Genomic DNA, 57,671 nt, shown 5'->3' on the forward strand with positions numbered 1-57,671 from the left:
AGTAACGCGGATCGGTATTTGCAGTCCGCTTTAACTTAATACGACTTGCTCTGATGTTCCATATAACGGCGGATATTTTCTTCAGATACAGATCCGATCGTTTCCACATAATAAGAATGGTTCCACAGCTCTCCTTTCCATAGCTGGTTTCTTATTTCCGGAAAACATTCGAACAGTTTTCTGCCAGTGATCCCTTTCAAATACTTAACGATTGCTGTTATAGAAAGTTTTGGTGGAGCTGATACAAAGCAGTGGACATGGTCGCCTTCAACACAGTAAAGCCCTTGTCCTCAGCAATCTGCTGCACCAGTTCCTTTAGGTATTCCTCAATTCCTGAGTTTAATATCTTCCGTCGGTATTTCACTGACCATACCATATGGTAGTTAATATTACACACGCAAGTCCTATAATGTATTAGGTTTTCTTTCATACATATAGTATATCATATTGAATTGTAATGTGCAACAATTATCCGAACATATTTTCGTTTTTATTATATACCGGTTACGGCATTTATTTTTTATATTTATATTTTAACAGAGGATGAGGATTATTATACTGTTTGCATTGTGCAGATATGCATACTCCTGCACTTTCATCTCGGTAATTGAATTGCCGAGGATTCCCGCTTATTGTCCTAAAATCTCTTCGTAAAGCCAGGTATGCTTTTCTTTTTCTGTTTTTTTGCGTTGCAGTAATAACAGTAATATTCTGCCTGGTGATAGGTATCATCAAGTTTTGTGTAATCTGCAGAATAAGACCAGTTATGGTAACAATCCTCAGCATTAACATTTGTTGGTACTGCTGCCACTAACATTCCGGCTATCTTCAAGTCGAACGCACGTGAGACTTGGCACGCGATTCTGGTCAGCTTTGCTGACATTTACCCAACAGAATCGCTGTGCATCCTCGCGGAGCGTTTATCTTAGTCGGAGATTGCACTCCCACTAAGACAAATTTGTTGCTCGCCACTTAATAGAAGTGGGAGTCTTCTCCGACTAAGATAAATCCAATCCATTGTTTTTTCATAACCCTTCTTCTCCTTATCAAATATTTTCACCGGTTTTCTGTTAAATTTAAGTTTATCAGACAATCCCTGTCTTGTAAAGTTACAGCATCACACCGCTTCTATCTGTTATAACATCACACCTGCCTGCTTCCTGTCTCATAATTATCAATCAGTAGCATATTCAGTTTTTTCCACCTCTGCAGCTCCGTTTTGGTAAAGAGCAGATGCTTCCGCAGTTCTTCATTCAATTCCTGTTTTTCCAGTGCCACCAGGCATTTGAATGCACATGGCATCAGATCTGCACTGGAGATACCGCAAAGCAGCCCATCGGTATGTGTTCGAAACTCCAGCGGATTGAAAATATAAAGCAGATCTTCTTCCAGCGGATTGTACTGATTGACAAAGGAAAATCGGATCAGCATATCACTGTACAAAACGCTTCCATTATAATAACTCTCACTGCTTCTTCCATTCCCGGATACGGAACAGATAGAAAGCGTCGCACGGTAACTGCCATTCCCTTCTTTTTCGTGGATATTGATTACACCATCTTTCATACGGTTATAGCGGCCGTCATAAAAATAAAAATATAACATCTTTGCCTGGAAAAACGGACTTTTCCGGGCTGCGTATGCAGAAGAGTGATCTGCTTCTTCCTGCAGCCGTCCTATGTCTGTCAGCTGCGGGACAGACACCTGCAAAACCTGACTGATTTCGTATAAAGTTTCAATATCCATTGAGATATCACCATTTTCGTATTTGCAGATCGTGGCACGGCTTTTATGGATTGCATCTGCCAGCTGCTGCAGTGTCAGATTTGCTGCTTTTCGGTATTTTCGGATCATTTTTCCGACGTGTGTATTTATGCTGCTCATTTCCTTTTCCTTTCATTGCCTGATTTTTTAAAAAAGACCCCCGATATGCTTATGGAATTTTATCCGATTTCGGTTTCTGTATCTGTACCGTTGTTTCGTAAAAATATATATTTCGGATCTGTTTTATCCGCTTCTTCCTATTATATCTGTTTTTACTTCAAATTGTAATATGTAAAGAAACTTTTTCTTTAAAAATTTCTTTACAAGAAATTCTGTGTGTTTGATTTTGCCGACATATTTTCTTAAAATAATACAGAAAAATCTGACACAAACATCCTGCTGATTACAGAAGTGTGCGGAAAAATATGTCATGTGCTGCAAGTCTCACGTGCGTTCGGCTTGAATGTAAAGCGGACATTCACAATCCGCTTAGTGCTCTGCACACTTGAAGCGGGGGAATGCTTCTCTGCGTTCAAACAAAAAAGTAAAACGAGGTAAAGAATGAAATGAAAGAAAAAAAGAGTAACTTCAGTGGTTCGATCGGATTCGTCCTCGCCGCTGCCGGCAGTGCTGTCGGTGTGGGGAATATCTGGCGTTTTCCCTATCTATGTGCAAAGGATGGCGGCGGTCTGTTTCTGATCGTTTATCTTGCACTGGTGCTGTCTTTTGGATTTGTATTGCTGACCACTGACATCGCCATCGGCCGCCACACAAAACAAAATGCATTGAAAGCCTTCGGAACTTTGAATTCAAAATGGAAATTTCTCGGATACCTGACTTTTCTTGTTCCGGCATTGATCATGACTTACTATTCGGTTATAGGCGGATGGATTACAAAATATTTCTGCACGTATCTTGTCTCAGATGGTTCGATACTGTCACAGGACAGCTATTTTACATCCTTTATCACTTCCAAGGTTTCGCCGATCGTATTCATGCTGCTGTTTCTGGCTTTAACTGCCTGGGTTGTATACCGTGGTGTGGAAAAGGGAATCGAAAAATTTTCACGTTTCATTATGCCTGGACTGATCCTGCTGATCCTTGGCATTGCGATTTTTTCTCTGACGCTTTCGTATACCGATGCAAATGGAACGGTTCGCACCGGACTTCAGGGACTTAAAGTTTATTTATATCCGGATTTCAGTTCGCTGACCGTGAAACGTTTTCTTGGTGTGCTTCTTGATGCGATGAGCCAGTTATTTTTCTCCCTGAGTGTTTCGATGGGAATCATGGTTACTTATGGATCTTATGTGAAAGATGATGTCAATCTGAATAAATCGATCAATCAGATTGAAATCTTTGATACCGGCGTGGCATTTCTTGCAGGAATGATGATCATACCGGCTGTGTTTGTATTTCTTGGAACAGACGGAATGGCTTCCGGCCCGAGCCTGATCTTTATTTCGCTGCCAAAAGTATTCGCATCCATGGGTGCGATCGGCAGAATCATTGCCATTGCCTTCTTCCTGATGATGGGCTTTGCTGCCCTGACTTCCTGTGTATCGGTTATGGAAACTCTGGTCGCAAACTGCATGGAAATTTTCCATAAGTCACGCCAGAAAATGTGTGCTGTCATCGGAATTTATTCTCTTATTACCGCAGTGCTGATCTGCCTCGGCTACAATGTACTTTATTTTGAAGTAAAACTTCCAAACGGAACCGTCGCACAGCTTCTGGATATCATGGATTACATAAGCAACAGCTTCCTGATGCCGTTCATCTCACTGCTGACCAGTATTCTGATCGGCTGGGTTGTAGGGCCTAAGCTGATCATTGATGAAGTAGAACGAAATGGCGAACATTTCAAACGTGCAAAACTATATTGTTTTATGATCCGCTATGCTGTACCGGTTGTGATGCTGATCCTGTTTCTTGTTTCAACCGGCATCGTATAAGATTCAAGAATGCCTCTGGCCTGCTTCAGATAATTTATTTCATATGCAGAATATCCCACAGAAAAATCTGTGGGATATTTCGTATTTATATAGGAATGATGAAAAGAGATTCGTATTATTTTTTGATGGTTACTTTTTTTGCAGTACTCCATGCAGTACAAATCTGTTTGCCATTGGAGTCTTTACTGAAAGCCCTTACTCTTACATAATAGGTTTTTCCTTTTTTCAGTCTTTTGATTGTTATGCTGTTCTTTTTGATTTTTACATTTTTCGCACTCTTCATGGATTTTTTCAGGGAATACTGCACCTGATATCCTTCTGCACCAGCTACTTTTTTAACGGTAACGATTGCTTTTCCGGCTTTTTTACTCTTTACAGATTTCACAGCTGCTTTCTTTGCTGCCGTTTTTGCTGCCTGAAGATCTTTCTTTGCTGCTTCTACTTCTGCTTTTGCTTTTGCAATCTCTGCATCTTTTGCTGCATTCTGTTTCTGCAGTTCTTCCAGATTTTTCTTTGCTTCTTCAAGATCCTTCTTTGCCTGATCCAGATTTTCTTTTAAAGTACGTTCTGTTGTGATCTCTGATTTATTTACTGTCTGATAATTTGTCAGATCACCGCAGAGTGCTGTGTAAGATCTTGTTGTTGTACCGTAAATTCTTGCCATATCTCTTGACTGCATAATGACTTTCAGGTTGTTGATCGCACTCTTCTGCACATCACCAAGGCAAATATTGTTGTTTTCTTTGTAAGTACCTTTATAAACAATGGTTTTTCCATCTTCGCTTACAGATGCCACATCTGTCGTAACCGGTGTTTTATAGTTTCCTGTTCCGGCCCAGACATTTGCCTGATACTCTCTGTAAATTTCCTGTCCGTTTACCAGAATCTTTCCATCCTCACCTACACTTGCTGTGTAGTCATCTCCCAGTTTTGCTTCCGCTGTCTGTGTTCCATCCGCTGAAACTTCAAAATCGCCCCATGCTGCTGATTTATAACTGAACATATACATCAGTTCATCTTTCAAACCAATCTGTCCGTTTGCTTCAAAGGTCGGTTTTACATCTTCTGCACCTATGATAATTTCGTTTGCTTTGGATGCTCCGCCCGGCATGATCAGGTCATTTCCTGCATGCATGGATGTGGATGGGTGAGATACACCGCCGTTCCAGTCGGTCATGATCAGACCTTCAAATCCCCATTCACCGCGTGCAATATTGGTATTCATATCATAAGAGTCTGCCGCCGGAACGCCATTGATCTGGTTGTAGGATGTCATGATGGACATTGGTTTGGATTCTTTTACTGCAATTTCAAAACCTTTCAGGTAGATTTCTCTCAGTGCTCTTTCGCTTACAATGGAATCCGTTCCGGAACGGTCTGTTTCCTGATTATTTGCTGAGAAATGTTTCAGGCATGCCCCTACACCCGGCTCTTCCTGCACACCAAGTGTGATTGCAGATGCCATCGTACCGGAAATGACCGGATCTTCTGAGAAATACTCAAAGTTACGTCCGCAAAGAGGATCTCTGTGGATATTCAGGGACGGTCCAAGAAGAATTGTAATATTCATCTCTTCCAGTTCTTTTCCAAATGCTTCACCAATACGTTTCAGCAGATCCGTATCCCAGCTCTGTGCCAGAACAAAATCTACCGGCCATGCGGTACAGTACTGATAGTAAGTTGCTGTTTCTCCTGTTTCTACATTTTTTGCCTCGTATTTCTGTTTTACACGGATACCACCAGGGCCATCTGCTAAAACGATACTCGGAATACCATACTGATCATAAGTCAGCGTTTCTCCTGCTGCTCCCGGTACGGTTGCTGAGTTGGAGCCAACGATCGGAGCATTTTCATTTGCTACTCCCCAGCCGCTTCCACAGTTCAGCTTTGCCAGTTCTTCCAGACTCATCTGTGCCACAAATTCGCCCATGGTTACTTTGTTATCCACAACATCTTTTAAAGTAGCACCTTTTTTGTCTGTAACAACTTCTACTTTTTCGTAATCCTGAACTGCCTTATAGTCTGGATCTGTTGTGTAAGTAGTAACTTTTTCATCTTTATATTCAGAAACATTATTTTCTGTTTTTACTTTGGATGCATCCAGTGTAAATACCGGGGCTTCTGCCATTTCCTGCTGCTCTGTCGCATAAGTATATGGTGTTTTTCCTGCCTTGCTCCACTCGGTCAGATTTTCGCTTTCCGGAACTTCCATCTGATTGGACAGAACTTCTGTCACTGCACTCTGATTCAGTTTGATCGCTGCCGCTACTTTTGTATTTCTGGAAGAATCACCAACACGCACATAGTAGGTTCCCGGGTCAAGTATGTAAGATGCCTTTTCTTCACTATAATAAGCCATCTCATCGGTATCATAAGTCAGTGTCAGTACCTGACTTTCACCCGGTGCCAGTTCATCGGTCTTTCCATAAGCAGCCAGCTGCTGATATTCTTTTTCTGCATCTTTTGAGTCTGGTGCGGAGAAATAAACCTGTACTACTTCTTTTCCACTGTAAGTTTTTCCGGTGTTTGTAACTTCTGCTTTTACCGTCACCTTATCTTCATTTACCGATACATTCTTTACATTGATATCAAAATTTGTATAGGAAAGACCATAACCAAATTCATATGCCGGCTTGATGCCAAACGTATCAAAATAGCGGTATCCTACATAAATTCCTTCCTTGTACCATTCCTTCATACTATTCCCGTCTGCTTTTGCGAACGTGGCAGATGCAGGATAGTCTGAATAATTTTCTGCCCAGGTATCTGTCAGTTTTCCGGAAGGTGTGACAGCTCCGGTTACTACATCAAGCAGTGCATTTCCGCCTTCCTGACCGCCCTGTCCCATCAGAAGCAGAGAATCCAGACCTTCTGTTTCCTCGAAGAATTTCGTGTCAATGACACCGCCTACATTCAGTACAACAATGGTATTTTCAAAAGTAGAGGCTACCTTTTTCAGATTTTCTTTTTCTACATCGCTTAACTCATAGTCACCTAATTCATGTTCTACTTCATTTACCGTAACCTTTTTGGTCATTCCACGGTCGGCACCTTCACCGGCATTTCTTGAGATCACATAAACAGCAGTGTTCGTATCTTTTGCAGAAGCTGCCAGTTCTTCATCCGTGAAGGTAAGTTCCGGATAAGCAAAGGTTGCCATCGGATTGCTTGCTGCTTTTGCATTTTCTACATCGTATCCTTCTGCATATTTTTCAAGAATACTTGCCGTCGTGATATCGTAACCTGCTTTTTTGAAAGAATTATAAATGTTAATATTATATCTCTCACTCTGGTTTACATTCACATCACCGCCACCGGAAAGTCCGCCGTTAAACGGATCACCGGAACCGGTACCACCTCGGACGGTACGTACAGCTCCGCCTCCGAACAATGCCAGCTTCTTTGTCTTAATCGGAAGAGAATTATTCTTGTTTTCCAGAAGAACCATTCCCTGTGCAGCTGCTTCTCTTGCCAGTGCTGCATTTGCTTTTTCTCTTGCTGTCACTTCATTGGAAGTAGTTGCCGCAAAAGATACCGGGCATGCCGTTGCCGCCATACTGACAGCAAGAACCGTACTCAAAATACTTCTTGTTGCTTTTTTCATGTTTTGTTTTTCCTCCTTTTTCTGGAAACACCTTATTTATCCGGTGCTTTGTTTGTGCTCTCAGTATAGGAAAAACAATATGTTTTTTAAAGAAGCAGTTTTTGATTTTACGCTTCATTTTTTGATATCAGCTCTTTATACTGCGATGGAGTAATGCCTTCATAGCGTTTAAAGGCTCTTGTAAACGCCTGTGCATCGGTATAACCTACGTCAAGTGCTATATTTTTGATGCGTACATCATTTTTTAACATATCCTTTGCATGTTCCAGCCTTACTTTATGAATGTACTCCAGTACACCATAATCACGGAAGTTTTTAAAGCTGCGGCTTACGTGTGGTACACTGATGCCAAATTCCTGTGCCAGACTGGTCACGTTCATATTGCAGTCCTGATAATGCCCCTGAATATATTCCTGCATTTCTTCCATCCACTCCGGTTCTCGTTCTGCAGATTTATTCTGTCTGTACTGAATGATCGCCTCAAAAATTGCCCTGCTTTCTGACAGCAGCTCATGGATCGACTGGATACGAAACAGACGCTCTTCATAATTCAGTGACTGATAATAAGCTTTGTCTTCTTCATTTGCACTGATATCAAGTGTCGTGATCAGGGTTCCGATCAGACCATACATGCGATAGCGATTAATCCTCAGCTCTTTCTGATTTCTGGAAAATGCACTCTGGTAAATCTGGTTAAGCTCCCGGTATGCTCCTTCAAAATCTTCACTCTCCAGGCAATTCAGAAGTCTTCTGCTGCCTGTCATGTAAACCGAGGAATGACTGTCTTCATCCGCATCCATCATCTCACCATATACATAGACTCCGGCAGGTGCACTCGTACTCCAGAACTCCAGATACTGCATACTCTCTTCCAGAAGATGATACGCTTCTTTCATCTTTTTGTAGTCGCTCTGACATTCTCCGATCATGATACAGGCAGAAATATGAAACGTCCGGCTGTAAAACTGTTCTACCGTCTTCAGCAGACTGCGGATTTCTTTTTCATCATGTTCCGGTTCTGAAAGATTGACAACTGCCACAAAATCTTTTTCCGGCTGCAAAAGGATTCCTGGATATTTTTCAAAAATCTGCTCTTTCAAAATATTTTCAAGCACGAAATGCTCCAGCTCTTCCGGTTTCTCCTTTTTTTCCTGATCTCTGAAAACTGCATCACCATTTCCATCAAAAGCAAACTGGATCATTATATACTTTTCTTGATCTGATAGTTTATTCAGACTTGCATATGGAAAATTTTTGACCACACCTGTCAGATATTTTTCCAATTCCCTGCATTCCCGGGTCTCTTCTTTCTTTTTAACTTTTTTCGAAAGTTTTTTGTTATCACTGATCAGATTTCCCACCGGGACATAAGTTTTTTTTGAAAAATACCAGGAACCGATAACCGCCACGCTGATCAGCATAAGAAGTTCTGCCGTTAGAATCATTGCAAAACGTCTCAGTTCTCCATAAAACAAGGTATTCGGAACATACATATCGCAGTTCCATTGAAACATACTCATCTGTTTTTCTACTTTTATGTATCCGTTTTTCTGATTTTCTTCCAATTTTCTGCTGTAAATAACATTTTCTTTTTCCGGCGTTTCAATATAAATACAGTTTTCTGCTCCTGGATCGCCGATCAGACGGCTTCCGCTGTACTCTGCGAAAATAACGGCAATGCGATTATTCTGCGTGTCATTGACCGGACGGAAAAACCAGATTTGATTATCTGATAAAACCTGATAAGATTTTTGATTTTCTTCTGTCATCCAACAATAAAAATCCTGTGCAGTGATACCATACTGTCGGCAGAAAAAGCTGATATCCTCTTTTCCTTCCCGACGCTGCGAATTGGAAGAAAGAATGGAATCGCTCTTCAGAAAATAGATATGCAGATTCTGACAGAGATTGTTCTGTACATTCAATTCTGACATTGTATTTTTCAGTTTCATAGAATCTAAAATCTGCTGTGGTGAAAAATTTCCTTCTATCAATGCAATATCATCCAAACCACCACTGACGGCAAGCGTATCACACAACTGATATGACAGCCGAATATTATTTTCAATCTTCCCCACAACTTCTCTCATACGCAATGCAGCTGAATTTCGTATTTCTTTCTGCACATAAAAGATCGAACTACTGTAACCGATGATCGTAACTGTGAGCATTGCCAGGCATAATACCAGATAAGAAATCAAAATAGAACGAAAAGTAAGTGATTTTCCTGTTTTCATAAGTTTTTATCTCCTGCTCTTTACAAAAAGATTTCTTCTCATTTCTTTTAATATAATGTCTGTCTTTTTGTTTTGCAAGGAAATTTATGATTCTTTCTTTTTTGCTGATGATTTTTTTCCTGAGTATTTACTTTTTACTTCCAACACATTAAACTAAAAATAAAGCTTATTATCTGGAGGAAATTATGAAACACAAGTATAGAAATTACTATTTCCCGGTACTGATCTGTATTGTTTTCTGTCTGTGCATTTTTCTTGTCCGACACGCTTTTTCTGTCAGGACACAAACAAATGCTTCTCTTCCGGTTACAGAAGTCAGACAGAGTTTTTCTTTTTTGAATACCATTGATTCTGAACTTTCAGAGCTGTGCAACGGAGATCTGAATAATACTGCCTTTTTCCAGGAACTGGAAAACAGAACGAACATCCATATTGACTGGATCACTTCTTTATCCAATCTGCAGATTCAAAACCGTTTTGAGCAAAACAGCGATTCCGTACCGGATTTGATCGGTGCCGGAAATTTTTCATCCATCTATGGGAATATTTCTGCGGATGATGCGATCGCTCAGGGGGACATCTGTGATCTGACGGAACTGGTTCCAAAATATGCACCGAATTACTATAAGATCATTCAGCAAAAGGACATAAAAGATATCGCCTACACGGATTCCGGTCGAATTGCAGCTGTTTATTCTATAAAACAAAACTCGCAAAAACCATGGTGTGGTCTTCAGATTCGAAAAGACTGGCTGGATGAACTGGGGCTTGAGATTCCTGTCACTTATGATGACTGGGAAACGGTTCTCACTGCATTTAAAGAAAGGAAAGGAGCCACAGCCCCATTGTGGATTTCATACAATGCTTATGCACAGGATGAAAGTCTGAATGCCGGTTTTGGAGTCAGTTATGATTTTTTTCAAATGGACGGCAAGGTCTTTTATGGACCTGCCAGGCAGGGATGGAAGGATTATCTCACTTTAATGAACCGTTGGTATCAGAAAGGTCTGATAGATGTTGATTATATGACAGGCAACTCGACTTATGCAGACAGTAAAATGATCGCCAGCGGCACTTCCGGTGCATGGTTTGGTATGTATACCATGCCTTCTGATCTTTCTGCAAAAGATCAGAATATTAAGGTTATTGCTGTTTCTCCGCCCAAATTAAACGAACATGATACGCTGCACATACAGAAAAAATACAGCATCAGTGATAATATGTTTTACATCTCTTCCGAATGCGAACATCCTGAAATTGTTCTGAAGTGGATTGACTATTTATTTTCTGATGAAGGTTCCCGCTTTGCAAGCTACGGAACAGAAGGTAAAACCTATACCCTTGATAAAGATCAGAATCCTGTTTTCACCGATCTGATCTTGCATAATTCTGATGGACTGACTTTTTATCAGGCATTGAAAAACTATACGCTGGCTCCCGGCCTGCCTTCTGCTTATATTGACTGGAAACGGGAACTTCAGTGTGTGCCTCCTTCCAGTGCTGTTATGTGCGATGTATGGGCTTCCACGGATACTTCATATATGCTTCCGGTCAGTCTGAGTTTTACATCTGAAGAACGTACCAGACTGTCTCAAATAATGGCGAACGTCAATTCCTGTATGTATGAATACACAACTGCTTTCATTACCGGGATCAAATCTTTTGATAATTACGAAGAATATCTGAACACCCTGAAAAAAAACAAGATCGATGAAGCTGTTCAAATATATCAGAATGCTTATGATCGCTATCTTGCAAAACATTCTTCCTGATCCTGCAAGAAACACTTGCACACATCATACACAGGTGTTAGAATTTATTAGCGATTCGCATAAACGCAGGATGAATCTATATGCGAAACCAACATAAACCAGGGGGAGCTGACGGAAGTCGGCTGAGAGGAAACGTGTTCCCGTTTCGACCCATTACCTGATTTGGATAATGCCAACGGAGGAAAAAAGAGATGAGAAATTACACAACTCAGATGGATGCAGCCCGCAAGGGAATTGTAACACCGGAAATCGAAACTGTAGCAAAAAAAGAGAACATGGATGTTGATAAGTTAATGAAACTTGTCGCTGAAGGCAAGGTCGCAATCTGTGCCAACAAAAACCATAAATGCTTAAGTGCAGAGGGTGTCGGCAGTATGCTGCGTACCAAGATCAATGTCAACCTCGGCGTATCTCGTGACTGCAAGGATTATGATATCGAAATGCAGAAGGTTATGAGTGCCGTTGACCTCGGTGCGGAAGCGATCATGGATCTTTCCAGTCACGGCAACACACAGCCATTCCGTCAGAAACTGACAAGTGAATGTCCGGTTATGATCGGTACGGTTCCTGTTTATGACAGCGTGATCCATTACCAGAGAGATCTGGCTACACTGACTGCAAAGGATTTTATCGATGTTATCCGTATGCATGCAGAAGACGGTGTAGACTTTGTAACGCTGCACTGCGGTATTACACGCAAAACCATCGAACAGATCAAAAAGCACAAACGTAAAATGAATATCGTAAGCCGTGGAGGAAGCCTCGTATTTGCATGGATGTCCATGACCGGCGAAGAGAATCCATTCTATGAATATTATGATGAAATCCTGGATATCTGTGAAGAATATGACGTGACCATTTCTCTTGGCGATGCATGCCGTCCTGGATGCCTTGCCGATGCAACCGATGTATGTCAGATTGAAGAACTGGTTCGTCTCGGAGAACTGACAAAACGTGCATGGGATCACAATGTACAGGTTATGGTAGAAGGTCCTGGCCATGTGCCGCTGGATCAGGTTGCCGCCAACATGAAAGTACAGCAGAGTATCTGCATGGGTGCTCCTTTTTATGTACTTGGTCCTCTTGTAACCGACATTGCTCCGGGATATGACCATATCACTGCAGCGATCGGAGGTGCAGTTGCCGCTATGAACGGTGCTGCTTTCCTTTGCTATGTTACACCGGCTGAACATCTGGCTCTGCCGAATGTGGAGGATACCAAGCAAGGTATCATCGCTTCCAAGATCGCAGCTCACGCAGCGGATATTGCGAAGGGTATTCCGGGAGCAAGAGACATCGATGACCGCATGGCTGCTGCCCGCCAGAAACTGGACTGGGATGCACAGTATGCATGTGCCCTTGACCCGGAAACTGCAAAAGCGATCCGCGACAGCAGAAGCCCGGAAGATGACCACAGCGATACCTGCAGTATGTGCGGTAAATTCTGTGCCGTAAGAAGCATGAACAAAGCACTTGCCGGAGAATACATTGATATTCTTTAAGACAGAAAATGCCCGGGTCAAAAGACCTTTTGGTTCAAGAATGCCTCTGGCATTCTTGTTTCTCGCCGCCTGCAGAGGCGGTAGTCACCTCACATCTGATGTATAACACAAAAGCGAATCTCGGATATTGTATCCTTGATTCGCTTTTTTATTGCTTTTTATTTGTTATTTTATTTATTCTTCCGGTGCTTCAAAGCTGTGATCTACGGTGATCACACAGGTTGCACCAGCTTCCATTTCTGAGATCAGCTGCATCAGCTGATGCAATACACGGTCGGTATCTTTCTGTGTATATTCTGCCGGGACAAGAAGATCAAAGATCAGATTGACCGGCGTTGTTTTCACCAGTCGGAAATCGTGAAAACTCAGTTTGCTGTCTAACGCTTTGATGATATGTTCCGTCTTTTCTTTTAACCGAAGTACTTCCGCATCGTGCAGCTCGACCGGATCCATATGGATCACCAGAGTGATATTCAGCTCTTTTCCGACTTCCCGCTCAATACGGTCAATGATTGCATGGGATACTTCAATATTCACATCGTTCGGCACCTCTGCATGAATGGTTGCCATTCCCTGATTTGGTCCGTAATTATGCACGATCAGATCATGCGTTCCGACAATACCATCATAGGATTCTACCATCTGTGAAATTTTCTGATACAATTCTGCCGGAACCCTCTGTCCAATCAGCGGCTCCAGTGTATCTTTTGCAATTGAAAATCCGGACCAGATGACAAGCAATGATACGATCAGTCCTGCGATCGCATCAATATTTACGTTTGCAACATAACAGATCAAAATAGAAACAACGGTCGCACTTGTCGTAATGACATCTCCGAGGGAATCTGCCGCAGTTGCCAGCATGACTTTTGAATCTATTTTTTTACCAAGTTTTCTATTGAATGCTGCCATCCACAATTTCACCAGGATCGACAGGATCAGGATCAGAAACGGCACCAAGTCAAACGTGATATCTTCCGGATGCATCAGCTTGCCTGCTGACGTTTTGAAAAAAGTAAATCCAACCTCAATGACCAGAAACGATACGATCAGTGCTGCAATGTATTCAATTCTTCCATGACCGAACGGATGCTCCGCATCTGCCGGTTTCCCTGCCATTTTTACCCCGATAAAACTGATGATCGATGATGCCGCATCGGATAAGTTATTAAACGCATCTGCCGTGACTGCCAGAGAATGCATCAGCGTACCGATGATTAACTTTGCCGCAAACAGAAATACATTACAGAAAATACCGACGACACTGGCAAGAATCCCATACCGGGTACGCACCTCCGTTGATTCTGTGTTTTCACTGTCTCTTACAAACCTGCGAACTAAAAAATCTGTCATACCTTCCTGAAAACCCCTTTTGATTTAAATTCCAGATTCAAAAATGTCTCTGGATGACCCGCCGTCTATAACGGCGAGAACCACTGCACTTCTGATATCATTCTCACTATTATATTGAAATCCTCTGAAAAAATCAATATCTGTCCGCTTTTTTATCTTCCGTTTGCAGGCTCTACGTTAATTGTTTTTCCTTTAATTTTGGTGTTTTTCATGGCACGGAGCACATCAGCCGCATTTTCACGCGGAACTTCAACGAATGTATATTTGTCATACATATCGATCGTTCCGACCAGTTTTCCCGGAATACCGGATTCTCCTGCAACTGCCCCGAGAATATCACCCGGGCGTACTTTCTGTTTTTTACCAATGTTGATGAAGAGACGTACCATGCCTGCTTCTGCCCCGGTATCACCGAAATCTTCCATATGCCCACGGTCATTATTCTGGTCATTTTCACCCAGTGCCTGCTTCAGAAATGCTGCCGCAATGTCCATCGCTGTGTAGTCTTCTTCGTTAAGTTTCTGTTCGATGATACGTGTCATGCGGTTTAAGTCTTCGTTTTTAATGATATGGTCGATCTCATCCAGCACTTTTTCCAGACGGATGGCTGTAATATCATTCAGAGACGGAATTGGCTGTGCGTAGATTTTTGTCTTACAGTAACGCTGGATGTCTTTCAGCTTATAAACTTCACGTCCTACAACAAACGTAAATGCCTTTCCGACACGACCGGCACGACCGGTACGGCCGATACGGTGCACATAAAATTCATCATCCTGCGGCACATCATAATTAAACACTGCCTCTACATCATCTACATCAATACCACGGGCTGCCACATCGGTGGCGATCAGAATCTCTGTTTTGCCGCTGCGGAAGCCTTTCATAACACGGTCTCTCTGGCTCTGCTTCATATCTCCATGCAGACCTTCCGCAAAATATCCCCTTCCTTTCAGTGCCTCAGTCAGCTCATCCACACGTTTTTTTGTATTGCAGAATACAAGGGAGAGCTTTGGATTGTACATATCCAGAAGTCTTGAGAGAACTTCTTCTTTGTTCTTCTGTTTTACTTCATAATAGTACTGGTCGATATTTTTTACGGTCAGTTCTTTCTTTACGACACGAACCAGAACAGCATCTTTCTGATAATTTTTCGTGATGTCCATGATCGGCTTCGGCATGGTCGCAGAAAAGAGAACCGTCTGACGCTCTTCCGGTGCATCTTTCAAAATCGTCTCGATATCCTCACGGAATCCCATGTTCAGCATCTCATCTGCTTCATCCAGCACGATCGTGTGAAGGTTGTCGAAACGTAAGGTACGACGGCGAAGATGATCCATCACTCGGCCCGGTGTTCCGATCACAAGCTGCACACCACCTTTTAAGGAACGGATCTGTTTTCCGATATCCTGTCCGCCGTATACCGGAAGGATCTTGATGCCATGCATAAACTTGCTCAGTCTGCGGATCTCATCTGCTACCTGGATTGCCAGTTCTCTTGTCGGACACAGAATGATTGCCTGCAGTTTCCGGTTCTTCGGGTCGATCTTCTGAAGAAGCGGAATACCAAAAGCTGCTGTTTTTCCGGTACCTGTCTGTGCCTGACCGATTACGTCATGTCCGGCCATCACTTCCGGAATCGCTTTTGCCTGGATCGGGCTTGGCTCTTCAAATCCCATCTCTGTAATAGCTCGAAGAATCTTCGGGTCAAGTCCAAGTGTATCAAATTTTATGATTTCCATATATTAAATCCTTTCTTTCTGTTGCAAATACCCTTTTATTTCAAATCTCACTGACATAACGCTCCTCACTGCTCAGTGTTTCATGCACTTACAGCTACAAAATGCTTATATGTTCATATAATGACGTCGGAGGCAAAAGTCCCCAACTATATTTGAAAAACAAGGCATAAAAATACCGCCTCTTTATTTATCTAATGTGAGGCGGAAGAGTAACAATTCACATATGCCAGTCATTTTAACATATCCCGTTTTGAAATTCAACTGTTCATTTTAATTTGAAACCAGACACATATTTGAGCAACATGCAATTCCGGCAAACAATGCTTCGCATTATCCTCTGTAAATTTCTGCACAGCCCGGACTGATTATTAGCTATTGTAAAAACAGGGTTGCATTTTTTATGTTTTCGGTATAATATACATATAACTACACATAGTATTCAAAACTACATGTAACGGTTTTGATTTCAATATTTATTTTATATTGCTTTCAAGTCATGAGGTATGATCACGAATATCTGAAAATTGCTCTCACAATTCTGTCATCTGACTTGAATCATGTTTCAAAGGAGGTATTCACTATGTTAGAAAAAATCAAAGATCCCGGAAGTGCGATCACACACTTCATTGGTATGCTGATGGCAATGTTTGCCGCCACACCGCTGATCATCAAATCTCTGCATGAGCCGGATTATATCCATGTGATTTCCCTGACTGTTTTTATTGTGAGTATGATCCTACTCTATGCGGCAAGCACGATCTACCATACTTTAAATCTTTCAGAAAGAACAAATCGTATTCTCCGCAAGTTAGACCACAGTATGATCTTTGTACTGATTGCCGGAAGCTACACACCAATCTGCCTGATCGTTTTGAAAGGTCCGGTCGGATATTTCCTGTTCGCTCTTGTCTGGGCAATCGCACTGATCGGCATTATCGTAAAAATCTGCTGGATCACCTGTCCGAAATGGTTTTCTTCTGTGCTTTATATCAGCATGGGCTGGGTCTGCGTACTGGCTTTCACACAGATTGTCAATTCGCTCTCTCCGGCAGCTTTTGGATGGCTCCTGGCAGGCGGTATCATTTACACTGTCGGCGGCATCATTTATGCTTTGAAAGTTCCGCTGTTCGATGCAAAGCACAAAAATTTCGGCTCACATGAGATCTTCCATCTGTTCGTGATGGCAGGAAGTGCATGCCACTTTATTCTTATGTATGTTTATATCGCTTAATGACTGTGAAATCATTTCGATTATTCAAAAATGCCTCTGGCATTCTTGCCGAAAAAGGATAAAATTTCAGAGGTTCTGATTTTGCTCAGAGCCTCTTTCTGTATCCTGAGAACCTTTTTGCTGCATATTTTTTTCTTTGATCAGGTTTTCTTTTTCTTTTCTCGTCAGCTGTTTGATCGCATATTCCCGCTTCATTGCTTCTTGTTTTCCCTGAAATTCCTCATAATAGACCAGTGTGACCGGTCTGCGGTTCCTCGTATATTTTGCACCGGATTTCCCGCCGTTATGGGCTTTGAGACGCTTGTCCAGATCATTTGTCCAACCGGTATAATACGTGCCGTCACTGCACTTTAAAATATAAGTGTAACACATACTTTCCATTCACTTTCAACTGTTTCATATCTTCGCATTTTGACATGCTCCTGCCTCTGATACAAATCGCTTGCTCTCTTCCATCAGAAACGCGAGTCATCTCACATCTTGTATATGTAAAGCGGAGGATTTCCCCCGCATTATTTCAAGCAATCGGCAAAGCGGTATATTTTCATTATTTCATAATCAAGCTCAAAGGACTAAGATAAAACCTGTAAAATGAATCCGATTGCAAATATTGTATGCTGCGTGCAGCTCCTTACGATACCGTATAGCCTAATATAGTATACGCTTTCTCTCACTTTTTGTGAATCATCTTTCTTTTTGATGTTAAAACGGCTTTTGTACAAGCACATCGTAGTTTCAGGCTTTTGACCCTGGCATCATATTATTCCAGATACAGAAACGGATCTTCTGCTGCTCCGTCTTTTTCCATGGCAAAATATAGATTTGTGCCTTCTTTGCAGTAGTATTTGGTCGGCTGTGCCACGTATCCTAAAAGTTGTCCTCTCTCGACTACATCGCCTTCTGCTACGGCTACATTCTCAAGCTGGCCGTAGATCAGCGTGTACTGATCTCCGAGATTCATGCGGATCGTTGTTCCTGTTTCATCATTTGTTGTGATGGAATCAACGATTCCTTTTGCCGCAGATACGACCTGTGCTCCTTCTTCCGCCCCGAAGATCAGTGCCGGATTATATTTATACTGATCCAGCGTTGCAAAATACACGGTAGAATCCATGCTGTAGTCCATGAGCACTTTGCCGGCTACCGGCCACTGAAGTTCCTGTGTGGACGCAAAGCTGACCGTCGGACTGACCACTGCGTTGACCTGTCCGGAGGAAACTTTTTCGGTCTCCATGCCTTCTGTCTCTGCTTCCGTTTCCTGCCCGGCTGTTTCCTGTTCTGCCCTTATCTGACGATTGCCGCCTGCCAGTGATTTCGGATCAACATCCATCTCATTTGCCTGAGAAGCCAGATTTGCTTCCGCTTCTGATGAAATCACCGCCTCAGCTTCTGTTTCGACAGGACTTTCATTCAGATCCACCATATGCTCTTTTGCCGGTTCCTGTGCCGTATCCGACAGATCAACAGCATAGTAGGTCGTTGCCGCAGCCGCCCCTACAAGACATAAAGTCAGAACCAACATCGCACCTTTTTTTCGCGTAAACCATTTTCCATCCTTCTTCTGCATATCCCTTCACCTCATAAATTCAGATTTGCAACCAAACAGTTACCTTATTCTCATTTTTTCCGATTTTGGGTTTTTTATGCGAAGTGAATATGAAAGAAACTATATTTCTATGATGTTCTTTCTTTTTTTTCAAGTCGAACGCACGTGAGACTTGGCACGCGATTCTGGTCAGCTTTGCTGACATTTACCCAACAGAATCGCTGTGCATTCTCGCGGAGCGTTTATCTTAGTCGGAGATTGCTCTCCCACTAAGACAAATTTGTTGCTCGCCACTTATAGGAGTCTTCTCCGACTAAGATAAAAACAGGCAGTTGGCTTTTTCATATCCAACTGCCCATTTTTGCTATTTCTTTATCATTCTTTTATGCTTCTACGGTCACTTTATCCAGATGCCAGATTTCATCTACATACTGCTGGATGGTACGGTCTGATGTGAACTTGCCGCTGCATGCGGTGTTCATCATTGCCATTCTTGCCCAGCCTGTTTCGTCACGGTATGCTTTTTCTACTCTCTCCTGAGCTTCTGCGTAAGACTTAAAGTCTGCCAGGATGAAGTAAGTATCTGCTCTGTCGCTGCTGTTTGTGTTCAGCAGAGAATCGTAGATATCACGGAATCTTTCTGGATCATCCGGAGCATATTCTCCATTGATCAGCTGCATCAGGACACGACGGATATCCTGGTCGTTGTTGAAATAATCCATCGGATTGTAGCCGCCGTTGTTCTCGTAATTGATAACTTCCTGAGCGGACAGACCGAAAATAAATGCATTTTCTTCTCCAACTTCCTGAACGATCTCTACGTTTGCTCCGTCCATGGTTCCCAGTGTCGGTGCACCGTTCAGCATGAACTTCATATTTCCGGTTCCGGATGCTTCTTTACTTGCTGTGGAGATCTGCTCGGAAACATCTGCTGCTGCAAAGATCCATTCTGCATTGGATACACGGTAATCTTCGATAAATACAACTTTCAGTTTTCCGTTGATGCTCTTATCGTTGTTGATCACATCTGCAACAGAGTTGATCAGTTTGATCGTCAGTTTTGCACGACGATATCCGGCTGCTGCTTTTGCACCAAAGATGAAGGTTCTTGGATAGAACGGCATTTCCGGATGATCTTTGATCTTATTGTACAGATACATAACATGCAGGATGTTCAGCAGCTGACGTTTGTACTCATGAAGTCTCTTAACCTGTACATCGAAGATAGAACGAGGATCTACATCGATACCGTTGTGCTCTCTGATGTATTTTGCCAGACGCAGTTTGTTCTGGTATTTGATGTTCATGAACTCCTGCTGTGCTTTTTCATCATCCACATAAACTTTCAGTTTGGAGATCTGAGCCAGATCTGTGATCCATTCATCACCGATATGTTCGGTTACCCAGTCTGCCAGCAGCGGGTTTGCATGAAGCAGGAAACGTCTCTGTGTGATACCGTTTGTCTTGTTGTTGAATTTCTCCGGCATCATCTCATAGAAGTCTTTTAATTCCTGATTTTTCAGAATTTCTGTATGCAGTGCAGCAACACCGTTTACAGAGTAACCTGCACAGATAGCCAAATGTGCCATTTTAACCTGTCCATCGTAAATGATAGCCATCTTGCGGATTTTCTCCTGGTTTCCCGGATATTTTTTCTGGATCTCTTCCACAAATCTGCGGTTGATCTCCTCGATGATCTGGTAGATACGAGGAAGCAGTCTTGAGAACAGCTCGATCGGCCATTTTTCCAGTGCTTCTGCCATGATGGTGTGGTTGGTGTATGCACAGGTCTTTGTGGTAACTTCCCATGCTTCATCCCATTCCAGACCTTCTTCGTCAAGCAGGATACGCATCAGCTCTGCTACTGCAACAGTCGGATGTGTATCGTTCAGCTGGAAGGTTGCTTTCTCATAGAATTTGCGGATGTCAGAATGATTCTTTTTATATTTTGCAACAGCTGCCTGAACACTTGCAGAAATGAAGAAATACTGCTGTTTCAGACGCAGTTCTTTACCTGCGTAGTGGTTATCGTTCGGATAGAGAACTTCTACGATATTTCTTGCCAGGTTTTCCTGTTCTACGGCTTTCTGATAATCACCTTTATCGAAAGAATCCAGCTGGAAGTCGTTGATTGCTTCTGCATCCCATACACGCAGTGTATTTACTACATTGTTGTTGTAACCAACGATCGGAATATCAAACGGGATTGCACGTACAGACTGATAACCTTCCTGGATAAATTTGTTGCGTTTTGTTGCTTCATCGTATTCTACACGGATATAGCCGCCGAATTTTACTTCTTTTGCATATTCCGGACGACGCAGCTCAAATGGATTACCGTCTTTCAGCCAGTTATCCGGCACTTCTACCTGATAACCGTTTTCAATCTTCTGTTTGAACATACCATAGCGGTAACGGATACCGCAGCCGTATGCTGCATAACCAAGTGTTGCCAGAGAATCAAGGAAGCATGCAGCCAGACGGCCAAGACCGCCGTTTCCAAGTGCTGCATCCGGCTCCTGGTCTTCGATCACATTCAGGTCAAAGCCCAGCTCTTCCAGAGCTTCTTTTACTTCTTTGTACTCTGTCAGGTTGATCATGTTATTTCCAAGGGCACGTCCCATCAGGAACTCCATGGACATATAATAAACCATTTTCGGGTCTTCTTCTTCGTAAACTTTCTGGGTTTCCATCCAGTTGTCAATAATCGTATCCTTGACCGCATAGGATACTGCCTGAAATACCTGCTGTTTTGTTGCGTCAACCAGTGTCTGACGGTACAGTGTTTTCAGGTTGCTTTTCACACTCTCAATAAATACTTCTTTGTCAAATCTTTTGCTCACAGCAAATCCTCCTTATTTCTGTGTCTTTTCAACACCCATGCGTACACTTTCACCGTTAATACTCCATTCTTTTTCGTATCCGGCAATACTTCCAAGAACAATCTCATCTGCAAGGACTTCATCCTTAATCTCATCCATATGGTCTTTCAGGACGGTGAGGATCTTTTCGTTGTCAGCTGCATACAGGCGGATTCTGTCCATTACCTCAAAACCTGCCTCTTTACGCATGGTCTGGACTTTACTGATCAGTTCTCTCACAAATCCCTCCTCAATCAATTCCGGAGTAAGGTTGGTATCCAGAACAACGGTAATATCGTTATCCTGCTCAGATACATAGCCTTCGATCTGTGCTGTATCAATCAGTAAATCTGTCTCATATAATACAACTTCACTGCCATTGATGTCAAGCGTGAGGGAGCCTTTGTCTTTCAGCTCATCCATTGCCTGATTGCCATCAAGTGCAGAAAGTGCCTGTTTGATACCGCCAAGCAGTTTGCCGTATTTTGGTCCTACGGTTTTCAGCTGCGGTTTGAAGCTGTAAGAAGTAAAGTCTTTTACATCCTGTGTAAAGGTAACTTTCTTGCTGTTCAGCTCGTCACGGATAATGTCTGCGAAGTATTCTGGCAGTTCTTTCGGTGCTTTGACAAACATGTTTGCGATCGGCTGTCTGTTCTTGATGTTTGCAGTATTTCTGCATGCACGTCCCATAACAACAATCTTCAGTACTTCATCCATGTTTGCTTCGAGTTCTTTGTCTACGTGAGCCATATCTGCCTTCGGGAAATCACACAGATGTACGCTTTCTGGTGCAGTCTTGTCAATGCTGCATACCAGGTTGCGGTAGATGTCTTCTGTCATAAACGGAATCATCGGTGCAGCTGCTTTTGAAACATTTACCAGAGCGGTATAAAGTGTCATGTAAGCATTGATCTTATCCTGCTCCATGCCTTTTGCCCAGAAACGTTCACGGCTGCGGCGTACATACCAGTTACTCATATCATCCACAAATTCCTGAAGTGCTCTTGCAGTTTCCGGAATACGGTAATTTGCCAGGTTGTCATCCACGGTCTGAATCATGGTGTTCATCTTGGAGAGCAGCCATTTATCCATTACGGAGAGTTTGTCGTAGTCTAATGTATATTTTGTTGCGTCAAATTCATCAATATTCGCATACAGAACGAAGAATGCATAAGTATTCCACAGAGTTCCCATGAATTTACGCTGTCCTTCCTGAACGGCTTTGCCGTGGAAACGGTTCGGCAGCCATGGTGCACTGTTGATGTAGAAATACCAGCGGATCGCATCTGCTCCGTAAGTCTGAAGTGCATCAAACGGATCAACGGCATTTCCTTTGGATTTACTCATCTTCTGACCGTTTTCATCCTGTACATGTCCAAGAACGATAACGTTCTGATACGGTGCTTTGTTGAACAGGATCGTGGACTCTGCCAGCAGAGAATAGAACCATCCTCTTGTCTGGTCAACTGCCTCGGAAATAAACTGTGCCGGGAACTGTTTCTCAAACACGTCTTTATTTTCAAACGGATAATGATGCTGTGCGAACGGCATTGCTCCTGAGTCAAACCAGCAGTCGATCACTTCCGGTACACGGTGCATCGGCTTGCCACACTTCGGACACTTGATCGTGATCTCATCGATGTACGGACGATGCAGTTCTACGGTTTTTGCCTTTTCATTTCCACTCATTTCGAACAGTTCCTGACGGCTTCCGATCGAATGCTGATGTCCGCACTCACACTCCCAGATGTTCAGCGGAGTTCCCCAGTAACGGTTACGGCTGATACCCCAGTCCTGAACATTCTCCAGCCAGTCGCCAAAACGTCCTTTACCGATGCTTTCCGGAATCCAGTTGATGGTGTTGTTATTGCGGATCAGGTCATCTTTGACAGCTGTCATCTTGATGAACCAGGATTCTCTTGCGTAGTAGATCAGCGGAGTGTCGCATCTCCAGCAGTGCGGATAGCTGTGCTCAAACTTCGGTGCATCAAACAGAAGTCCTCTCTCATCGAGGTCTTTCAGCACGAGCGGATCTGCTTTTTTTACAAAGATACCGCCAAACGGTGTATCTTCCGTCAGGTTACCTTTGCCGTCAACCAGCTGTACAAACGGCAGTCCGTATTTACGTCCGACTTTCGCATCGTCTTCACCAAATGCCGGTGCGATATGAACGATACCGGTACCATCTGTCAGTGTTACGTAAGTATCACAAACAACATAAAATGCTTTTTTGTTCTGTTTTTCTGCATGAACGGCTGCACAGCTGTACAGTGGTTCGTACTCTTTATATTCCAGGTCTGTTCCTTTGTAATTCTCCAGTACATTGTAAGCATCTTCGCCGAGCACCTTGTCAGCCAGAGCCTGTGCAATGTAATAAACACGGCCGTCTTCTTTCATCTGAACTTTTACATAATCCTCATCCGGGTTTACGCAAAGTGCAAGGTTGGAAGGCAGTGTCCATGGTGTGGTTGTCCATGCCAGAATGTAAGCGTCTTCGTCTTTGACTTTGAAACGTACAACAGCAGAACGTTCTTTTACGTCCTTGTAACCCTGTGCCACTTCCTGGGCAGAAAGCGGAGTACCGCAGCGCGGGCAGTAAGGAACGATCTTGAATCCTTTGTACAGCAGGCCTTTTTCCCAGATGGTTTTCAGTGCCCACCATTCAGACTCGATATAGTTATCATCATAGGTAACATACGGATTTTTCATGTCAGCCCAGAAACCAACCGTTCCGGAGAAATCTTCCCACATGCCTTTGTATTTCCATACACTCTCTTTACATTTATCAATGAAAGGAACCAGTCCATATTCTTCGATCTGGTCTTTTCCGTCCAGACCGAGCATTTTTTCTACTTCCAACTCAACCGGCAGACCGTGTGTATCCCATCCGGCTTTACGCGGAACCATTTTGCCTTTCATGGTCTGATATCTCGGAATCATATCTTTGATAACACGGGTCAGAACATGTCCGATATGCGGTTTGCCGTTAGCTGTTGGCGGTCCGTCATAAAAGGTGTAAGTTTCACCTTCTTTACGGTTTTCCATACTCTTTTCAAAGATGTGATTTTCTTCCCAGAATTTCTCAACATTTTTTTCTCTGTCTACGAAATTCAGATTTGTCGAAACTTTTTCGTACATAAGCAACCTCCTGTCCTTATTATAAGGAATAAATCAAAAAGCTGCCATCCTGTAAAAGGATGACAGCCAATACTCTCATAACCACCTGTTACAACATACCGACAAAATGCGATATGCGTTCCCGATAACGGGGGAATCCGGCACGACTTACTTTCAGCGATGCTGTAAAACAGCTTTCAGTCTGCAACTCCGAAGTGATATTCCGCCTGTGTTACTTGTACTCCTTCCCACCCACCGGAGCTCTCTGTGTCTTTTACGACAGACGTACTTGTCTTCTTCTACGTTATTTTCCTGTTAGTCTGTCCCTATTATATAGTAGAAATTCCGGAAAAGTCAAGGCAAAAAAGTTGTTCAGCTATAAGAGTTGCCTGACAAACATATTCTTTTTCTATTTGTCATTTTTTCAATCTTATATTTGCCAAAAGGTACTAAATATTTCATATATCATCATTGAATTTTCAGTTAAATATGCTATGATAAATTTGAGTTATGATGCCAGAGTGAGAGGGTCCATCACTTTATAACGAAGCAATTCGCCGGCATCATTTTTATTCTCAACATCTTTAATATTTATCTTATGAAAGGAGAGAAAAAAAATGAAGAAAAACACACTCAAACGCTTTATGGCTTCTGCAATGACAGCCGTTATGTGTGTCAGCTCACTTGGAACATTAGCTGTAAATGCTGCTCCTGCTGACCCGGCTGCTGAAACCTCTGTTGTCGACAATCTGATGAGCAAAATGACGCTCCGCCAGAAGATCGCCCAGATGATGATGCCTGATTTCCGTAAATGGCAGACAGAATCGGACTCGGGACAGAAAAATTTCCAGGTGATGAACGATGAAGTGGCTCAGATCATCAAGGATTATGATTTCGGCGGAGTTATTCTTTTCGCTGAAAATGTAGCTCAGACAGATCAGACACTGAAACTGACAACGGATCTTCAGGAAGCTGCCACAAGCGGAACCGACGGCAGCAACATCCCACTGCTCCTGACAATCGACCAGGAAGGCGGTATTGTTTACCGTCTCGGAAGCGGAACAGCTCTTCCTGGAAACATGGCTCTTGGTGCAACCAGAAGCACGGACGCTGCAACACAGTCCGGAGAAGTGATCGGACGCGAGCTGAGTGCCCTCGGCATCAACGTAGACTTTGCACCTGTTGCCGATGTCAACAGCAATCCTTCCAACCCGGTTATCGGCCTTCGTTCTTACGGAAGCGATCCGGAACTGGTAGGAAGCATGGCAACTGCTGCCATGAAAGGTATGCAGAAGTACAACATCGCTACTGCTGCCAAACATTTCCCGGGTCATGGCGATACCGCTACAGACTCCCACACAGGTCTTCCTTGTGTAGACAAATCTCTGGACGAACTCAGACAGTGTGAACTCGTTCCGTTCCAGAAAATGATCGACAACGGTGTAGACATGCTGATGACAGCACACATTCAGTATCCACAGGTTGAAAAAGAAACTGCCATTTCCAAGAAAGACGGTTCCGAGATCAGTCTCCCGGCAACGCTTTCCAAAACCATTCTTACTGACCTTGTAAGAAACGAAATGCACTATGACGGCATCATCGTAACCGATGCCCTGAACATGGATGCGATTTCTCAGAACTTCGGTGAAACCGATGCCTGCATCCGTGCCATCAAAGCCGGTGTTGACATTTGCCTGATGCCGACTATCCTCAGAAGCAAAGCAGATATGCCGAAAATGGATGCGATTCTGGACGGCGTAGAAGCTGCTGTTAATTCCGGAGAGATCTCTGTGGATCGCATCAACGAATCTGTTAAGAGAATCCTTTCTCTGAAAGAAAAGAGAGGCATCCTGAATTACACAAGCGATACTCGTACTTACGAGGAAAAACTTGCCGTTGCAAACGAGCAGGTTGGTTCTGAACAGAATCGTGACATTGAGAGAAATATTTCTGCCCAGGCTGTTACCGTTATCAAAAATAACGACAATATTCTGCCGCTGAAACCGCAGGCAGGACAGAAAGTGCTTCTGCTTGGTGCATACAACAACGAAACTCCGGGACTCGCACTTGGTATGAGACGTGTGATCGCAGATCACATCATCAGCGGAAAAGTAGATTATGAGACATTTCGTTACACTTCTGCAAACCTTGATCAGGTAAAACAGAAAATTGACGATGCCAACTACGTGATCGTTATTTCCGAAGTTTCCACAAACTTTTCCAACTGGCTGACCACACAGCCGACCGCTATCACAGAATACGCAAAAGCACAGGGCAAGAAATCCATCGTTATGAGTATTTCCAAACCTTATGATGTTGCAAACTATGCTGATTCTGATGCGATCGTAGCTGTATACGGAAACAAAGGTATGGATCCGACAGAAGCTCTGAAACCGGATAATGCATTTGGTCCGAACATCATCGCCGGCGTAGAAGTTATCTTTGGTCGTTTCGCTGCATCCGGTAAACTTCCGGTTAATGTTCCAGTTATCGAAAATGGTCAGATGACATCCGATATCAAATACGCTTTCGGTTATGGTCTGACTTACGATGCAGTCGAACCAAGTTCCTATTATGCAGTTGAAAACTCACTGCTGAACTTCTACAATACATGGAAAGACGCTGATCTTTCTGTTTATACAGCAGATTCCGCAGCTGCACTGAAGAGTGCTTTAACTGCTGCAAAAGCTGTTCTTGACAAATCCAATGCTTCCATCACAGAAATGGACAGTGCTGTGTCCGCTCTGGTCGATGCAGTCAACAACCTGGCATACGGTGTTCAGAAAACACATCTGAACGTTGCCATCGACGCTGCTGACAAGCTTCTGGAACGTGCTGCTGATTATGAAAACACCGAAGATCTGACAGCTGCTCTGACAGCTGCAAAAGCTGTTTATGCAAACACATCTGCTACTCAGACAGAAGTTGACCGTGCTGCTTCCACACTGCTGGATGCACTGGCTGCTATGGCTGAAAGAGCTGACCTCGCCGCTCTGAAAAAACTGGTTGCTTCCGCAGGCGGTCTGGAAGAAAAAGACTTTACATCCGACAGCTATAAAGATCTGAAAGATGCAATGGATGCTGCAAAAGACATCATTGATGACCTGAACCGTACACCGGAGGCGATCGGCAAGGCATATGCTGATATCATCACTGCGATCACCAATCTGGAACGTGTCGGAAATAAAGCTGCTCTGGTTGCTGTCATCGCAAAAGCAGAAGCCATCGTTGCTGCAAAAGACAGCTATGTATCTTCTACACTGAACGGTCTGGAAGAAGCTCTGGCTGCCGGAAAAGCAGTGAATGACAACCCGGATGCACTTCAGGATGCAATCAACAATGCAGTTACCTTGCTGACCGAAAAAGTTGCAAACGTTCGTCTGCTTGGCGACGTAAATAACGACGGCAGCGTAACTACTGACGACAGTGCTCTGCTGCTTCGTTTTGCCGCTGAACTTGATACTCTGGACGATGCTGCAACCGTAAGTGCAGATATGAACCAGGACGGTATTGCAGACACTTCCGATGCCGTTCTGATCCTGCAGACAGCTGCTGAATTCTGATGCAGAAGTTTTTACCGATCAAAAAATCGATTTTTATAGTTTGTCTTGCCATGATGCTGTGCTGGATTCCTGTCACAGCACATGCCGCAGGGCACAGGGAAGCACCAACATCTCCCACACGCATTTTATTTGTGGGAAACAGCTATACACAGCGAAATCATATGCCAAATATTTTTCGGAAACTGTGCAAGAGTTCTGGGCAGAACGTGATCGTAAGGTCACTCACCAATCCGGGACGTTCCCTGAAAAATACAAGCAACCCTACAACTGCCAACGGCAGAAAACTTTACCGGCTTCTGCGTATGCAGCGATGGGATTACGTCATTTTGCAGGATCGACGCTATTATCCGATTTCCAAACCACAGCGTATGAAAAGAACCATCCGCAAGCTGGCTCCTTATATTCAGGCCAGCGGTGCAAAGATGGTCCTTTATCAGACATGGGCCCCAGGGAAATGGCATAATGATTATAACCGGTACGATTCCGTGTCAAACCGCTCTGATTACCAGAGTATTCTTAACCGTACGATTGCGGAGATCGCCGAAGAGCACAATGCTCTCGTCGCTCCGGTTGGCACAGCATTTCTGCTCTGCAGCCATTCTTCGTATGGGATCAAACTTCTGATGGGTGACTATTCGCACCCGACCGTAGAAGGAAGTTACCTGGCAGCATGCGTCATTTACAACACTGTTTTTTCGAGATCCTCAATGGGCATCCCCTATACCGGAACTCTTGATGTGATGACTGCATTCAAGCTCCAGAAACTGGCTGAAACTGTATGTTTTGCATCTTAACCGGAGCAGTATTTTCAACGAAATCACTCCGCAGATATATACAGTGATCCTGCCGCAAAAAAAATCCGGAACAAAACAGTTTTTACTGTCCGTTCCGGATTTTTTTCTTTCATTTATTTGTGTTTCTTTTTTACTGCTGTTTCTCTTCGATGATCTTCTGGCTGTCGCTGTTCAGAATCTCCATAAATTCTTCTCCGGTGATCGTCTCATGCTCGTAAAGGAATTTTGCGATCTCATGCAGCTTCATAACGTTGTCTTCCAAGATTTTTTTTGCCTTCTGATGCTGTTCTTTGACCAGCTGAACGACTTTCTGGTCGATCAGCGTCTGTGTCTCCATGGAGCAGGTCAAAGAGCTGTCTCCGCCAAGATACTGGTTAGAAACGCTTTCCATGGCTACCATATCAAACTCTTCGTTCATACCGTAACGTGTGATCATGGCTCTTGCAAATTTCGTTGCCTGCTCGATATCATTGGAAGCTCCGGTTGTGATCTCACCAAAGATCAGTTCTTCTGCCGCACGGCCGCCGGTAAAGGTCGCGATCTTGTTTTCCATCTCTGTTTTGTTCATCAGGAAATGCTCGCCCTCTTCTACCTGCATCGTATAGCCGAGTGCACCGGAAGTTCTCGGAATGATCGTGATCTTCTGAACCGGTGCGGAATTAGTCTGCATGGCAGCAACCAGTGCATGACCAACCTCATGATAGGAAACGATCAGTTTCTCTTTATCCGACAGGATACGGTTTTTCTTCTGATATCCTGCGATAACAACTTCCACGCTCTCCATCAGATCTGCCTGTGTTGCAAATTTGCGTCCGCAGCGTACAGCATGAAGTGCTGCTTCATTCACGATATTTGCAAGTTCCGCTCCGGATGCTCCGGATGCAGCTCTGGCGATCGCATTGAAATCTACGTTATCCGCAAGTTTGATCTTTTTTGCATGGACTTTCAGAATATCCACACGACCCTGAAGATCCGGCAGTTCCACCGGAATACGACGGTCAAATCGTCCCGGACGGAGCAGTGCCGGGTCAAGAGAATCCGGCTGGTTGGTCGCTGCCAGAATGACAACACCTTTGGAACCGTCAAATCCATCCATTTCCGTGAGCAGCTGATTCAGCGTCTGCTCACGCTCATCGTTGCCGCCGATGCGTCCGTCACGTTTCTTGCCGACCGCATCGATCTCGTCGATAAAGACGATACACGGTGCTTTCTCGCTTGCCTGTTTGAACAGGTCACGCACTTTTGCAGCACCCATACCGACAAACATCTCAACAAACTCAGAACCGGAGATCGAGAAGAACGGTACGTTCGCCTCACCTGCAACTGCTTTTGCCAGCAATGTTTTACCGGTTCCCGGAGGGCCTACAAGCAGTGCACCTTTTGGCATCGATGCTCCGATCTCCTGATATTTGCCGGGATTGTGAAGGAAATCTACGATCTCTGTAAGCAGTTCTTTTGCTTCTTCCTCTCCTGCCACATCGGAGAATTTGATGCCGCTTGTGGATTTTACATAGATCTTGGCATTGCTCTTTGTGCCAAACATCATGGAGTTCATCGGGTTTGCCCCGTCACTCATCTTGCTCATCATCTTTTTGGAAAGCCATCTGCCAAGTGCAACAAAAATAAAGATTGGCAGTACATAGCCGAGCAGAAGATAAACGATCGGAGACATTTCTTCTGTGATCTCCGTGGAAAAAGTTGCACCTGCTTTGTACAGACGGTCTACCAGTTCCGGGTCGTTGATCACGCCGGTTTTGTACATCTGCGAATTGTCTTTGTTTGTAAAGAAGATCTCAGAATCGGTGATATTTACCGAGCCGATCTCCTGATTATTTGTCATCTGCATAAAAACATTGTAGCCGACTTCCTTTACCTGATGCTTCAGCACATTCGGAAAAACAAGTGTGTTGAGCAGTATCATGATCGTTGCCGCAATGATCAGATAATAGATAAACGGCTTCTTTGGAGTTTTTACTTCATTCATGATGTTCCTCCTTGTAAATACTGGGGTTAAGCAATGCCATAAAACCACTCTTGTGCAAGCACATCGTGGTTTTATGCTTCTGACCCTGGCATCTTTAAATCTTAAATCGATATCCCACGCCCCAGATTGTCTCGATATACTGTGGCTTGGCTGTGTTAAACTCAATCTTCTCACGAATCTTTTTGATATGTACCGTAACGGTCGCAATATCTCCGATCGACTCCATATCCCAGATTTCACTGAACAGCTCTTCTTTTGTGAATACATGGTTTGGATGCTCCGCAAGGAAGGTCAGCAGATCAAATTCTTTTGTGGTAAATGCTTTTTCTTCTCCATTTACCCACACACGGCGTGCTGTCTTATCGATCTTGATGCCGCGGATCTCTACGATATCATTCTTCGGCATATTTGTGCTGACCAAACGCTCATAACGTGCCATATGTGCTTTGACTCTCGCTACCAGTTCACTCGGGCTGAACGGTTTGGTCATATAGTCATCTGCTCCAAGTCCCAGTCCACGGATCTTATCAATGTCATCTTTCTTTGCGGAAACCATCAGAATTGGCGTATTTTTGTGATTTCTGATTTCTTTACAGATCTCAAATCCGTCCATTCCCGGCAGCATCAGGTCGAGAATGTAAAGATCAAATTCTTCTTCCAGGGCACGTTTGAGTCCAACGTCTCCCTTGCTCTCAATCTCAACTTCAAATCCGCTCAGTTCCAGATAATCTTTCTCCAGCTCTGCAATACTCTCCTCATCTTCTATGATTAGTATTCTGCTCATTTACAGGCACCTCCTGATATTTTCTAAGGACAAAGTACATCACTGTACCACATCCGAGTTTACTGTTTGCCCAGATCTTTCCGCCGTGATCTTCGATGATCTTGCGTACGATGGAAAGACCGATTCCGCTTCCTCCTTTGGAAGAATTCCTGGATGCATCCGCCCGGAAGAACCGGTCAAAGATTGCCGGCAGATCTTTTGCCGCAATACCTCGTCCGTTATCTTCGATCTCAACCTGGATGAAATCACCCACATCTTTGACACGGATGCTGATATAGCCTTTTGGCTTATCCATATATTTGATAGAGTTTCCGACAATATTGTTAATGACTCGCTTCAGCTGCTCTGCATCGGCGATCACAAGCACATCATTTTCAACTGAATTAAAGTAAGACAGCTCAATATTTTTGGATTCCAGATCCAGTCCGACCTCTTCCACACAGTCATCAAAATATTCACGGACGTTGATCTTATTGAATGTATATGGAATGCGGTTTGTATCGATCTTTGAATAGAACGTCAGCTCATTGATCAGACGATCCATATCATTTGCTTTATTATAAATCGTGCGGATGTAACGGTCCATTTTCTCCGGCGTATCCGCCACACCATCCATGATCCCCTCCGCATAACCTTTCAGGGCTGTGATAGGAGTTTTCAGATCGTGTGCAATGTTGCTGATCAGCTCTTTATTTTCCTTGTCGTACTGTATCTTTTCCTCAGATGACTCCCTCAGTCTCTGCCGCATTTCCTCAAAATCGCGGCACAGCTCACTGATCTCATCGTCACCTTCTGCATCCAGAACAAAATCCAGATTTCCCTCTTTGATGTTCTGCGTTGCTTCCTTAAGCTTTTTCAGCGGAATGTTGATTCCATTGTAAATCCACATCGTCAGCATACCTGCTGTCATGATCAGAATGATCACGATAGAAACAAGCATATCTCTTGTAAGAGTCCTTATCTGACGCACCATCGTCAGGCTGGTGATTACAAAAACACTGCCTTCTGTCTGATCTGAAAACGTCAGATCCATCTGCTTGACGAACGCCTTCACATCCTTACCGATGTAAACGCCGCTGTCCGACTGGCTGACCACGTCACTATACTCCGGCAGCTCCGGAAACAGCTTATTCACGCTCTCATCACTTCCGGAATAATAAAGGCTGTCGCCCTTTCTTACGATCAGAAAAGAATATTTCTCTTTCAGCTCATCATTCAGCTGATCCAGATAATCACGATTCAGAAATGCATCCGGATTTTCACTGCCCTTTGCTTTGATCTGTTCAAAATTGGAGTTCGTCGCTTTGTTCAGAACCTGCACCGAATCCGACATATTTTCATAAGTCACACCGGAAATGCCGAGATGATCCTCCAGATTACGGATCTGATACGTAGAAAAACCAACCAACGATACTCCTGCAAGCAAAAGAGGCACACAGATAATAACAAAAAAGGCTATGATAAGCCTCGTTTTTAATTTCATAAAAATCGCTCCTTGCCTCGGTTTTAAATCCCTTTCAGTATAGCATATCGCTGTTGGATATACACATAAAGTTTTTCTAAAAAAAGACAAAAAAAAATTATCGTTTTTTCTTTTTCAATGTAAAAGAATGGGATGAAGGTGTTATAAAGTGCTGGCTTCCAAAAATATGCATGTGCAAATGAACGAATTCTCCGAAGGGCACGTAAAAGTGCCTTCGGAGAATTCGTTCATTTGCACGTTCACAACTCCTACTCCTCCTTGCGAAGCCCCCTAGTATTTTTCTCCACTTGTTTTCTCGGTATCATGATCTGATGTGAACATCCCATACACTCCAGTCGGAAGTCCGCTCCTACCCTGAGGATCCTCCACTCTTTACTTCCGCACGGATGCTGTTTTTTCAGTTTCACGATATCGCCTACTTCATAATCCATCCTGTCCCTCCCAATCTACAAAATGATCTCATATATTCTTACAGATCGTTATATGTTCAGATGCCGGCAAATACTTTTCCGATCGGTTCCTGGATCACCAGATCTGCATTTTTATCCTGCGATGTGACACTCATATTGATCACGACCAGTTTATTTCCTCTGTAATAATCAATCAGTCCGGCTGCCGGATAGACGATCAGGGATGTTCCGCCGATGATCAGCATATCTGCATCCTGGATCGCCTGGATGGCTCTTGCCATGACGGTCATATCAAGCCCTTCTTCGTAGAGCACCACATCCGGTTTGATCCTTCCGCCACAGGAACAGGTCGGCACGCCTTCTGCATGAAGCATATATTCTGCATCATAAGATTTTCCACATTTCATACAGTAATTGCGATGCACGCTTCCGTGAAGCTCCAGCACTTCTTTGCTTCCTGCCGCCTGGTGCAGTCCGTCGATATTCTGCGTGATGACTGCCTTTAATTTTCCGGCCTTTTCAAGCTCTGCCAGCTTTTTATGTGCCATGTTTGGCTTTGCATCCAGGCAGAGCATTTTATTTTTGTAAAAACGATAAAATTCTTCCGGGTTTCGCATGAAAAAACTATGGCTCAGAATGGTTTCCGGCGGATAATCATACTCCTGGTGATAAAGTCCATCCGTACTTCGAAAATCAGGAATCCCGCTTTCTGTCGAGACACCGGCCCCGCCAAAAAATACAATATTATTGCTTCCATTGATGAGTTCTTTCAGTTTTTCTGTGCCATTCATACAAATCACCCTTTCATACCCAAATTATATGATGCCAGAGGCAAAATCTCTTACACTGCTTACACTGCCTTGTAGGTTTCGATCAGCTTGCCCTGCACGAGAAATCTTGTCTCGGAATTTCCGGTACAGGTAGAAAGTGTCACGATTTTATCATCGCTTGTCACTTCGATGTCACGTTTCAAAACGGAACGTTCAAAACAGGAATCGATATATTCTTGAAATTTCTTTTTGTCGGAAAACTGAAGCTGATAGGTTTCGCTTGTCGCACCGACTTCCTGGCAGGAGAAAATTTCGTATTTATAAATCTTCTCCGGCGTATATACCCAGAAATATGCATCCGAGTCAAACACTGCCTGATCGCGGAATTGTTTTAATTTTCCGAACATGGAAAGATTTCGCATATTGTGTCCGTAAATGATCGTGTTCGGATCGGAAAAATCTTTTTTGCAGCCGTGATCCATAAAAATACATCCGGCAATATTCGGCTGATTTTCAAAGGTATTGTGCAGATAGTAATCGTTATCCTTGCCCTGCGTGACCGGATAACTGATATCGATCGCACCGACCTTCAGCCAGGCGATAATATCCTCATTCACGGCTTTCAGTCCGGCAAAATCGATCGGATTTTTCATCGTCGGCTCCGCCGCATCCGTGTTGATCTCTTCAAACATGCCCTTTTCATCAATATATTTATTCTCCAGTGCATGATACTCATCACTGCCCTTTTTATATTCCTGATAAATCGAAAGCAGCTGATAGCCGGAATAACAGAACACGCCAAGTGCCACGATCATGATCAGCGTCCGGATCACATCTCCGGCGGTACGCTTCTTTTTCTTGTTTTCTTCCATTTAAATAACACCTCCCGATTGCCGCTGCCCCTTCGGCAAAAGTCGCTTCAGACGCACCACAAAACGGGTGGACTGAATGTCACTAAAGGCTTCGATCGTTCCTTCATGCAATTCCACGATCTCTTTTGCCACCGAAAGTCCAAGTCCGGCTCCTCCGGTCTGGCTCGATCTGGAATTGTCCGCACGGTAGAACTTTTCAAATACGGTCTGCAGTTTCTGTTTCGGGATCGGCTCACCCTGATTGGAAAATACGATGACAACGGCAACACCTTCCCCGTATGCACGCACATCAATGTTTGTGCCGCGGTAACTATAGGCAACCGCATTTCGCAGAAGGTTGTCAAACACACGGGCAAGTTTGTCCGGATCACCTTCTACCATAAGATCTTCTTCCGTATAAATATTTCCGGTCAGATTGTTATCGGCAAACACGGCATAAAATTCATCCATGATCTGCTCCAGCATCAATGAAAGATTGATGGTCTCTTTCTCCAGACGGATATTCTGAAGATTGAACTTTGTAATCTCAAAAAATTCGCTGATCAGTTCACTTAGACGGATCGCCTTGGTGTGTGCGATATGGATATATTTTTTGCGTTCTTCCGGCGGCATATCCGGTTTTTCGTCCAGCATACTTAAATACGCGATCACAGATGTGAGAGGCGTTTTGAGATCGTGTGCCAGATAAACGACCAGATCATTTTTCCGCTGCTCACTTTCCTGTGCCATGCGTTCTTTCCGTGCCAGCGTCATTTTCATGGTATTTAATTTCTCTGCGATCGGCTCCAGTTCCGTTTCCAGCTCGATCGGCTGTTTTGAATTTGCTAAAACATTGTCGATCCCATCTCCGATGTTTTTCAGATAATTAGCAGTCTTTGACAGTACCGCATAATATCCGACCAGAAACAGCAGCATAAATCCAATCCACTGAAACACATCCCGGTTTGCCCGAAATACATTCTGATAGATCACATCTGCTTCTGCCTGCGAAAGATTCATTTTCATCAGAATACCGATGATCAGGTTTGAGAGCTTTCCCTGAAACAATCCGTCAAGGATCAGTGTGATGATCATTTTTCCGACCACCAGGCTCATCATCATAATGCCCATCGTCTGCAGCATCATTTTCCATTTCAGCCTGCGATATTTATTTTTCAACGCGGTATCCCACTCCCCATACGGTCTTGATAAAATTACTTTTGCCGGTCGGTCCGCTCATCTTTTCTCTCAGGTGACGGATGTGGACCATAACCGTATTGTTGCTGTTTTTATAATATTTTTCTTTCCAGACTTCTTCAAACAGCCGCTCAGAACTGATGACCTGCCCGCGGTTGTCACACAGCAGCCAGAGAATATCAAACTCAATCGGTGTTAAAGTCAGATGCTTTTCATTGTAAATACACTCATGCGTGGTACGGTTCAGAAACATATTTCCAAAATCAATCACATCTTCCTGTGCCCTTCCGCCTGTATTGTACTTGGTAAACCGACGCATCTGTGCTTTGACACGTGCGATCAGTTCCAGCGGATTAAATGGCTTTGCCATGTAGTCATCTGCCCCGAGCATCAGACCGTTGATCTTGTCCATATATTCTGTTTTTGCCGTCAGCATAATAACCGGAAAATTATATTTTTCACGGATTTTCTGAAGAACCTCAAATCCATCAATATCCGGAAGCATTACATCCAGAAGTGCCATATCCGGTGCTGCTTTCTCAATCGATACAAGTGCATCTTTTCCTGTATAAAACTTTTCGACCTCAAAGCCTTCGTTTTTCAGATACAGTTCAATAACATCTGCGATTTCCTTTTCGTCATCAACCACTAAAATTCGGTTTCCCATTTCTGTACTTTCCTCCTGATACAGCTTGCACCCACTTTTCAAGTCGAACACAGGCAAAACCTGGTATGCGGTTCTGCGAAGCCTTAATCGTGCAAGAGTCTGAACTCCACCCAAGATTACAGACACCCGGCTCTGTCAAGAAAACCGGGTGCCGCCTGTAAGACTATGCTTTTATTAAAGTTCGCAGTTTCCTACTGTTCTCGGGAACGGGATTACGTCACGGATGTTTGACATACCGGTCAGGTACATAACGCAACGTTCGAATCCAAGTCCGAAACCTGCATGTCTTGTAGATCCATATTTTCTCAGATCCAGATAGAATCCGTAATCTTCTTCCTTCAGTCCCAGCTCATTCATGCGTGCGAGCAGTTTTTCGTAGTCGTCCTCTCTCTGACTTCCGCCGATGATCTCACCGATACCAGGCACAAGACAGTCCATAGCAGCAACGGTTTTTCCATCTTCGTTCAGTTTCATGTAGAACGCTTTGATCTCCTTTGGATAATCTGTTACAAATACCGGACGTTTGAAGATTTTCTCAGTCAGGTAACGCTCATGCTCTGTCTGCAGATCACATCCCCAGGATACCTTATATTCAAATTTATCATTATTTTTCTCAAGCAATTCGATTGCTTCTGTATAAGTAACGTGTGCAAACTCGGATTCCACTACATGTTTCAGACGGTCAATCAGTCCTTTATCGACAAAATTGTTGAAGAACTGCATTTCTTCCGGTGCATTTTCCATGACATAGCGGATCACATATTTCAGCATGGACTCTGCAAGGATCATGTCATCTTTCAGATCAGAGAATGCGATCTCCGGCTCGATCATCCAGAATTCTGCTGCATGACGTGTTGTGTTGGAGTTCTCTGCACGGAAAGTCGGTCCGAATGTATAAATGTTGCGGAATGCCTGTGCAAAGGTTTCGCCATTGAGCTGTCCACTTACGGTCAGGTTGGTCTGTTTTCCGAAGAAATCCTGGCTGAAATCTACGCCGCCCTGCTCTGTTTTCGGGATGTTGTTCAGATCCATAGTTGTTACCTGAAACATTTCGCCCGCACCTTCGCAGTCACTTCCGGTGATCAGCGGAGTATGCACATAAACGAAATCTCTCTCCTGGAAGAATTTGTGGATCGCATAAGCGGTCAGTGAACGTACACGGAACACTGCCTGGAACGCATTGGTTCTCGGACGCAGATGTGAGATAGTACGCAGATATTCAAAGCTGTGACGCTTTTTCTGAAGTGGGTAATCCGGTGCGGAAGCTCCTTCTACCACAACTTCGTCTGCCTGGATCTCAAATGGCTGTTTTGCTTCCGGTGTCGGGATCAGCGTACCGGTAACGATAACGGCTGCTCCTACATTCAGTTTGGAAACCTGTGCAAAGTTTTCCATTTTATCGTGGTATACGATCTGCAGTGTCTCAAAGAAAGTACCGTCATGCAGCACTAAAAATCCAAATGTCTTGGAATCTCTGACGCTTCGAAGCCATCCTCCCACTGTAATCTTCTGATTTAAATATTTTTCCGTATCACGGTAAATTTCTCTTACTGTTACCAATTCCATTTTATAAACTCCTTTGTTTTCCATTTTTACAGCAGAATCTGGTTCTGCCGTTTTCTTACTGCTCTCAGTATATCCTAATCTTTCCGACGGTGCAAGCAGGATATGGAAAAGCTTGCGTACATTTCGCTTTGTTTTTGCCTCCAGACCATGAAAAATGTTCAGCATCTTCATCATTTTCTGTAAACGGTTCTGCGTAAAATCCATAACCGTGTCTGCCTGAGTTGCTTCAATGATCTCAAAAAGGGCATCCACGATCTCCTGCTGCTCCTCAGGAGAATACGATGCGATCCACTCATTGATCTGCTGATTTTTCTTTTCGGTCGCCGGGTTAATCTCTTCTTTGTATACAAAATCCCCTTCTTTTACTACCCAGGTGAACATATCATGCTGCAGCACACCTTTCCCGGAACTTTCCACAACCTGATAACTTCCCGCAGTATGCAGAAGCATGCCCACAAAGGAATCCTGCGGAACCATTTTGATGATCTTCTTTTCGATCCGAAGATAACCTTCTTTCCGGTAAATATCTTCCCGGAAACCCGGCCCGTCAAAACAGTATACAGCTCTGATCCGGTCCTGGATCTGCGGTTCTGTCTCCATCGCTGCAAAGACTGCCTCATTGCCGCCTTTGGAATGTCCGCCAATCATCAGCGGGGCATCGCCGGTGTATTCTGCAATGTGCCGCAGATAGAGCCTTGCCGCCGTCTGCGACGGAATCGGGCTTTTCAGTGCCATATCAAAATCTTCTCTCCAGCCGACGATCGTCTCATCTGTCCCGCGAAATGCCACATACACCGTTCCGTCTTCCAGCAGAAATGTAACTGCCGAGAACTGCATCTGCATTTCTTTGTCCGTGAGATTGGTGTAATAATTGAGCCGCATTTTTGCAAAACGCCTGCTTCTGGCAACCGCCGCATAGAGCCTGCGATTGTCTTTTTCGTACCAGTCTGACACATACAGACTGTTGTATTTCGGATGTTTGCGAAGAGAACGCATCGTCACTCCTCTGATGTCATTTCCATCCATTTTTTCGACAAGATCCGGCACCAGATCCTGAAATTTAAAATAAGACAGCTGACACAAGATCAGACTGTCTACGTGGGAAAAAGGTCTTTCCCCGAAAGAAAGACCTCCATATTCCTTTAAATATTTTAATGTATTATCCGTAAGTTTCATATTCTATCACCTGCAGATTTTAAAGATAAAAGCTTTCCGTTCACCGATTTCTGTGAACTGCCGCTGTCAAAGTTCCAGTCTTCCGACTTCTTTGTAATCGTTTGCCATGTCATAAATACGGATCTGTCCGCCGCCGACCAGATAAAAATTATCGCCGATAAAACAGCCCCGGACTTCCTGAAGTCCGTTGTAAGAGTAGCCATAGTAAGAATCTCCGAGATTTTCCGTGAAGACATTTTCAAATCCTTTTTCTTCATCATAGCAAAAGACCATATAGCTGGAATCACACATGAATCCAAAAACATTTTTTTCCGTATCAATCATCGCCGCTTTGTAATTGTAGAACAGCGGGCAGTCGTAAGTGTCTTTGATCACAAACTTGTGCAGCTGTTTTACGTTGGACGGATCGGATACATCAAACATCGCAAGTTTGATACCTGTATAAGCTCCTGTCTCCGGATCAACTTCGTTGCCCACACCGAGCAGTTTGTTTTCTCCGTAAAAATGCAGATACGAGGAAAATCCTGTGATTTTCAGTTCTCCAAGTATTTTCGGATCAGACGGATCGCTTAAGTCAACCGAAAACAGCGGATCTGTATTGCGAAATGTCACAAAATATCCGATATCACCGAGAAATCTTGCGGAACGGATGTCTTCTCCTTCTGCCAGATCTCCAATGTTTCCGCAGACCTGCATCGCATCATCCAGCACATAGAGTGCATTTTTCTGTGTCTCCCCGCTGTAGTCTGTCAGAACAACTCTGAGATAACTGTTGTACTCATTCATAGAAAAACTGTCGTTCAGAGAACCTTTTAGATCTGCTGCACCTTTCGCCTGGATCTTCCCTTTCTGGCAGGAGAATTTCAGAATCTGTGTCATCGTCACATCACTGCTCCAGTTTGTGTTGCTGATATAAATATTATTCTCACTTACATAAAAATTCTCCGCTGCAGATACAACTGCTTTCTGATCTATGATCGCATCCGGTTTTCCGGTGCTCACAGAAGAGATTACCAGGCAGGAAGTACTGTTCTGATACTCCGGAAGAAAAATATCCGAGGACTCCATTCTTGCACCATTTACTGCCGGAATGTACTCATCAATTTCCGATGCATCGCTGACCTGCGGATCAAACTGCGTAAACAGATAAACGATATCGCCGTTTTTTCTGGAAGTGCTGTAGTGTCCCTGCTGCTGAACCACACCGGTGAGCTGCGGCTGGGAACGATCGGAAATATCATAGGTGTAAAGTTTTGTATAATTTTCCGTATCCGCCGTGTAAGTATCTTCTTCAGCATCACTGTTCAGCGTAGTCTTGCTTCCGGTCACGATCAGGCTCAGCGTGTCGCCGTCCACGTACATTTCCTGCGGTGTCTCATTCAATGCATCCAGCATGATCGTTCCCTCTGTCTGCAAAGCCTTGTCTTCTGCACGGATTAGACGGACACTGCCGGTTGCTTTCATCACATACAGATATTTTCCGTCCGTCTTGACTATATCTGCTTCATCCACGCCTGCTTCCTGCAGATTTGTCTTTGAATAAGAAAACCCTGCTCCCGCATTTGTTTCAGAGCTTTCCATATCCATGGCCGCCATCGCCGAATCTTCCACCATATAGTCGTTTGTCGTACCTCTTGCCAGCTCTGCTGTCTCATACCCGCCATATCCGCTTTCTGTTTTTTTCAGGGCATCAAAAATCTCCTGATAACTCTTTGCACCGGCAAAAACATAATTACCGGATTCAACATCCGCTGACGTCTGGGCCGTCGTTGTTTTTTCTGTTGTTGCTTCCGTTGTATTTTCTGTTGTAACTTCAAAAATTTCTGTCTCACCTGTCGCTTTTGTACTCTGCGATGCGTCTGCAAGCGACATCGTTCCGGCTTCATTCTGGCTGTTTTCGCCATTTGTGCCGGAAAGTCTGGTAAGACCCGTCACCCCTCCGATGATCACCAGTGCGAAGACTGCCGCAACTGCTCCCCACTGGGCATATCTTCGAAACCGGCTTTTTTTATCCACCGGCTGTTCTTCCAGCAGACGTTTAATCTGCTCTGGATGGATTTCTTCCGGTGCATCGACATTTTCACCGGATTTTTTTATCATATCCAAAATCTTTTTTTCATCCATACAATCCAACTCCTCTCACTCACTAAGCATCTGCTCCATTTTCTTAAGAGCACGGCTTTTCAGAGAACGCACGGTATTCTCATTCATTTCCAGCATGGCGGCAATCTCTTTTCCGGTATATCCGCCAAACAGACTGGAAGAAAGTATCAGACGTTCTTCGTCATTTAATTTATAAAATGCCGCCCGCACATCCATATCTTCGCTCGTGTCACGTTCCCGCCATGCCAGATCGGCCGGAAGCTCCACGGCACGGTTCAGATAGGATTTCAGCTTCTGTCTGCATTTGTTGGCAAGAATCCGGAAAATCCAGGCACGAAAAGCATTTTCGTCTTTTAACCCTTCAATCCCCTTCCAGGCATCCAGTACCGTCTCACTTACAACATCTTCTGCTTCATGCCTGTTTTTCAGGGTATATAATGCAAATCGAAACATATCCTGATATACTTTCTCGTATTTTGCAGCAAAATCTTCTGCATTTCGCTCCATATGATCACCCCATTCTTTTTATGCTCAGGAGGCGTTCCGTCTGCAGCCTTCCCGCCTCTCATCTATACAGTGTCATTTTTTTCGTGTTTTGTTGCATGGAAAATTTTTTTCTGTTTTTACTCCTCAAGCGGATCAAAATACGTTACAAACTGATTTCCGGCTGCTTCAAACATATCGGCACTTTCTTCCAGGCCGTAATAATAGGTCTCGGCTTCTCCCGGTTTTAACAGGATTGTATTGTACTGGTCATATCCGGCAATGATCACAACGCCGTCTGCTGTTTTTGCCAGAACCGGCGTGCCCTCGCTTACATAATACAGCACACTGTCGAGTGTACATCCGGTCAGGTCAAGTACCTGTTTGCCGAGATTTTTTGACAGTTTTTTGATGTTCATCTTACCGCTTAAAATCACATCCGGAAACGTACTAATATCCAGCTTGCAGGTGGTCTGTTTGTTGCCTCGCTCCCAGATCAGCTGCTGTTTGTTGTTTACCACAACGCCAAGCTGATCATCTGCTCTCTGTACCGCCTCACTGATCGTGGTGTACATGCTGTCGAGATGACCTTTCGCATAGACATAGTAAAGTTCTTCTGTCTGTTTTTTGGCCGGAATCGATACTTCTGCAGCCTCTTCGCCTTCTGCCTTAACCTGTTTTGCATAAAGGATCTGCGGTGTTGTACCTTCCTCGATCGTCTCACCCGTTTTCAGAATGGTTTCTGTCTGTTTTTTGTCGCTTTCTACATACGCAAATCCATAAGCCGCTTCATCGTCCGCACTGCTGTTTACGATGTGATCCTGGCTGGTCTCTGTATAGCCGCGTTTCGTTTTCTTGACACGGTCCAGCGTCAGCAGTTTGTCATTTACGCTTCCGCCGATCACGTAACAACCGTCCGGCTCATAAGTCTTTAATGTCTCTCCCGCAGAATTTACGATCAGTACTTTGTACATCGGGAATACTTCGCTTCCTTTGTCTTCTGTGTCAATATCCGAAACCTTCGCCACGCCGTATACCAAGTCAGAATCGATAAATCCGATTGGCTGCAGACGTTCATCACTGTCGCAGGTAAATGCAGTATCGTTTCCTGTTTCCAGATCACGCAGATTCAGCGTAGAAGAATCGTATTTTTCATTTTCCTGAAGCCATGCAAATTTTCCTCCGGTGGAAGAGCCGACATAACATCCGCTGCTTAAGTTGGAAAACTGTTCTGTCACTGAATTATCTGTGATATTGATATCGTAAAAACTTCCTTCCAGTGTCAGATAAAAATGTGTCCGATCCGCTGACATATAACCCAGATTTTCGACATCTTTATCCAGCAGGGAAAATGCTTCCTGTGTTTCCACGTAAAGTCGCTCCGTGATGCTCGTTGTCGCTGCATTGTAAGTATAGACCGCAACGCCGCACTCTCCTTCGTGTTTGCCGCGGTTCATATAACCGCACAGAAGGAAGGTCATATTTCCGCTGGAATCTATATTTATGATGCGGATATTATTTTCATCATAAATATCTCTCGCATCCAGCTTTCCATTCTGAAGGAAACTGAACACCTGCGTCAGCTTTTTCGTCCCCGTTTCATAAAGCCACAGGGAACCCTGCTGTGCAAATGCAAAATATTTTTTGTCGGTATCACTTTTGTAGGTCAGATCCCGGCTGTTGATGCCAAGGCGGATACCATTTGTCACAAGAATCGAATTTTCCGGATCAAAAATCTCATTTGTATCACGCTCAAAATCAAGCAGCATGACCTGCGATTCTGCGTATCGCATACGGTAATATTCTGTCACATGATACATTTCCATATCCTCGGTATCACCGGTCGCTGTGATCACATAATCCATTTCCAGTGTTGCCGTGTTTTCGTTTAATTCCTTGATGCTCGGGATCGGTTTTAAATATGCCTGCGGCGTGAGCCGTCCCCACATCAGCTGTGCCCCGGAACTGTGGATGTCCATATGGGCAAGCGTTGTGTTATCGGCATCTTCATTTGGCTCGATCGTCTGTGAGATCATTCCGTCTTCATCATTCCCGTTTAAACATCTCTCATAAAATCCGGTTGCAAAATTCAGGTAGTTTTCTGTATTCAGGTTCGCCTGGTTGATAATGCGTGTGTAATAATAAATATCCCTGACACCGGCAGTCACTTTGATCTTCATGATATATTCTGTGTTGATCAGGATCTTATTATTAACTTTCAGTTCTGCTGTCACATAATCATCCTGGTTGCCAAGTGTCGTTACCAGCGTATTTTCCAGTGATTTGCTGCCATCCGCAGACAGTACTTCGTAGCTGACGCTGCTGATCTGGTTTTCAAACGGCTGGATCTGTATATTTACTGTTTTATCATTACTGAGCGGTGTCAGTGTATCCCGCATGGCAATGACATCCATTTCCTGTGCATAACCATGCATACAGTTGATCTGTTTTCCGTTCAGATCAACATAAACCAGCGGAAACGTAGCTTGTGCCATCACTTCAGAGGTATCTGCCATTTTTTTTCCGAGGATTTTGGATGTACCAAAGACAGCCGCCGCAAAAACAAGCACCAGAACTACGATCCTTATCAATATTTTCTTCATTTATATTTCCCCTTTTTCTTTTTTCAAACGTCCAAGCAGCGGATCAACACCAAGAAATTTCTCACAGGCATCCAGTTCTTTGATCTCATGTGGTTTTCCGGTTTTTACTGCTCTTATAAGAATATTTTTCGGAGTATGCTCCATATCAATAAACTCCAGGATCTGCACCTGATATCCGGCTTCTTCCAGTCTTCCTGCCCGGAGTGCGTCCGTCACAAGTGCAGCGATCCGCTCCTTGATCAGACCATATTTCAGAACTGGTTTCAGAATCTCATTTTCCATCTGTTTATTCAGTTCATGCTGACAGCAAGGCACAGACAGGATTACTTTTGCATCCCATTCCAGAGCCTTCTCCAGGGCATAATCTGTGGCCGTATCACAGGCGTGCAGCGTCACAACCATGTCCACTTTGGAAACGCCCTCGTAATCTGCAATATCTCCGGTCAGAAAAGTCAGTTTATCATAGCCGTATTTTTCCGCAAGGGCATTGCAGCGTGCGATCACATCTTCTTTCAGATCCAGTCCGATCACACGGATATCATAGCCATTTAAAATCTTCAGATAATAATAAAGTGCAAACGTCAGGTAAGATTTGCCGCATCCGAAATCCAGGATCGTAAGCTCTCTGCCCTTTTCCATCTGTGGCAGGATATCCTGCACAAACTCCAAGAAACGGTTGATCTGGCGAAATTTGTCGTATCTGGCATGCACGATCCTGCCCTCTGCAGTCTGCACTCCAAGATCAATCAGAAACGGCACCGGAATCCCTTCCTCCAGAATGTAATGTTTCTTACGATTGTGCATCAGAACCGGTGCATCCAGTTTTGTCACACTCTTTTTACGTTTGATCGTCACTTTTCCCTTTTTGCTGATCAGAACTGTGATCAGCTCGTCCTGCATCTGAATCTGAAGCTGCCGGAAATCCTCTTCCATAAATTTCAGAACATCCCCGATCAGCTCATCACGATCGCGGTTGCTGTGAAACTCCTGCTTCCCCTTGCGTGCTGCAGACTGAAACATCAGACTTCCTTTTTGCAGAACCGGCCGGATACGCACTTTGGAAATGCCATCCTTGTCCCTCGCCCCGCTTGCTGTCATATGTATCAGCTTTTCACAGACACACTCCTCCAGCAATATTTTTAATTCTTCCATATATCCTATACCCTTTCTTTTCAAGTCGAACGCACGTGAGACTTGGTGCGTGATTCTGGTCAGCGAAAGCTGACATATTCTTCTCAGAATCACTACACATACTCGCGGAGTGTTTATCTCAGTCGGAGATTGTACTCCCACTGAGAAAGACTTGTTATTACTCACCACTTGCAGAAGTGGGAGTCTTCTCGACTGAGATAATACGACTGAGATGAGAACTGCTGTATGACCCCAGCAGTCCCCTCCATTGTAATGTCTTTGCTTTAAAACCACAACTTAAATTTTTTTAAACTGACCGCAGTATCCCAGGTTCCACGTGCGTTCGACTTGAATTCAGTATCTCCTGCGGCAGCTTCGCCGTCTGCACCTCCTGCGGTACATTTCCTGATACAGAAGCACCTCGATTATGTCCCCCAGCCAGTTTTTACGCGGCGGATAACGTCTGTACACCTCTTGCTGCATGACCATCGCCTGATCCCGGTCATCCTCCTCTTCGACCGGATATTTCTCCTGAACCTTATCATAAATCCGGTTTTTGATCCGCTCAAACATCACCTTATCCGGATACTCATCAAACATCATGCTGCCGTCGTACTCCATCTGGTCACACTCATCCTCCACTACACTTAGAACATCCTTCGCCACCTCCGGATAAAGTTCCTTCATCTTCTTCATGTCCCGCTCATTTTGCATCTCATCCAGATATGCCTGCGGATACATGTTTGCCGGATAAACAGGATAACCACCTGCCATGCCCATCCACGGTGCCATCGGGCTTTCCACCGGCATCATCGCTCCCGGCATCGGATAACCCTGATGATATGACATAAAATTCCACGGAAATTTTTCTTCAAAAGAATCCACGATTGTCTCACTCCATTCGCAAAACATTTGCTATAAAATATGCTTTCCCCTGTGCAGACGTGAAAAAAGTGGTACAATAAATGATGCCAAGGATGAAAAAGTCCAACGTCGTTCTTGCTTGCAAGATAAGACGATTGACCTTTTCATCCGCTTAAACATGAGGAAGAAGCAATTTACGCAGTAAATTTGCGTATTCCGAATGTTTACAGGATTGCGAAAGCTGATTTTCAGCGGAGCAATCCGTGGCATCATCTTTCTCACCATGCAGATTTAACATGAATGGATTTTGGGAGCTTGCTCACAAAAGACCATTCTGATAAAGCAAACCGAGGTGTCCCCACATGCGTACGATCTTTCATATTGATGTAAATTCCGCTTATCTAAGCTGGACGTCTGTCGAAAATTTAAAAACAGGAAACGGTCCGGATCTGCGAGAAATCCCTGCCATCATCGGCGGCGATCAGAAGACACGCCACGGCGTTGTCCTCGCCAAATCCATTCCGGCAAAAAAATTCGGCATCCACACAGGCGAACCTGTCGTGAATGCCTTAAAAAAATGTCCAAATCTTATAATGGCACCGCCCAACCACGACCTTTATCATGCGTACAGCCGCCGCATGATGGACTTTCTGCACAGCCTGACCCCTGATATCGAACAGGTCAGCATTGATGAATGTTTCCTGGATTTTACCGGGATTTCCCATCGCTATCCGTCACCTTACGCCGCTGCCAGATACATCAAGGACGAAATCCACAGCCGCTTTGGCTTTACCGTAAATGTCGGTATTTCTTCCAATAAACTTCTGGCAAAAATGGCATCGGATTTTGAAAAGCCGGATAAAATACACACTCTGTTTCCAGACGAAATCCCGCAGAAAATGTGGCCTCTTCCGATCGGAGAACTGTTCATGGCAGGCAAATCTTCCGTGAAAGCTCTGAACAACCTCGGCATCCGCACCATCGGAGAACTTGCTGCCTCCGACCCGAAACTGATCACGCTCAATCTGAAAAGCCATGGAACCATGCTCTGGAATTACGCAAATGGCATCGATAACAGCCCGGTCTGTTCCACCCCGGCGGAGGCAAAAGGGATTGGAAACTCTACCACTCTGTCCTCCGACCTGACAAAAGAATGCGAGGCTGTACCGATCCTGCACTCCCTTGCAGAAAGTGTTGCATCCCGCCTGCGAAAAGCACACAAAAAAGCCGGCAGCATCTGTGTGGAAATCAAATACTACGATTTTCAGTCTGTTTCCAGACAAACCCAGATTGATATTCCAACAAATTCTACCGACCTGATCACTCAGACCTCTAAACGGCTCTTCCACGAACTCTGGAATCAGCAGCCCGTTCGCCTGTTAGGTATCCGCACTACCAAACTCGTCGATGAAAATGAGCCCGTCCAGCTTTCCTTGTTTGACCTGGATTTTTCCGATACCTCTGCAAACAAAACAAATGCCAATGCCGATTTTCCGAAAAAACCATCCCCGGAAAAACAGAAAAAACTGGATGCAGCACTTGATTCTATTCGCAAAAAATATGGAAAAAAAGCGGTGACACGAGCAAGTGAGATGGAGTAAAAAAACTACCTCTCCACTTTCTTCTTTCTTCTCTTCTGTGGCTTTTTCGTCTTTTTCTTCACAGAATACCCGAACGTCCCGATCTCTTTTCCGAGATCCAGATATTCTCCGTGCGAATATGCGATCAGCCCGCTTTTATTGAGCTGAAATTTTCCATTCTCATCAAGATATTTTTCATCGACATGAACTGCCAGTACTTCTGCGAGGAACATATGGTGCGAACCGAGTTCTTTCTTCTCGGTGATACGGCACTCGATATTGACCGGTGCTTCCGCGATCAGCGGTGCTTTGACCTTCGTTGCTTCCACCGCAGTCAGCCCGGTCTCTTTGAATTTATCGACATCCCGGCCGGAACGTACGCCGCAGTAGTCAGTTGCCCGTGCCAACTCTTTTGTTGTCAGGTTGATGACAAATTCTCCTGTCTCATCCAGAATATCATACGAATAACGCTGCGGTCTTACCGAAATATAAACCATCGGCGGGTTGGTACAGACGGTTCCCGTCCACGCCACCGTGATGATGTTTGGTTTCTCGCCCTCCCTCTGACAGCTGACCATCACTGCCGGAAGCGGATAGATCATATTTCCCGGTTTCCAGATTTGCTTTGCCATAATTATAATTGCCTCCTATTGCTGCATTGCCGTCATAAAGCTCGGGATCAGCTGTTTCTTTCTGGAAACAACACCCGGCAGGATCACAGACTGCTCGCCTTCCTGCGGCTCTTTGTGGAACGCTTCGCTTACCACATTTTTGCTGTCTCCGCCGTAGAATAGCAGCTCTGTGCTTTCGTTGATAATATCTGTCAGCATAAAGAACAGCATGGATTCTCCGTGGCTTCCCAGAGCCTTTTCCATATATGGAAGCAGTTCTTTCTTGATCTCGGTCAGCTCATCCTCATTTACAGAAGTGATCTGTCCAACGCCAAAGCTGGATTTATTTAACTCAAATTTCTTGAAATCCTGATAGAAGATTTCTTCCGGTGATTTATTCTTTAAGTTGCTTCCCGCTGCAAACATCTCGGATGCCAGCTCTTCGCATTTGACACCGGCGATCTCCGCCAGCTTTTCTGCCGCTGCCTTGTCCATCGCCGTACAGGTCGGAGAACGGAACATCAGCGTATCCGAAAGAATCGCAGAACAGAGCAGTCCGGCAATATTTGGTTCAATCGTCAGATTTTTTTCCTGATAAACCTGATACAGAATCGTTGCCGTACATCCAACCGGCTGATTGCGGAAATAAACCGGAGCCATCGTCTGCAAAGATCCGATCCTGTGGTGATCGATGATCTCCAGAATCTCTGCACTTTCGATGTTGTCAACCGCCTGCGAAATTTCATTGTGATCCACAAGGCAGAGCTGTCTGCGTTTGATACCCAGCAAGTTACGTCTGGAAACCATTCCCACATATTTTCCGTGTTTATTCAGAACCGGGAAATCTCTGTGACGCAGTTTTGCCATGACTTCTTTGATATCATCCGTATAATCGTCAATACTGAATTTCACCAGATTCTCACTGGTCATAAAATGTTTCACCGGCATACTCTGATTGATCAGTCGTGCAACCGTATAAGTATCATGCGGAGAACTGATCACAAAACATTCTCTCTCCTCTGCCAGTCGGCGGATCGTCTTCGAAATCGGAACGCCCATACAGACGATGATGCAGCTCGCCCCCATCTCGATCGCACAAAGCTGAGCTTCATAACGGTTTCCCAGAATCACCAGATCATTCTGCTCCACACTTTGTTCCATCACTTCCGGGCTGGATGCTGCGATCAGCACCTTTCCATCCGTAAAATGTGCATGCTCATTTCCAACGATCATCGTTCCATCTACTGTTTCCAAAATGTTGCGATACGGCGTTCTTGCCTCAGAAAGTGCTGCATTGTTGTAAACATCCATGTACGATTCTGTAATGTCGTTTGTCGTGATCAGACCCTCCAGCTCCTGATTCTGATTAAGGATCGGAAGGGTAAATACATTTTCATTCCGCATCAGCGTCCATGCTTTTTTCAGAGAAATTTTACTGTCCACTCCACCGACTTTACGCACATCCATGTCTTTGACACGCGTACCGACATTCGGCATATAGCCCGGTGTATTCATCTGAAAACGTTTCAGCACATACAGCGTTTCTTCGTTGATCTGACCGGCACGCTTTGCCTCGTAAACGGGATTTTCCTCCGTTCTGTTTTTGATATCTGCATAAGCGATCGCAGAACAGATCGAGTCCGTATCTGGATTCTTGTGTCCGATCACATAAATTTTCCTCTTATTGTTTTCCATAATAGCCTCCATATGATTATAACGTAAAACGCTCCGGCAGTAACTGCTCCAGTGTATAACTTTTCCAGTTTTCCGTATCTTTTGCCAGCAGAATCTCAAAATCTGCTTTGCAGAATTCTGCCATCACCTGACGGCACACGCCGCACGGCGGACAGTAATCTCCGGCTTCGCCCCGTTTATTTCCAACGATCGCTATCGCCGTAAAATCCCGCCTGCCTTCTGACACTGCCTTAAAAAATGCTGTCCGCTCCGCACAGTTGCCCGGCGAATATGCCGCATTCTCAATGTTGCAGCCCTGATAGATCTTACCGTCTTCTGTGAGCAGTGCCGCCCCGACCAGAAACTCTGAATACGGTGCATAAGCCTGCTGCTGTGCCAGAAAAGCCTGTCTTACCAGCTCTGTTCTGTCTCTGTCATCCATCCTGCAAATCCCTCCGTTATTCAGGTGCGATTTCAAGTGCCAGTTCCATCATATCATGAAAACTCTTTTCACGTTCTGCTGAGTTTGTCGCCTCTCCGGTAACAATGCTGTCCGAGATCGTACAGATCGCAAGAGCCTGTTTTCCGGTTCTCGCCGCATTCATATACAATGCCGCCGCTTCCATTTCCACGGCCAGTACGCCCATTTTCCGCCAGTTCACATCCAGGTTGGAATCGCTGTAAAAAGTATCCGAAGAAAGCAGATTTCCGACCATATAATGCAGACCTTCCCTTTTTTCTGCCGCTTCCACTGCTTTTCTCAAAAGTGGAAAAGATGCCGTTGGAGCAAAGCTTCCCGGAAGCTGATACTGTGCCGCAAAATTCGAATTTGTGCAGGCACCGATGCCAAATACCAGATCCCGCAGATGCAGATCTTCCCTGAGTGCACCTGCCGTGCCGATCCGGATAATATTTTCCACATCATAACCATTGAACAGCTCATAAGAATAAATGCCCATTGAAGGCATTCCCATGCCGCTCGCCATCACAGAAACTCTCTTGCCCTTATAAGTTCCCGTATAACCTGACATCTGGCGCACCGAGTTGACCAGAACTGCATCTTCCAGATAATGTTCCGCTATAAATCTCGCCCGCAGCGGATCACCCGGCATCAGTACTGTTTTTGCAAAATCACCCTTTTTTGCCTCTATATGAGGTGTCGGAATATTCATAAGTCCATCCTTTCCGCAGACACCCGTCTGCTCCTGTTTTTATTATTTTAGCATTTTTGAATGTCATGGTCAAAAGTTATTTCCCAAGTTGCTTTACAAATTCATCGCAAAAAGGTATATTGGAATCATATTTTACAGACCCGGCAGCAAGTCTTCCGGTCTGCATCTTTTTGCCTTAATACTACAAAATCAACAGGAGGTATTACAATGTCAGAAGAATTAAAAACATCTGAAGAACTCGCGGCAGAAGCCGAAACTTCGGCTGCTGAAACACCGGAAACCACCGAAACTGCCGCACCGGAAGAACCGGCAGAAACCATGGCTGATTACACTGAAGAACTGGAAGCTTCTTTCAAACAGATCCATGAAGGCGATATCCTCACCGGAACCGTAATCGGTGTTTCCGAATCTGAGATCACACTGGATCTGAAATACTACACCGAAGGTATCATCCGTCTGGAAGATTTCACAAGCGATCCTGGATTTAATCTCAAAGAAGATGTTCACATCGGTGATGAGATCTCCGCAACCGTGATCCGCAGAGATGACGGAGAAGGCCACATTCTGCTCTCCTCCAAAGAAGCGAATGACATTCTCGCATGGGACAAATTCAAAAAATACATGGAAGAAGGCACCAACCTGACCGTTAAGGTCGGTGGCATCGTAAAATCCGGTGTGGTTGCATACCTGGACGGCATCCGCGGTTTCATCCCGGCATCCAGGCTTTCCCTGAACTATGTAGAAGAAGACGCTCTGAACGACTGGCTCGGCAAAGAACTGGAAGTCCGTGTCATCAATGCTGATGCTGAAAATAAACGTCTCGTCCTTTCCGCAAGAGAGATCCTGCGTGAGAAAGCAGATGAAGAACGCAAAGCAAAAGTTTCCAACGTTCAGGTCGGACTCGTTACCGAAGGAACCGTAGAGACCATCAAACCTTACGGTGCATTTATCAACCTTGGAAATGGCCTGTCCGGTCTGCTGCACGTTTCTCAGATCTGCGAAAAACGTATCAAAACACCGGCAGCTGTTCTGTCCGAAGGTGATACTGTAAAAGTCAAGATCACTGCGATCAAAGACGGAAAACTGAGTCTGAGCATGAAAGCCCTGAACGATGTAGCCGCAGAAGAAGTCGAAGAAGAGACTTTCGAACTTCCGGAGACAGAAGCCGCTACCACAAGTCTTGGCTCCCTGTTCAAAAACATTAAGCTTTGATGTTACGATGAAAAGATGCATACGAATTGTTCCGTACTTTGTACTCCAACAATTCCGTCATGTATTAGTACATTCCAACAAAAAACAGGTCTGTTCAAGACCTGTTTTTGTTATTTTCACACACTTTTCACAGAGTGTTCATATTCTATTCATACATCATTGTTACTATGTAAACAGTTCAAGAGCGAAAGCTTTTGATACACTTTACACAAAGCAATAAATTTTTTCATAATAGCCTCCAATGTACCAGACATTGGGGGCACTCCTCATTTTACGGATATTTTTGTGCCGGATTTCACACACTCTCCGACACGTTTCTATTTTTCAATCCCCATTCTGGATGCCTGACCCTCATCAAACGGATGCTTGATCTTTTTGATCTGCGATACATAGTCTGCCGCAGCGATCATCGCCTCGCTTGGTGTATTTCCGGTCAGGATCACTTCCAGCTTGTCCGGTTTCTTTTTTAGAAAGTCAAGTACCAGCTTTTCATCCAGCAGTCCCGCACTGATCGTATAGATCGTCTCATCCAGAAAAAGCACATCGAAGTCTTCCTCCACCGCTTTCTTTGTCACCTTCTCAAACTGACTGTTATAGAAAGCAAGACGTTCTTTCTTTTCCTGTTCCGTCATCTGAAAGCTGAATTTCTCCTGATCCAGTCCGTTTACGATTGAAACATTCTCTATCTTTTCCAGAATGTTTCGTTCACTCGTCTTGTTGTTTTTCATAAACTGATAGATCAGTACACGGTAGCCATAACCGGCTGCCCGCACACAGAGTCCCATTCCTGTTGTTGTCTTTCCTTTTCCGTCCCCGAAATAAATATGGACAAGCCCTGTTCCTTTTCGATTCATAATTTCTTTTTATACCTCCTGCATATTTGATCAAATCAGATGCATAGGAAATCTGATACATGATTCTGTCGGAATCACTTTGCAGGAGGCTTAAGTTCACTCCTACAGTTCCAGTTTCATATCGCCGTCTTTGATCCAGCCTTTTTTTCTCATAAATTCGGACACTGCCAGTGTGATTACTGCCGGCAGCACAATCTGGAATACCACAATGATGATCATTGTCATGGTACCTCCGATTTCCGGTGCCATCGTCTGATAGGTCATGATCTGCCCTACAAATCCTGCGGTTCCCATACCGGAGCCTGTTGCATTGCTCGTCATTTTGACCAGCATTGTGCTGACCGGTCCCAAAACGGCACTGGAAACAATCGCCGGAATCCATATGATTGGTTTTCTTACAATATTCGGCACCTGCAGCATAGATGTTCCAATGCCCTGTGCCAGAAGTCCGGCAACTTTATTTTCACGATAGCTTGCCACCGCAAATCCTACCATGTTACAGCAACATCCAATCGTCGCCGCACCGGCTGCAAGTCCGGAAAGATTTAAAATAATACCAAGAGCCGCAGAACTGATCGGCAGTGTCAGGATCATTCCCATCAGCACGGAAACCACGATTCCCATGATAAATGGCTGCTGTTCTGTTCCCCAGTTGATGATTGCACCAAGTCCGATCATAAATTTGGAAATCGGCGGTCCTACGATCAGACCGACTGCACATCCGGTTACGATCGTCACGATCGGTGTTACCAGAATATCTACTTTTGTCTTACCGGAAACCAGATGTCCCAGTTCAATTCCTGCAAATGCCGCTACAAATGCACCGAGCGGTTCTCCAGGTCCTGCCAGAACAACGCTTCCGTCAACCAGAAGTGAACCTGCCAGAATCTTACTTGCAAATCCTCCTGTCATGCCGGCCGTTGCCGCAGAAAGCACCACCAGCGGACTTTCCTGATAACGGTGTGCCACACCGACACCGATACCAGCACCGGTCATCGCCGCTGCCATCTTTCCCATGATAAAAAGCATGTCTCCAATGTTTCCGCCGATCAGATTTCCAATCTGTTGGATTATTGTACCAACAATCAGTGTAGAAAACAAGCCCAAAGCCATGCCACTCAAACCATCAATAAAAATGTGGTTCAGTAATTTTTTCATGCCTTTCTTTCCTCCTCGATAAAGTTTTCCCGGTCAGACTGCCTGTATGCACTTCCCGGAGTGAGTTTACACCTTTATATTGATTCTTCAGCAATGTCATTTCAGGTGTCTTGTCACCTTGAGAATGTAGCATATTTTCCAGCATTTATCAAGAATATTTTTCTGTCTGAACTCTTTACAGAACGGAAAGTTTATTGTATGATTCAGAATGATGTCAGAGCATTGGCAGACATTGTTTTGTATCTTGATCCATCAAACTGTTTTTCAGGAGAAAGGATGTAGCATGACCTCTAAGAAACTGAAAAAAACTTTTACTGCTGCCTTTTTGTCCGGCAGTATTCTTTTACAGAATTTTCCTGCTTTGGCAGCTGCTTCTGATACAACAGACTGGCTGAAGGAATCGCCGTTCCGCCAGGATATAACAACCGAAAAAAGTACTCCGACAGAATCCGTTCCGTCCGAAACCGAAACGGTATCCCCTGAAACATTAAGCACTTTTCAGACAGAAGCTGAGACAGAAGCTGAAACGGAAATCCCGGAAGAAAGCAAGTCTTCCAATAACACAGCTTCTTTTCTTATGGCTGATAATTCCGATACCTTTTCACAGATTCTGCAGGAAGCCACTCTTACACCTTCCTACACTTTTGATTCTCTGAATCAGGATTTTTCCTGGAAAGAGCTGAAAACAGAGCTTACCAGACGCATCAACAGCTATTCTTCCAAGTGGTCTGTTTATCTGAAAGACCTGACCACCGGAAATGTGATAAGCATCAACGAACGTGCCCAGGAGTCCGCAAGCCTGATCAAACTTTATGTGATGGGAGCCGTAATGCAGGAAATCCAGAACGGCAATCTGGAAATGAATGACACGACCAAACATCTTCTCGATGAAATGATCACAGTCAGCGATAATTCTGCCACAAATGAGCTGGTCCGTTATCTGAACAAAGATCACGACCACAAGAAAGGCATGAAGAAAGTAAATGCTTTCATAAAAGCGCAGGGATTTGAATATACGCACGAATACAACGGTCTGGAGGACACCAGTCTGTGGTATGACGCTGATACCAAAAACACAACTTCCGCCAAAGACTGCGGTCGCCTTCTGGAACGTATTTACCGCGGAGAATTTATCTCTCATCTCGCTTCCCGCCAGATGGAAGAACTTCTGTTAAATCAGCAGGTTACCTACAAAATCCCATCCACGATCCCGTCGGAATCGCGTGTTGCAAACAAAACCGGTGAGACTTCCGACTGCGAAAACGATGCAGCAATCGTCTACACACCAAAAGGCGATTATATTTTATGTATCATGTCCTGCGAGGTTTCCAGCAAAAGTTCTGCCGTAGATTCTCTTCAGGAAATGTCCTCCCTGATCTACAGCTACTTTATGAACCGTGACACCTCAAAAGTCAGCCGCCAGGTGGAGGCTACTGCAAAGGAAACCGATTAGGTTTGATATACAAAATGTAAAATTAATAAATTTTATGTTGTATGTTGTCAATTTATTTTATATATGCTAGACTAATAGTAATCAGATTAGAGCTAACGTAGGAATAGTCTGGTGGTTGTTCCTTCCGGAAACGGAAAGGAGATATTGTATGAATACACTTGAAGTATTAACACTTGTGCTTGTAATTTTTGCAGCACTTACATATATTGACAACCACCGTAAATAAAAAAGTGGCTATCTCCTACACCCCTAGGAGATAGCCGTGTGTAATTTATAAACTTCGTTTATAAGTTTCCGGTGGCAACCATCGGACATACGCAAACCCTCTGATTGCTTCTAAGATGATTATAAACTATTCACTTCCATTTTTCAAGTGAAAAAGTTTGAAGAGGCTGCCGTTTTCAGGCAGTCTCTTTACTTTCATTTTAAAATCCGCTATACTTGAAATCAATTACTTCTGCCCTTTATGGCAGCTTTTATATGGAGGTAGAAATGTTATGTTCCGTTTATGGGGGAAAATTTTTAAAGACAACCATATGCTTCGAGATACCGTCATAGAAGATGACCGAAACGATACACGCACACACAAAATCTTTGATTCTTTAGATCAGATCTGCTACGACTTTGATCTCGGCAAACCGATCTGGCTCGATTCCAATATTCAGGAATTCAAACGCCACAGCAAAACTCGTTTTTACCAGGATAGTTTTATAGAAGAAATCCCCTTCGACTACCTTGAACTTCAGGTAATCGAAGAGGATTGACAACTGTTTCAGCTATGTGCATCCTGTGATATCGAACTGTTTGGTATCACAGGATTTTTTTGATATTTTCATAGACTCCG

At 44.2% G+C, this 57,671-nt stretch carries 40 protein-coding genes, 2 pseudogenes and 1 riboswitch (1 of these 43 running past the window's edge); of the genes and pseudogenes, 10 read left to right on the plus strand and 32 right to left on the minus strand.

What is annotated here, in order from left to right:
* Positions 1–35: 35 nt before the first annotated feature.
* Together tnpA and GPK60_RS08460 are read right to left on the minus strand one after the other, a co-directional pair.
* A pseudogene (tnpA, locus tag GPK60_RS08455) lies at positions 36–436 on the minus strand (IS200/IS605 family transposase).
* A 707-nt stretch (positions 437–1,143) separates the two neighbouring features.
* Entirely contained in the window at positions 1,144–1,884 is a 741-nt protein-coding gene (locus GPK60_RS08460; RefSeq protein WP_215659294.1) for a helix-turn-helix transcriptional regulator, read from the minus strand.
* 446 nt (positions 1,885–2,330) lie between these two features.
* Here GPK60_RS08460 and GPK60_RS08465 point away from each other — a divergent pair, with 446 nt between their 5' ends.
* Complete coding sequence (locus GPK60_RS08465; RefSeq protein WP_215659296.1) at positions 2,331–3,719, plus strand: sodium-dependent transporter; 1,389 nt, start codon at positions 2,331–2,333, stop codon at positions 3,717–3,719.
* 115 nt (positions 3,720–3,834) lie between these two features.
* On the opposite strand, the gene GPK60_RS08470 is transcribed toward GPK60_RS08465, so the two are convergent.
* Both GPK60_RS08470 and GPK60_RS08475 read right to left on the minus strand, forming a co-directional pair.
* Entirely contained in the window at positions 3,835–7,323 is a 3,489-nt protein-coding gene (locus GPK60_RS08470) for a glycoside hydrolase family 3 C-terminal domain-containing protein (RefSeq protein WP_215659298.1), read from the minus strand.
* A 107-nt stretch (positions 7,324–7,430) separates the two neighbouring features.
* Positions 7,431–9,560, minus strand: coding sequence for an AraC family transcriptional regulator (locus tag GPK60_RS08475; RefSeq protein ID WP_215659300.1), 2,130 nt, complete (start codon positions 9,558–9,560; stop codon positions 7,431–7,433).
* Between the two features lie 185 nt (positions 9,561–9,745).
* Between GPK60_RS08475 and GPK60_RS08480 the strand changes: the two genes are divergently transcribed.
* Both GPK60_RS08480 and thiC read left to right on the plus strand, forming a co-directional pair.
* Complete coding sequence (locus tag GPK60_RS08480) at positions 9,746–11,332, plus strand: extracellular solute-binding protein (protein WP_215659301.1); 1,587 nt, start codon at positions 9,746–9,748, stop codon at positions 11,330–11,332.
* Between the two features lie 91 nt (positions 11,333–11,423).
* Positions 11,424–11,533: riboswitch (TPP riboswitch) on the plus strand.
* Positions 11,524–12,834: a phosphomethylpyrimidine synthase ThiC gene (gene thiC, locus GPK60_RS08485; RefSeq protein ID WP_147633010.1), complete on the plus strand. Its 1,311-nt coding sequence runs from the start codon at positions 11,524–11,526 to the stop codon at positions 12,832–12,834. It overlaps the preceding riboswitch by 10 nt.
* A gap of 174 nt (positions 12,835–13,008) precedes the next feature.
* On the opposite strand, the gene GPK60_RS08490 is transcribed toward thiC, so the two are convergent.
* Complete coding sequence (locus GPK60_RS08490; RefSeq protein ID WP_173898692.1) at positions 13,009–14,187, minus strand: cation diffusion facilitator family transporter; 1,179 nt, start codon at positions 14,185–14,187, stop codon at positions 13,009–13,011.
* 152 nt (positions 14,188–14,339) lie between these two features.
* Positions 14,340–15,929 carry a DEAD/DEAH box helicase gene (locus GPK60_RS08495; RefSeq protein WP_173896193.1) on the minus strand — a complete coding sequence of 530 codons (1,590 nt, stop codon included), beginning with the start codon at positions 15,927–15,929 and terminating at the stop codon, positions 14,340–14,342.
* Between the two features lie 580 nt (positions 15,930–16,509).
* On the opposite strand from GPK60_RS08495, the gene GPK60_RS08500 reads away from it, so the two are divergent.
* Entirely contained in the window at positions 16,510–17,160 is a 651-nt protein-coding gene (locus GPK60_RS08500; protein WP_147633013.1) for a hemolysin III family protein, read from the plus strand.
* Between the two features lie 66 nt (positions 17,161–17,226).
* Here GPK60_RS08500 and GPK60_RS08505 read toward each other — a convergent pair whose 3' ends face one another.
* The 4 genes from GPK60_RS08505 to ileS form a co-directional block, all read right to left on the minus strand.
* Entirely contained in the window at positions 17,227–17,532 is a 306-nt protein-coding gene (locus tag GPK60_RS08505; RefSeq protein WP_173866047.1) for a GIY-YIG nuclease family protein, read from the minus strand.
* Between the two features lie 388 nt (positions 17,533–17,920).
* Positions 17,921–18,727 (minus strand): peptidoglycan DD-metalloendopeptidase family protein, encoded by an 807-nt coding sequence (locus tag GPK60_RS08510; RefSeq protein ID WP_022117911.1) that lies wholly within the window; start codon positions 18,725–18,727, stop codon positions 17,921–17,923.
* Positions 18,728–19,089: 362 nt separating this feature from the next.
* Entirely contained in the window at positions 19,090–21,549 is a 2,460-nt protein-coding gene (locus GPK60_RS08515; RefSeq protein WP_022118410.1) for a glycogen/starch/alpha-glucan phosphorylase, read from the minus strand.
* A 12-nt stretch (positions 21,550–21,561) separates the two neighbouring features.
* Positions 21,562–24,705: an isoleucine--tRNA ligase gene (gene ileS / locus GPK60_RS08520; protein WP_173866048.1), complete on the minus strand. Its 3,144-nt coding sequence runs from the start codon at positions 24,703–24,705 to the stop codon at positions 21,562–21,564.
* A gap of 596 nt (positions 24,706–25,301) precedes the next feature.
* On the opposite strand from ileS, the gene GPK60_RS08525 reads away from it, so the two are divergent.
* Positions 25,302–28,247: a glycoside hydrolase family 3 N-terminal domain-containing protein gene (locus GPK60_RS08525; protein WP_215659303.1), complete on the plus strand. Its 2,946-nt coding sequence runs from the start codon at positions 25,302–25,304 to the stop codon at positions 28,245–28,247.
* A gap of 131 nt (positions 28,248–28,378) precedes the next feature.
* Positions 28,379–29,041 carry a DUF4886 domain-containing protein gene (locus GPK60_RS08530; protein WP_173887191.1) on the plus strand — a complete coding sequence of 221 codons (663 nt, stop codon included), beginning with the start codon at positions 28,379–28,381 and terminating at the stop codon, positions 29,039–29,041.
* 130 nt (positions 29,042–29,171) lie between these two features.
* Here the strand turns inward: GPK60_RS08530 and ftsH are convergent, their stop codons facing one another.
* The 15 genes and pseudogenes from ftsH to GPK60_RS08600 form a co-directional block, all read right to left on the minus strand.
* A complete protein-coding gene (ftsH, locus tag GPK60_RS08535; protein ID WP_022119167.1) occupies positions 29,172–31,025 on the minus strand; it encodes an ATP-dependent zinc metalloprotease FtsH in 1,854 nt (617 codons plus the stop codon).
* A 94-nt stretch (positions 31,026–31,119) separates the two neighbouring features.
* On the minus strand, positions 31,120–31,809 hold the full coding sequence (locus tag GPK60_RS08540) for a response regulator transcription factor (protein WP_022119239.1): 690 nt from the start codon (positions 31,807–31,809) through the stop codon (positions 31,120–31,122).
* Entirely contained in the window at positions 31,781–33,292 is a 1,512-nt protein-coding gene (locus GPK60_RS08545) for a HAMP domain-containing sensor histidine kinase (protein ID WP_147632864.1), read from the minus strand. The genes GPK60_RS08540 and GPK60_RS08545 overlap by 29 nt, the downstream gene beginning before the upstream one ends.
* Before the next feature lie 248 nt (positions 33,293–33,540).
* Entirely contained in the window at positions 33,541–33,723 is a 183-nt protein-coding gene (locus GPK60_RS08550; RefSeq protein ID WP_147632865.1) for a DUF951 domain-containing protein, read from the minus strand.
* A 56-nt stretch (positions 33,724–33,779) separates the two neighbouring features.
* On the minus strand, positions 33,780–34,493 hold the full coding sequence (locus GPK60_RS08555; RefSeq protein WP_022119236.1) for an NAD-dependent protein deacylase: 714 nt from the start codon (positions 34,491–34,493) through the stop codon (positions 33,780–33,782).
* Between the two features lie 59 nt (positions 34,494–34,552).
* On the minus strand, positions 34,553–35,344 hold the full coding sequence (gene srtB, locus GPK60_RS08560; RefSeq protein WP_147632866.1) for a class B sortase: 792 nt from the start codon (positions 35,342–35,344) through the stop codon (positions 34,553–34,555).
* On the minus strand, positions 35,345–36,502 hold the full coding sequence (locus GPK60_RS08565) for a HAMP domain-containing sensor histidine kinase (RefSeq protein WP_215659305.1): 1,158 nt from the start codon (positions 36,500–36,502) through the stop codon (positions 35,345–35,347).
* The gene (vanR, locus tag GPK60_RS08570) at positions 36,492–37,187 is read right to left on the minus strand and encodes a VanR-ABDEGLN family response regulator transcription factor (RefSeq protein WP_022119233.1); all 696 of its coding nucleotides are present in this window, start codon (positions 37,185–37,187) and stop codon (positions 36,492–36,494) included. Before vanR ends, GPK60_RS08565 begins: the two co-directional genes overlap by 11 nt.
* A gap of 174 nt (positions 37,188–37,361) precedes the next feature.
* Positions 37,362–38,753 (minus strand): asparagine--tRNA ligase, encoded by a 1,392-nt coding sequence (asnS, locus tag GPK60_RS15315; protein ID WP_226911829.1) that lies wholly within the window; start codon positions 38,751–38,753, stop codon positions 37,362–37,364.
* Between the two features lie 246 nt (positions 38,754–38,999).
* Positions 39,000–39,929: pseudogene (locus tag GPK60_RS15320) on the minus strand (Mbeg1-like protein); the annotation flags it as partial.
* 66 nt (positions 39,930–39,995) lie between these two features.
* Positions 39,996–42,053: a beta-propeller domain-containing protein gene (locus GPK60_RS08580; protein WP_215659307.1), complete on the minus strand. Its 2,058-nt coding sequence runs from the start codon at positions 42,051–42,053 to the stop codon at positions 39,996–39,998.
* Positions 42,054–42,068: 15 nt separating this feature from the next.
* Positions 42,069–42,539: a sigma-70 family RNA polymerase sigma factor gene (locus GPK60_RS08585; RefSeq protein ID WP_147632871.1), complete on the minus strand. Its 471-nt coding sequence runs from the start codon at positions 42,537–42,539 to the stop codon at positions 42,069–42,071.
* Between the two features lie 116 nt (positions 42,540–42,655).
* Complete coding sequence (locus GPK60_RS08590; protein ID WP_173896184.1) at positions 42,656–45,118, minus strand: hypothetical protein; 2,463 nt, start codon at positions 45,116–45,118, stop codon at positions 42,656–42,658.
* A complete protein-coding gene (locus tag GPK60_RS08595; protein ID WP_022117916.1) occupies positions 45,119–46,270 on the minus strand; it encodes an SAM-dependent methyltransferase in 1,152 nt (383 codons plus the stop codon).
* Between the two features lie 333 nt (positions 46,271–46,603).
* On the minus strand, positions 46,604–47,161 hold the full coding sequence (locus tag GPK60_RS08600; protein ID WP_173887189.1) for a hypothetical protein: 558 nt from the start codon (positions 47,159–47,161) through the stop codon (positions 46,604–46,606).
* A 314-nt stretch (positions 47,162–47,475) separates the two neighbouring features.
* Between GPK60_RS08600 and GPK60_RS08605 the strand changes: the two genes are divergently transcribed.
* Positions 47,476–48,714 (plus strand): DNA polymerase IV, encoded by a 1,239-nt coding sequence (locus tag GPK60_RS08605; protein ID WP_215659309.1) that lies wholly within the window; start codon positions 47,476–47,478, stop codon positions 48,712–48,714.
* A 5-nt stretch (positions 48,715–48,719) separates the two neighbouring features.
* Here the strand turns inward: GPK60_RS08605 and GPK60_RS08610 are convergent, their stop codons facing one another.
* Genes GPK60_RS08610 through deoD form a run of 4 tightly spaced genes read right to left on the minus strand, consistent with a single transcriptional unit; the run spans position 48,720 to position 52,150 of the window.
* The gene (locus tag GPK60_RS08610; RefSeq protein ID WP_022118375.1) at positions 48,720–49,325 is read right to left on the minus strand and encodes a flavin reductase family protein; all 606 of its coding nucleotides are present in this window, start codon (positions 49,323–49,325) and stop codon (positions 48,720–48,722) included.
* Positions 49,326–49,340: 15 nt separating this feature from the next.
* Positions 49,341–50,999 (minus strand): putative manganese-dependent inorganic diphosphatase, encoded by a 1,659-nt coding sequence (locus GPK60_RS08615; RefSeq protein WP_215659311.1) that lies wholly within the window; start codon positions 50,997–50,999, stop codon positions 49,341–49,343.
* A 16-nt stretch (positions 51,000–51,015) separates the two neighbouring features.
* A complete protein-coding gene (locus GPK60_RS08620) occupies positions 51,016–51,420 on the minus strand; it encodes a cytidine deaminase (RefSeq protein ID WP_173897790.1) in 405 nt (134 codons plus the stop codon).
* Positions 51,421–51,436: 16 nt separating this feature from the next.
* Positions 51,437–52,150, minus strand: coding sequence for a purine-nucleoside phosphorylase (gene deoD / locus GPK60_RS08625; protein WP_022118372.1), 714 nt, complete (start codon positions 52,148–52,150; stop codon positions 51,437–51,439).
* A gap of 207 nt (positions 52,151–52,357) precedes the next feature.
* On the opposite strand from deoD, the gene GPK60_RS08630 reads away from it, so the two are divergent.
* On the plus strand, positions 52,358–53,362 hold the full coding sequence (locus tag GPK60_RS08630; protein ID WP_215659313.1) for a S1 RNA-binding domain-containing protein: 1,005 nt from the start codon (positions 52,358–52,360) through the stop codon (positions 53,360–53,362).
* A gap of 317 nt (positions 53,363–53,679) precedes the next feature.
* Here the strand turns inward: GPK60_RS08630 and GPK60_RS08635 are convergent, their stop codons facing one another.
* The gene (locus GPK60_RS08635; protein WP_022118370.1) at positions 53,680–54,216 is read right to left on the minus strand and encodes a cob(I)yrinic acid a,c-diamide adenosyltransferase; all 537 of its coding nucleotides are present in this window, start codon (positions 54,214–54,216) and stop codon (positions 53,680–53,682) included.
* Positions 54,217–54,318: 102 nt separating this feature from the next.
* Positions 54,319–55,374, minus strand: a complete 1,056-nt coding sequence (locus GPK60_RS08640) for a PTS sugar transporter subunit IIC (protein WP_173866061.1) — start codon at positions 55,372–55,374, stop codon at positions 54,319–54,321.
* A gap of 283 nt (positions 55,375–55,657) precedes the next feature.
* Between GPK60_RS08640 and GPK60_RS08645 the strand changes: the two genes are divergently transcribed.
* The gene (locus GPK60_RS08645) at positions 55,658–56,827 is read left to right on the plus strand and encodes a serine hydrolase (RefSeq protein ID WP_173866062.1); all 1,170 of its coding nucleotides are present in this window, start codon (positions 55,658–55,660) and stop codon (positions 56,825–56,827) included.
* Between the two features lie 497 nt (positions 56,828–57,324).
* On the plus strand, positions 57,325–57,591 hold the full coding sequence (locus GPK60_RS08650; RefSeq protein ID WP_022118153.1) for a hypothetical protein: 267 nt from the start codon (positions 57,325–57,327) through the stop codon (positions 57,589–57,591).
* A 46-nt stretch (positions 57,592–57,637) separates the two neighbouring features.
* Here GPK60_RS08650 and GPK60_RS08655 read toward each other — a convergent pair whose 3' ends face one another.
* A protein-coding gene (locus GPK60_RS08655; protein WP_173866063.1) for a D-2-hydroxyacid dehydrogenase crosses the window boundary here: on the minus strand, positions 57,638–57,671 show its 3' end. Its footprint extends 896 nt past the window's final position; the window shows 34 of its 930 coding nt (coding positions 897–930); its start codon lies off the right edge, out of view; it ends in the stop codon at positions 57,638–57,640.

The organism is Ruminococcus sp. MCC718, assembly GCF_018783905.1.
In the GTDB taxonomy this organism is placed as follows: Bacteria; Bacillota; Clostridia; order Lachnospirales; family Lachnospiraceae; genus Hominisplanchenecus; species Hominisplanchenecus faecis.

Excerpts from the sequence above, each read along its gene's own strand:
- GPK60_RS08475 (WP_215659300.1), bottom strand. The coding sequence starts at position 9,560 with ATGAAAACAGGAAAATCACTTACTTTTCGTTCTATTTTGATTTCTTAT.
- GPK60_RS08510 (WP_022117911.1), bottom strand. The coding sequence starts at position 18,727 with ATGCAGAAGAAGGATGGAAAATGGTTTACGCGAAAAAAAGGTGCGATG.
- GPK60_RS08650 (WP_022118153.1), top strand. The coding sequence starts at position 57,325 with ATGTTCCGTTTATGGGGGAAAATTTTTAAAGACAACCATATGCTTCGA.
- GPK60_RS08555 (WP_022119236.1), bottom strand. The coding sequence starts at position 34,493 with ATGAATGGCACAGAAAAACTGAAAGAACTCATCAATGGAAGCAATAAT.
- vanR (WP_022119233.1), bottom strand. The coding sequence starts at position 37,187 with ATGGGAAACCGAATTTTAGTGGTTGATGACGAAAAGGAAATCGCAGAT.
- asnS (WP_226911829.1), bottom strand. The coding sequence starts at position 38,753 with ATGGAATTGGTAACAGTAAGAGAAATTTACCGTGATACGGAAAAATAT.
- GPK60_RS08470 (WP_215659298.1), bottom strand. The coding sequence starts at position 7,323 with ATGAAAAAAGCAACAAGAAGTATTTTGAGTACGGTTCTTGCTGTCAGT.
- GPK60_RS08540 (WP_022119239.1), bottom strand. The coding sequence starts at position 31,809 with ATGAGCAGAATACTAATCATAGAAGATGAGGAGAGTATTGCAGAGCTG.
- GPK60_RS08610 (WP_022118375.1), bottom strand. The coding sequence starts at position 49,325 with ATGGCAAAGCAAATCTGGAAACCGGGAAATATGATCTATCCGCTTCCG.
- GPK60_RS08595 (WP_022117916.1), bottom strand. The coding sequence starts at position 46,270 with ATGGAAGAATTAAAAATATTGCTGGAGGAGTGTGTCTGTGAAAAGCTG.
- GPK60_RS08465 (WP_215659296.1), top strand. The coding sequence starts at position 2,331 with ATGAAAGAAAAAAAGAGTAACTTCAGTGGTTCGATCGGATTCGTCCTC.
- GPK60_RS08550 (WP_147632865.1), bottom strand. The coding sequence starts at position 33,723 with ATGGATTATGAAGTAGGCGATATCGTGAAACTGAAAAAACAGCATCCG.
- GPK60_RS08620 (WP_173897790.1), bottom strand. The coding sequence starts at position 51,420 with ATGGATGACAGAGACAGAACAGAGCTGGTAAGACAGGCTTTTCTGGCA.
- GPK60_RS08630 (WP_215659313.1), top strand. The coding sequence starts at position 52,358 with ATGTCAGAAGAATTAAAAACATCTGAAGAACTCGCGGCAGAAGCCGAA.
- GPK60_RS08505 (WP_173866047.1), bottom strand. The coding sequence starts at position 17,532 with ATGTGTTACACTTATATTTTAAAGTGCAGTGACGGCACGTATTATACC.
- GPK60_RS08495 (WP_173896193.1), bottom strand. The coding sequence starts at position 15,929 with ATGGAAATCATAAAATTTGATACACTTGGACTTGACCCGAAGATTCTT.
- GPK60_RS08480 (WP_215659301.1), top strand. The coding sequence starts at position 9,746 with ATGAAACACAAGTATAGAAATTACTATTTCCCGGTACTGATCTGTATT.
- thiC (WP_147633010.1), top strand. The coding sequence starts at position 11,524 with ATGAGAAATTACACAACTCAGATGGATGCAGCCCGCAAGGGAATTGTA.
- srtB (WP_147632866.1), bottom strand. The coding sequence starts at position 35,344 with ATGGAAGAAAACAAGAAAAAGAAGCGTACCGCCGGAGATGTGATCCGG.
- GPK60_RS08500 (WP_147633013.1), top strand. The coding sequence starts at position 16,510 with ATGTTAGAAAAAATCAAAGATCCCGGAAGTGCGATCACACACTTCATT.
- GPK60_RS08635 (WP_022118370.1), bottom strand. The coding sequence starts at position 54,216 with ATGAATCGAAAAGGAACAGGGCTTGTCCATATTTATTTCGGGGACGGA.
- GPK60_RS08545 (WP_147632864.1), bottom strand. The coding sequence starts at position 33,292 with ATGAAATTAAAAACGAGGCTTATCATAGCCTTTTTTGTTATTATCTGT.
- GPK60_RS08460 (WP_215659294.1), bottom strand. The coding sequence starts at position 1,884 with ATGAGCAGCATAAATACACACGTCGGAAAAATGATCCGAAAATACCGA.
- ftsH (WP_022119167.1), bottom strand. The coding sequence starts at position 31,025 with ATGAATGAAGTAAAAACTCCAAAGAAGCCGTTTATCTATTATCTGATC.
- ileS (WP_173866048.1), bottom strand. The coding sequence starts at position 24,705 with ATGTACGAAAAAGTTTCGACAAATCTGAATTTCGTAGACAGAGAAAAA.
- GPK60_RS08645 (WP_173866062.1), top strand. The coding sequence starts at position 55,658 with ATGACCTCTAAGAAACTGAAAAAAACTTTTACTGCTGCCTTTTTGTCC.
- GPK60_RS08590 (WP_173896184.1), bottom strand. The coding sequence starts at position 45,118 with ATGAAGAAAATATTGATAAGGATCGTAGTTCTGGTGCTTGTTTTTGCG.
- GPK60_RS08585 (WP_147632871.1), bottom strand. The coding sequence starts at position 42,539 with ATGGAGCGAAATGCAGAAGATTTTGCTGCAAAATACGAGAAAGTATAT.
- GPK60_RS08605 (WP_215659309.1), top strand. The coding sequence starts at position 47,476 with ATGCGTACGATCTTTCATATTGATGTAAATTCCGCTTATCTAAGCTGG.
- GPK60_RS08490 (WP_173898692.1), bottom strand. The coding sequence starts at position 14,187 with ATGACAGATTTTTTAGTTCGCAGGTTTGTAAGAGACAGTGAAAACACA.
- GPK60_RS08600 (WP_173887189.1), bottom strand. The coding sequence starts at position 47,161 with ATGTTTTGCGAATGGAGTGAGACAATCGTGGATTCTTTTGAAGAAAAA.
- deoD (WP_022118372.1), bottom strand. The coding sequence starts at position 52,150 with ATGAATATTCCGACACCTCATATAGAGGCAAAAAAGGGTGATTTTGCA.
- GPK60_RS08525 (WP_215659303.1), top strand. The coding sequence starts at position 25,302 with ATGAAGAAAAACACACTCAAACGCTTTATGGCTTCTGCAATGACAGCC.
- GPK60_RS08640 (WP_173866061.1), bottom strand. The coding sequence starts at position 55,374 with ATGAAAAAATTACTGAACCACATTTTTATTGATGGTTTGAGTGGCATG.
- GPK60_RS08615 (WP_215659311.1), bottom strand. The coding sequence starts at position 50,999 with ATGGAAAACAATAAGAGGAAAATTTATGTGATCGGACACAAGAATCCA.
- GPK60_RS08580 (WP_215659307.1), bottom strand. The coding sequence starts at position 42,053 with ATGGATGAAAAAAAGATTTTGGATATGATAAAAAAATCCGGTGAAAAT.